The 57,671-nt window shown below is 49.5% G+C and carries 47 protein-coding genes (2 of these 47 only partly in view); 30 read left to right on the top strand and 17 right to left on the bottom strand.

Annotated features, from left to right (window positions below):
* The 7 genes from xylB to ACEPSU_RS11515 form a co-directional block, all read left to right on the top strand.
* Positions 1-707 carry the 3' portion of a xylulokinase gene (xylB, locus tag ACEPSU_RS11545; protein ID WP_395321778.1) on the top strand. 802 nt of this gene lie to the left of the window's left edge, so the window shows 707 of its 1,509 coding nt (coding positions 803-1,509); its start codon lies off the left edge, out of view; it ends in the stop codon at positions 705-707.
* A 400-nt stretch (positions 708-1,107) separates the two neighbouring features.
* The gene (locus tag ACEPSU_RS11540) at positions 1,108-2,481 is read left to right on the top strand and encodes a sugar porter family MFS transporter (RefSeq protein WP_020089470.1); all 1,374 of its coding nucleotides are present in this window, start codon (positions 1,108-1,110) and stop codon (positions 2,479-2,481) included.
* Between the two features lie 321 nt (positions 2,482-2,802).
* Positions 2,803-4,836, top strand: a complete 2,034-nt coding sequence (locus tag ACEPSU_RS11535) for a right-handed parallel beta-helix repeat-containing protein (protein ID WP_395323412.1) — start codon at positions 2,803-2,805, stop codon at positions 4,834-4,836.
* Between the two features lie 171 nt (positions 4,837-5,007).
* A complete protein-coding gene (locus ACEPSU_RS11530; protein ID WP_395321774.1) occupies positions 5,008-6,249 on the top strand; it encodes an MFS transporter in 1,242 nt (413 codons plus the stop codon).
* Between the two features lie 445 nt (positions 6,250-6,694).
* Positions 6,695-8,065, top strand: coding sequence for a sugar porter family MFS transporter (locus ACEPSU_RS11525; RefSeq protein ID WP_020089467.1), 1,371 nt, complete (start codon positions 6,695-6,697; stop codon positions 8,063-8,065).
* Between the two features lie 227 nt (positions 8,066-8,292).
* On the top strand, positions 8,293-8,667 hold the full coding sequence (locus tag ACEPSU_RS11520; RefSeq protein WP_020089466.1) for an iron chaperone: 375 nt from the start codon (positions 8,293-8,295) through the stop codon (positions 8,665-8,667).
* 254 nt (positions 8,668-8,921) lie between these two features.
* A complete protein-coding gene (locus ACEPSU_RS11515) occupies positions 8,922-11,483 on the top strand; it encodes a YfhO family protein (RefSeq protein ID WP_395321771.1) in 2,562 nt (853 codons plus the stop codon).
* 99 nt (positions 11,484-11,582) lie between these two features.
* On the opposite strand, the gene ACEPSU_RS11510 is transcribed toward ACEPSU_RS11515, so the two are convergent.
* Both ACEPSU_RS11510 and ACEPSU_RS11505 read right to left on the bottom strand, forming a co-directional pair.
* Positions 11,583-12,095, bottom strand: coding sequence for a universal stress protein (locus ACEPSU_RS11510; protein WP_395321769.1), 513 nt, complete (start codon positions 12,093-12,095; stop codon positions 11,583-11,585).
* A 29-nt stretch (positions 12,096-12,124) separates the two neighbouring features.
* Entirely contained in the window at positions 12,125-12,637 is a 513-nt protein-coding gene (locus tag ACEPSU_RS11505; RefSeq protein ID WP_020089463.1) for a YbhB/YbcL family Raf kinase inhibitor-like protein, read from the bottom strand.
* A gap of 193 nt (positions 12,638-12,830) precedes the next feature.
* Between ACEPSU_RS11505 and ACEPSU_RS11500 the strand changes: the two genes are divergently transcribed.
* Both ACEPSU_RS11500 and ACEPSU_RS11495 read left to right on the top strand, forming a co-directional pair.
* On the top strand, positions 12,831-14,003 hold the full coding sequence (locus ACEPSU_RS11500) for an ArgE/DapE family deacylase (protein ID WP_395321767.1): 1,173 nt from the start codon (positions 12,831-12,833) through the stop codon (positions 14,001-14,003).
* Positions 14,004-14,212: 209 nt separating this feature from the next.
* Positions 14,213-14,971 (top strand): potassium channel family protein, encoded by a 759-nt coding sequence (locus ACEPSU_RS11495; RefSeq protein WP_395321765.1) that lies wholly within the window; start codon positions 14,213-14,215, stop codon positions 14,969-14,971.
* Positions 14,972-15,043: 72 nt separating this feature from the next.
* On the opposite strand, the gene ACEPSU_RS11490 is transcribed toward ACEPSU_RS11495, so the two are convergent.
* The gene (locus ACEPSU_RS11490; RefSeq protein ID WP_020089460.1) at positions 15,044-15,658 is read right to left on the bottom strand and encodes a hypothetical protein; all 615 of its coding nucleotides are present in this window, start codon (positions 15,656-15,658) and stop codon (positions 15,044-15,046) included.
* Positions 15,659-15,864: 206 nt separating this feature from the next.
* Between ACEPSU_RS11490 and ACEPSU_RS11485 the strand changes: the two genes are divergently transcribed.
* Positions 15,865-16,728 (top strand): aldo/keto reductase, encoded by an 864-nt coding sequence (locus ACEPSU_RS11485; RefSeq protein WP_020089459.1) that lies wholly within the window; start codon positions 15,865-15,867, stop codon positions 16,726-16,728.
* Here ACEPSU_RS11485 and ACEPSU_RS11480 read toward each other — a convergent pair whose 3' ends face one another.
* Entirely contained in the window at positions 16,729-17,118 is a 390-nt protein-coding gene (locus tag ACEPSU_RS11480; protein ID WP_020089458.1) for a hypothetical protein, read from the bottom strand. It abuts the gene before it with no gap.
* A gap of 411 nt (positions 17,119-17,529) precedes the next feature.
* On the opposite strand from ACEPSU_RS11480, the gene ACEPSU_RS11475 reads away from it, so the two are divergent.
* Both ACEPSU_RS11475 and nhaC read left to right on the top strand, forming a co-directional pair.
* On the top strand, positions 17,530-18,060 hold the full coding sequence (locus ACEPSU_RS11475; RefSeq protein ID WP_395321762.1) for a GNAT family N-acetyltransferase: 531 nt from the start codon (positions 17,530-17,532) through the stop codon (positions 18,058-18,060).
* 354 nt (positions 18,061-18,414) lie between these two features.
* Positions 18,415-19,872, top strand: coding sequence for a Na+/H+ antiporter NhaC (nhaC, locus tag ACEPSU_RS11470; RefSeq protein ID WP_395321760.1), 1,458 nt, complete (start codon positions 18,415-18,417; stop codon positions 19,870-19,872).
* A 476-nt stretch (positions 19,873-20,348) separates the two neighbouring features.
* On the opposite strand, the gene ACEPSU_RS11465 is transcribed toward nhaC, so the two are convergent.
* Positions 20,349-20,996: a metal-dependent transcriptional regulator gene (locus ACEPSU_RS11465; protein ID WP_395321758.1), complete on the bottom strand. Its 648-nt coding sequence runs from the start codon at positions 20,994-20,996 to the stop codon at positions 20,349-20,351.
* 397 nt (positions 20,997-21,393) lie between these two features.
* On the opposite strand from ACEPSU_RS11465, the gene ACEPSU_RS11460 reads away from it, so the two are divergent.
* The 3 genes from ACEPSU_RS11460 (at position 21,394) to ACEPSU_RS11450 (ending at position 24,023) form a co-directional block, all read left to right on the top strand.
* Positions 21,394-22,977, top strand: coding sequence for an Nramp family divalent metal transporter (locus ACEPSU_RS11460; protein ID WP_395321756.1), 1,584 nt, complete (start codon positions 21,394-21,396; stop codon positions 22,975-22,977).
* Between the two features lie 3 nt (positions 22,978-22,980).
* A complete protein-coding gene (locus ACEPSU_RS11455; protein ID WP_020089453.1) occupies positions 22,981-23,412 on the top strand; it encodes a universal stress protein in 432 nt (143 codons plus the stop codon).
* A gap of 179 nt (positions 23,413-23,591) precedes the next feature.
* Positions 23,592-24,023, top strand: a complete 432-nt coding sequence (locus ACEPSU_RS11450; protein ID WP_020089452.1) for a universal stress protein — start codon at positions 23,592-23,594, stop codon at positions 24,021-24,023.
* 396 nt (positions 24,024-24,419) lie between these two features.
* Here the strand turns inward: ACEPSU_RS11450 and ACEPSU_RS11445 are convergent, their stop codons facing one another.
* Positions 24,420-25,406, bottom strand: a complete 987-nt coding sequence (locus ACEPSU_RS11445; RefSeq protein WP_020089451.1) for a GMP reductase — start codon at positions 25,404-25,406, stop codon at positions 24,420-24,422.
* A gap of 24 nt (positions 25,407-25,430) precedes the next feature.
* Complete coding sequence (locus tag ACEPSU_RS11440; protein WP_395321753.1) at positions 25,431-26,717, bottom strand: adenylosuccinate synthase; 1,287 nt, start codon at positions 26,715-26,717, stop codon at positions 25,431-25,433.
* A 273-nt stretch (positions 26,718-26,990) separates the two neighbouring features.
* On the opposite strand from ACEPSU_RS11440, the gene purB reads away from it, so the two are divergent.
* Both purB and ACEPSU_RS11430 read left to right on the top strand, forming a co-directional pair.
* On the top strand, positions 26,991-28,286 hold the full coding sequence (gene purB, locus ACEPSU_RS11435; protein WP_395321751.1) for an adenylosuccinate lyase: 1,296 nt from the start codon (positions 26,991-26,993) through the stop codon (positions 28,284-28,286).
* A gap of 26 nt (positions 28,287-28,312) precedes the next feature.
* The gene (locus ACEPSU_RS11430) at positions 28,313-28,543 is read left to right on the top strand and encodes a hypothetical protein (RefSeq protein ID WP_395321750.1); all 231 of its coding nucleotides are present in this window, start codon (positions 28,313-28,315) and stop codon (positions 28,541-28,543) included.
* Positions 28,544-28,861: 318 nt separating this feature from the next.
* On the opposite strand, the gene ACEPSU_RS11425 is transcribed toward ACEPSU_RS11430, so the two are convergent.
* On the bottom strand, positions 28,862-29,380 hold the full coding sequence (locus ACEPSU_RS11425) for a tyrosine-protein phosphatase (protein WP_395361553.1): 519 nt from the start codon (positions 29,378-29,380) through the stop codon (positions 28,862-28,864).
* Positions 29,381-29,543: 163 nt separating this feature from the next.
* Between ACEPSU_RS11425 and ACEPSU_RS11420 the strand changes: the two genes are divergently transcribed.
* Positions 29,544-30,431 carry an alpha/beta hydrolase fold domain-containing protein gene (locus ACEPSU_RS11420; protein WP_395321745.1) on the top strand — a complete coding sequence of 296 codons (888 nt, stop codon included), beginning with the start codon at positions 29,544-29,546 and terminating at the stop codon, positions 30,429-30,431.
* Positions 30,432-30,742: 311 nt separating this feature from the next.
* Complete coding sequence (locus ACEPSU_RS11415) at positions 30,743-32,590, top strand: protease pro-enzyme activation domain-containing protein (protein ID WP_395323408.1); 1,848 nt, start codon at positions 30,743-30,745, stop codon at positions 32,588-32,590.
* Between the two features lie 380 nt (positions 32,591-32,970).
* Here the strand turns inward: ACEPSU_RS11415 and ACEPSU_RS11410 are convergent, their stop codons facing one another.
* The 3 genes from ACEPSU_RS11410 to ACEPSU_RS11400 form a co-directional block, all read right to left on the bottom strand.
* A complete protein-coding gene (locus ACEPSU_RS11410) occupies positions 32,971-34,785 on the bottom strand; it encodes a DUF5776 domain-containing protein (RefSeq protein ID WP_395361551.1) in 1,815 nt (604 codons plus the stop codon).
* A gap of 429 nt (positions 34,786-35,214) precedes the next feature.
* Positions 35,215-35,871: a YitT family protein gene (locus ACEPSU_RS11405; protein WP_027825965.1), complete on the bottom strand. Its 657-nt coding sequence runs from the start codon at positions 35,869-35,871 to the stop codon at positions 35,215-35,217.
* A gap of 69 nt (positions 35,872-35,940) precedes the next feature.
* Positions 35,941-36,675: a gamma-glutamyl-gamma-aminobutyrate hydrolase family protein gene (locus ACEPSU_RS11400; protein WP_395321739.1), complete on the bottom strand. Its 735-nt coding sequence runs from the start codon at positions 36,673-36,675 to the stop codon at positions 35,941-35,943.
* 591 nt (positions 36,676-37,266) lie between these two features.
* On the opposite strand from ACEPSU_RS11400, the gene ACEPSU_RS11395 reads away from it, so the two are divergent.
* The 4 genes from ACEPSU_RS11395 to ACEPSU_RS11380 all read left to right on the top strand — a co-directional run bounded on the left by ACEPSU_RS11395 (position 37,267) and on the right by ACEPSU_RS11380 (position 41,729).
* The gene (locus tag ACEPSU_RS11395) at positions 37,267-37,512 is read left to right on the top strand and encodes a hypothetical protein (protein WP_020089441.1); all 246 of its coding nucleotides are present in this window, start codon (positions 37,267-37,269) and stop codon (positions 37,510-37,512) included.
* Positions 37,513-37,689: 177 nt separating this feature from the next.
* A complete protein-coding gene (locus tag ACEPSU_RS11390) occupies positions 37,690-38,337 on the top strand; it encodes an endonuclease III domain-containing protein (RefSeq protein ID WP_395321737.1) in 648 nt (215 codons plus the stop codon).
* A gap of 498 nt (positions 38,338-38,835) precedes the next feature.
* Positions 38,836-40,353: a glycerol kinase GlpK gene (gene glpK, locus ACEPSU_RS11385; protein ID WP_020089439.1), complete on the top strand. Its 1,518-nt coding sequence runs from the start codon at positions 38,836-38,838 to the stop codon at positions 40,351-40,353.
* A 617-nt stretch (positions 40,354-40,970) separates the two neighbouring features.
* On the top strand, positions 40,971-41,729 hold the full coding sequence (locus ACEPSU_RS11380; RefSeq protein ID WP_395321734.1) for a hypothetical protein: 759 nt from the start codon (positions 40,971-40,973) through the stop codon (positions 41,727-41,729).
* A gap of 138 nt (positions 41,730-41,867) precedes the next feature.
* On the opposite strand, the gene uidA is transcribed toward ACEPSU_RS11380, so the two are convergent.
* Entirely contained in the window at positions 41,868-43,673 is a 1,806-nt protein-coding gene (gene uidA, locus ACEPSU_RS11375) for a beta-glucuronidase (protein WP_395321732.1), read from the bottom strand.
* Positions 43,674-43,830: 157 nt separating this feature from the next.
* On the opposite strand from uidA, the gene ACEPSU_RS11370 reads away from it, so the two are divergent.
* Together ACEPSU_RS11370 and ACEPSU_RS11365 are read left to right on the top strand one after the other, a co-directional pair.
* Positions 43,831-44,913: a helix-turn-helix transcriptional regulator gene (locus ACEPSU_RS11370; RefSeq protein ID WP_395321730.1), complete on the top strand. Its 1,083-nt coding sequence runs from the start codon at positions 43,831-43,833 to the stop codon at positions 44,911-44,913.
* 812 nt (positions 44,914-45,725) lie between these two features.
* A complete protein-coding gene (locus ACEPSU_RS11365) occupies positions 45,726-47,420 on the top strand; it encodes an oleate hydratase (protein WP_020090349.1) in 1,695 nt (564 codons plus the stop codon).
* A 237-nt stretch (positions 47,421-47,657) separates the two neighbouring features.
* Here the strand turns inward: ACEPSU_RS11365 and lepB are convergent, their stop codons facing one another.
* Entirely contained in the window at positions 47,658-48,242 is a 585-nt protein-coding gene (lepB, locus tag ACEPSU_RS11360; protein WP_395321728.1) for a signal peptidase I, read from the bottom strand.
* A 183-nt stretch (positions 48,243-48,425) separates the two neighbouring features.
* Here lepB and ACEPSU_RS11355 point away from each other — a divergent pair, with 183 nt between their 5' ends.
* The 3 genes from ACEPSU_RS11355 (at position 48,426) to ACEPSU_RS11345 (ending at position 50,879) form a co-directional block, all read left to right on the top strand.
* Positions 48,426-48,818 (top strand): cytidine deaminase, encoded by a 393-nt coding sequence (locus ACEPSU_RS11355; protein ID WP_020090477.1) that lies wholly within the window; start codon positions 48,426-48,428, stop codon positions 48,816-48,818.
* A 247-nt stretch (positions 48,819-49,065) separates the two neighbouring features.
* Positions 49,066-49,416: a PadR family transcriptional regulator gene (locus ACEPSU_RS11350; RefSeq protein WP_395321726.1), complete on the top strand. Its 351-nt coding sequence runs from the start codon at positions 49,066-49,068 to the stop codon at positions 49,414-49,416.
* Between the two features lie 2 nt (positions 49,417-49,418).
* Positions 49,419-50,879: a DUF4097 family beta strand repeat-containing protein gene (locus tag ACEPSU_RS11345; RefSeq protein WP_395321724.1), complete on the top strand. Its 1,461-nt coding sequence runs from the start codon at positions 49,419-49,421 to the stop codon at positions 50,877-50,879.
* 426 nt (positions 50,880-51,305) lie between these two features.
* Here ACEPSU_RS11345 and ACEPSU_RS11340 read toward each other — a convergent pair whose 3' ends face one another.
* A complete protein-coding gene (locus tag ACEPSU_RS11340) occupies positions 51,306-51,551 on the bottom strand; it encodes a hypothetical protein (protein WP_020090474.1) in 246 nt (81 codons plus the stop codon).
* A gap of 252 nt (positions 51,552-51,803) precedes the next feature.
* Here ACEPSU_RS11340 and ACEPSU_RS11335 point away from each other — a divergent pair, with 252 nt between their 5' ends.
* Positions 51,804-52,346 (top strand): MarR family winged helix-turn-helix transcriptional regulator, encoded by a 543-nt coding sequence (locus tag ACEPSU_RS11335; protein ID WP_020090473.1) that lies wholly within the window; start codon positions 51,804-51,806, stop codon positions 52,344-52,346.
* 589 nt (positions 52,347-52,935) lie between these two features.
* On the opposite strand, the gene ACEPSU_RS11330 is transcribed toward ACEPSU_RS11335, so the two are convergent.
* The 3 genes from ACEPSU_RS11330 to ACEPSU_RS11320 form a co-directional block, all read right to left on the bottom strand.
* Positions 52,936-53,961: an IS30 family transposase gene (locus tag ACEPSU_RS11330; RefSeq protein ID WP_060463087.1), complete on the bottom strand. Its 1,026-nt coding sequence runs from the start codon at positions 53,959-53,961 to the stop codon at positions 52,936-52,938.
* A gap of 203 nt (positions 53,962-54,164) precedes the next feature.
* Complete coding sequence (locus tag ACEPSU_RS11325; RefSeq protein ID WP_395321721.1) at positions 54,165-55,493, bottom strand: MFS transporter; 1,329 nt, start codon at positions 55,491-55,493, stop codon at positions 54,165-54,167.
* Between the two features lie 384 nt (positions 55,494-55,877).
* On the bottom strand, positions 55,878-56,396 hold the full coding sequence (locus ACEPSU_RS11320) for a DUF1440 domain-containing protein (RefSeq protein WP_020090301.1): 519 nt from the start codon (positions 56,394-56,396) through the stop codon (positions 55,878-55,880).
* Between the two features lie 540 nt (positions 56,397-56,936).
* Between ACEPSU_RS11320 and ACEPSU_RS11315 the strand changes: the two genes are divergently transcribed.
* A protein-coding gene (locus tag ACEPSU_RS11315; RefSeq protein WP_395345475.1) for an ATP-binding cassette domain-containing protein crosses the window boundary here: on the top strand, positions 56,937-57,671 show its beginning. 1,536 nt of this gene lie beyond the right edge of the window; 735 of the gene's 2,271 nt are visible here — the first part of the coding sequence; the start codon lies at positions 56,937-56,939; its stop codon lies beyond the right edge, outside the window.

Here is a 57,671-nt window from a genome sequence, read left to right as displayed (position 1 = left end):
AGTACGAAGACACGCCTGACGTTAACTATCATGGTGTCGTTCAATTCGAAGACCACGCTATTCCTGACAAGTATTACTCCATGGGGGTTACACTGGCCGCTGGGTATTCACTCAGCTGGTTCAAGAAGACCTTCGCACCGAGTGAAGACTTCACGGACTTCGTGTCAAGTGCTGCTAAGTCAACGGTTGGGGCAAATGGGTTGCTCTACACCCCTTACATTGTGGGTGAACGGGCACCATACGCCGACGCTGACATCCGGGGGAGCTTTACCGGAGTCGATGGTACGCACAAGCGCTACGACTTCGTTCGGGCTGTTCTGGAAGGCATCGTCTTCTCCTTCAGAGACTTGTTCGATATCTATGAAGAAAACGGTGGGGACTTCGATACGGTCGTTTCCATCGGTGGTGGGGCTAAGAGCCCACTCTGGCTACAGATCCAAGCCGACATCTTCAACCGTAAAGTTGTCAGCCTGAAGAACGAACAGGGGCCTGGTATGGGGGCAGCGATGATTGCTGCCACTGGTCTGGGCTGGTTCGATTCCTTACAGGACTGTGCTGAAACCTTCGTTCATTTCGGCAAGGCTTACGAACCAAACCCAGAGAACGCGGCTAAATATGCCAAAATGCACAAAATTTACAAGCAGGTTTACCAACAAACGAAGAGTATCAGTGCGCAACTGTTGGACTACCGGCGTCAAGAACTCTAAGCTAGATAGCGAGAAGGTGTGGGAGAAATCCTGCGCCTTTTTTTATCTGATGATGCAAGTAGATTATCTCACTTTTTGGCGGATTGCCTACTAAGCGTAAGTTTCACCATAGAATTGGCTGGTTCGCTGAGCTTTCAAAATAGTAAATGTGAATGAGAACCGCTGGCCGTTTACTAAACAATCAGTCGGGGAAACCAGGTGATTACTAAAACATACCCTAATTTAATCATTTGTCTAGAAAACGCTTTCATTTTGATAAACAGCGTGCTATGATAGGTTCATGGTTGGTTGGGGTTATCAACCAACTGGTGTCAACCAACTTACATTTTTTCAGCTATACTTTCTCTACATACTGCCACTGCTGACATTACGGCGTTTGCCGTACTAAGGAGCGATATCTATGCGAAAAGTTTCGACCGGATTTGTTTACTTTTTCGGTGCATTAGGTGGATTGCTGTTTGGGTATGATACCGGGGTTATTTCCGGGGCCATTCTGTTCATCCAGAAACAAATGCACCTGGGTTCTTGGCAACAGGGTTGGGTCGTGAGCGCCGTGCTCTTGGGAGCTATCCTGGGGGCCGCCATCATTGGGCCATCGTCTGACCGGTATGGTCGGCGGAAGTTACTGTTATTATCTGCAATTATTTTCTTCGTTGGGGCGTTAGGTTCCGGGTTTGCTGCGGGATTCTGGACCCTGATTATCTCACGGGTGATCTTGGGGATGGCCGTTGGTGCCGCTTCCGCCTTGATCCCAACGTACCTGGCTGAATTGTCACCCGCCGATCAACGGGGGAAGATGTCCAGTCTGTTCCAACTGATGGTTATGACGGGGATTCTGTTTGCCTACATCACCAACTACGCCTGGGCCGGTGTTTACACTGGATGGCGTTGGATGTTAGGGTTCGCTGCAATTCCTGCCGCACTGCTGTTCTTGGGTGGGTTAATCCTTCCCGAAAGTCCCCGGTTCTTAGTGAAGATGGGGCACTCCGACCAAGCGCGTGAAGTTCTGGATACCATGAACAAGCACAACACGCCGGTCGTTGATAAGGAACTGTCTCAGATTGAAGAACAAGCCAAGATGAAGAATGGTGGTTGGAGCGAACTCTTCGGTAAGATGGTTCGTCCGTCACTCATCATTGGTTTAGGCTTAGCTATTTTCCAACAAGTCATGGGATGTAACACGGTGCTGTACTACGCACCAACCATCTTTACCGATGTTGGTTTCGGGGTTAACGCCGCTTTACTGGCCCACATTGGGATTGGGATCTTTAACGTTATTGTGACGGCCGTGGCCGTGATGATCATGGATAAGATCGATCGAAAGAAGATGCTGATTGGCGGGGCCATCGGGATGGGGGTTTCCCTGTTCGTTATGAGCTTCGGGATGAAGTTCTCCGGTGGGTCCCATACCGCTGCTATTATCTCGGTAATCGCCTTGACCATCTACATTGCCTTCTTCTCCGCAACTTGGGGTCCCGTTATGTGGGTGATGATCGGGGAAGTCTTCCCATTGAACATTCGTGGACTGGGGAACTCCTTCTCCAGTGTGATTAACTGGTCCGCCAACATGGTTGTTTCCCTGACGTTCCCAGCATTACTGAACTTCTTTGGGACTGGGAGCCTGTTCATCGGTTACGGTGTTCTTTGCTTCCTGGCCATCTGGTTCGTTAAGGTTAAGGTCTTCGAAACGCGGAATCGTTCGCTGGAAGAAATCGAAGCAACTTTACGGGCAAAAGCGGGTACTGGTGCAAAAGATTTGAGTTCTGCTAAATAAGTCATTTAACTGAGGAGCCATTCCGGTGAGGGTGGTTCCTTTTTTGCTGGTTTCGGATAAATCTTTCAGAAAAATATGACTGAATTTGGGCCAGTCATAAAGGCCGACTGGGCGGGGTTTTCCAGGTGATTTAACCAGTCATTCGATAACGATTGTCCAAAAAATCGGATATTTCTTCAAACGGTTTGGACCTAAGGCGACTACACTAATAAATGTAAGCGCTTCACTTAAACGCAATTTAGACAGCTGGCCAGCAACTAATTGCGTGATAGATATTATTGATGTCCATGTACATACTTAATATTGAGGAGGCATTCAATCGTGAAAATTTATGTTGATGCAAAGGCAGTCCATGATGGTAACGGGACCAAGAAAGCGCCGTTCAAGCAAATTAATGACGCCGCTCAGGTTGCTCAACCCGGTGATAAGGTGCTCGTCTTCCCCGGAACCTATCGGGAATACGTTAACCCTAAGAATGGGGGGATCGATGATGACCGGATCACCTACCGTAGTGTTGAACCCTTAAAGGCCATCATCACTGGTGCTGAAGCCGTAAAGAATTGGCAACAATACCAAGGCAACGTTTGGGTCGCACGGATCAACAACGGGCTATTCGGTTCGTATAATCCGTATACTGAATTCGTTATGGGTGACTGGTATTTCGGACCGGTGAACAAGCATACCGGTGCGGTCTACATGAATGATCGTCAATTCTACGAAACGACATCGTTGGAAGATTGTATTGAAGCGAAGGTTTATGGCCGCTCCTGGGAACGGAAGAACTCCGTTTACAAGTGGTATACCGAACAGGATACCGGCCGGAATGAAACGGTCATCTATGCCAACTTCCAAGGCAAGAATCCTAACAAAGAAACGGTTGAAATCAACGTTCGGCGTGAAGTCTTCATGCCACAAGAGACGGGAATCAATAACATTACGGTTAGCGGCTTTAACGTTAATAAAGCGGCCACGACTTGGGCGCCGCCTGCATCTTATCAAGATGGGATGATTGGCCCACACTGGTCTCGTGGCTGGATCATTGAAGACTGTGACATCAGCCACAGTCGGTGTGCCGGCATTTCCTTAGGGAAGTACGAAGATCCAGTTAATAATCAATACTTCACTTACAAACATGTGAAGAGCCCAACTCAAATGGAACGGGACGCGGTTTGCCGCGGTCAATACCATGGGTGGTTAAAGGAAAATATTGGGCATCACATTATCCGTCGTAACAACATTCACCACTGTGAACAAGACGGAATCGTCGGTCGTCAGGGTGGGGTCTTCAGTATTATTGAAGACAACCACATTCACGACATCAACAACATGCAAGAATTAGCTGGTGCTGAAATCGCCGGAATCAAGATGCACGCTGCTATCGACGTCATTATCCGTCGCAACCACATCAACGATTGCACGATGGGTATTTGGACCGACTGGGAAGCACAAGGAACCCGAATCACCCAAAACCTGTTGGATCACAACTATGCACCAACTGGCACAGCGGAACGGATTGTCGGGGCCATGCAAAGCCAAGACATCTTCGTTGAAGTTGGTCATGGGCCAACTTTGATCGATAATAACTTGCTGTTGTCTAAGGCATCATTGCGGCTGGCAACACAGGGTGTCGCCTGCGTGCACAACCTGATGTTGGGGTCAATCACCTCTATTGGGGCCAACACGGACTTCACTGTAGACGGCAAGAACCAACCGCGGTTTACGCCTTATCACATTCAACACCGGACTGAAGTTGCTGGGTTCATGACGATTCTCCATGGGGACGACCGTTTCTACAACAACATCTTCGTTCAGAACTGGCCAGTTGAAAAGCCAGAAGAGGAAACGGTTGTTGATCGTGAACATGAAGATACGGAACAAGTGGGGACCAATGGTTTCGATGAGTATCCAACCTACGATGAATGGTATGCGCAATTCAAGAATGTCAACGGGACGTTTGCCAAGGAAACTGACATGAATGACTTGATGAGTGCACATTATGGTCATTTACCAGTCTGGGCTGCCGGAAATGTTTACTTCAACGGTGCTAAGGCTTGGAAGAAGGAAACTGATAACCTGGTTAATACCAGCGACAAAGTTTCTGTTGAATTGGTCGAAGATGGTGACAAGGTTGCCCTGAAGACGAACCTGTATGACCTGATTGGCGACTACTACGAGGGTGTGATTACGACCGACACCTTGGGTGAGGCCTTCGAGCCAGAGCAACGCTATGAAAAGCCAAACGGTGATGACATCATCTTCAACGAGGATTACTTTGGTAACCATCGTGGGGTTTCAACTGTTCCAGGACCATTCGTATCAGGTAAAGATGCGGATGCAGCGCTGTGGCAAGAATAAACCGAGAATAGAATAATTCGAGTATTCATATTCTAAAACGACACGAATCGGGTGTTGTGACGTGGATTCTTACTAGGAAGGGCAATTTGAGATGATATTTCTAGTAAGAATCTTTTTGTATACGCAAATTACGGTTGGATACATGGCATTTTCCTTATGAGGAGGATTATCATGGAAAACGAAAAGCAAGTGGCGCCTAAAGGCAAATTCCCATATCGCTTGGGTTTTGGGATTCTATTCGGACTGTTAGGGTGGCTGGTTCCTTACTTAGGGGTCAACTCGACCTTACTACCAGCTAAGATTCAGCAGATTGCACCAAACGAAAAGGTTCAGATTGTGGCCTTGCTGGCAACGATTGCGATGATTGTCGCCACGATTGCCAATATCATTGAAGGGGCGTTGTCCGACAGAACGGTCAGTCGCTGGGGGAAACGGAATCCGTGGATCTTCCTCGGGATGCTCAGTACGCTGATCTGTTTTTACTTCTTGACGAAGGTCACAACGGTGCCGGGAATCATTATCAACTGGTCGCTGTTCCAAGTCGCCTTGAATATGATGGTGGCACCATTGGTCGCGTTTATCGCGGATAAAGCACCAAAGAAGTACCGGGGGTCCATCTCCGCCTTCTACGGTGTGGGGATGAACATCGGGACACCAGTAGGGACGATGATTGCATCGCACTATATTACCAACGTTAACAGTGGGATTTACATCTTCATGGTCTTCGAAATCATCTTTACGATTATTGGCCTGTTGTTAGTTGGTGACGGCAGTAACAAAGGCGAGCGGGTACCCAAGCTACATGGGTCCGAACTCGTCGAAGCATTCTCCTTCCCGATTCACGGGGATGTGCGCGACTTTTACTTAGCGGTTGTTGGTAAATTGCTGTTCGTTTCGGCGCAATTTATCATCACCGGGTATCAACTGTACATTTTTACCGATTACATGAAACTCTCTTCGGCAAGTGCCACGAGTAACTTGTCGATCATGTCGATGATCCTCTTGGTTGCGGGGGTATCCTTCGCGGTAATTGGGGGACCACTGGCCGATAAGTTCCACAGCTTGAAGTTGTTGGTAGCCCTGTCGACGGTTGCCATGGGGATTGGGGTTGCGATCCCAGCCATCGATCCGGCACCTTGGACCATGTTCGTCTACGCGGGCCTAAGTGGGGCTGCGATGGGGATGTACAACTCGGTTGACCAGGCGCTGAACGTCACGGTGCTGCCGAACCCCAATAGTGCTGCGAAGGACTTGGGTATCGTTAACTTGGCGAACTCATTGGGTCAGGTCTTCGGTCCAATTATGGCTTCCATGGTAATCGGATTCTCTGGTTACCGGATGATCTTCCCAATGGCCGGTGTGATGTGTTTAGTCGGTGCTGGGATGATCCTGATGATCAAGAAAGTTCATTGATTGTGGCACGCTAAGGTTTGAAATCAGCAGGCTAAAGGCGATGGTGAAAGGTGAGAAAGCTTCTCTTTTGAATGGGGGAGCTTTCTTTTTCGTTGAAGCGTTAGGATTAGCTTAACCGACCTGTGTGTATTTTTAACAACCATTGTGTACAGGACTTGTAAAGGCCTGAATTGTTAGGCTAATCGTTGGCTGATGGGCAATCGAGCACAGTGGGTGATAGGGAATGAATCGTTTAACCAGTGAAATGGAAACTGCACAGTGATTTTCACGGTGACTGGCGGTGAGTGTAAATAATTTAGATTTTTCCGGTAAACGCTTTCAAAAATATAATGTAAGTGCTATCATAGGTAACGTAGTTGGTTGCCGCAATCAACCAACGAGCAAACTACCAACTTACATATTGCATAATTCTGGCGGCGGAAACCGTGAAAAGGAAGTAATATTAATGCGAAAGGTTTCGACTGGTTTCGTTTACTTCTTCGGTGCCCTTGGGGGACTTCTCTTTGGGTATGATACCGGGGTAATTTCAGGAGCTATTCTCTTTATTCAGAAACAAATGCACTTGGGTTCTTGGCAACAAGGCTGGGTTGTAAGTGCCGTACTGTTGGGTGCCGTGTTGGGTGCCGCAATCATTGGACCATCTTCTGACCGTTTTGGTCGGCGGAAGCTCTTACTGCTATCTGCTATTATCTTCTTCGTTGGGGCTTTAGGGTCTGCGTTCTCACCAGAGTTCTGGACGCTGATTGTTTCACGGATCATCTTAGGGATGGCCGTTGGTGCTGCCTCTGCTTTGATTCCAACGTACTTGGCTGAATTGTCACCTGCCGATAAGCGGGGGACTATGTCCAGTCTGTTCCAGTTGATGGTTATGACTGGTATCCTGTTTGCCTACATCACCAACTACTCCTTCGCTGGCATGTACACTGGCTGGCGTTGGATGTTAGGGTTCGCTGCTATTCCAGCCGCACTGTTGTTCTTAGGTGGGTTGGTCTTACCAGAAAGTCCACGTTTCTTAGTCAAGATGGGTCATATTGACACCGCTCGTGAAGTCTTGGATACCATGAACAAGCATGATACCAAGGCCGTTGACAGAGAACTTACGCAAATTCAAGAACAAGCCAAAATCGTCAGTGGTGGCTGGACCGAACTCTTTAGTAAGATGGTTCGTCCTTCACTCATCATTGGGTTAGGCTTAGCTATTTTCCAACAAGTTATGGGTTGCAACACCGTGTTGTACTACGCACCAACCATCTTTACTGATGTTGGTTTCGGGGTCAACGCTGCCTTACTTGCCCACATTGGGATTGGGATCTTCAACGTTATCGTTACTGCCGTGGCCGTTATGATCATGGATAAAGTTGACCGTAAGAAGATGTTGATCTACGGGGCCATTGGGATGGCTGTTTCACTGTTCGTTATGAGTTTCGGGATGAAGTTCTCCGGTGGGTCTCATGCCGCTGCCATCATCTCCGTTATCGCCTTGACTATCTACATTGCCTTCTTCTCCGCAACTTGGGGTCCTGTTATGTGGGTTATGATTGGTGAAGTCTTCCCATTGAACATTCGTGGGTTAGGGAACTCCTTCTCCAGTGTTATCAACTGGGGTGCTAACATGGTCGTTTCCTTGACGTTCCCATCCTTACTGGACTTCTTCGGTACTGGGAGCTTGTTCATCGGTTACGGTGTGCTTTGCTTGTTCGCTATCTGGTTTGTTCACGCCAAGGTCTTCGAAACGCGGAACCGTTCCCTGGAAGAGATCGAAGCTACGTTACGTGCCAAGGCTGGTGAACCAGAAACCGCACACGCTACGAAATAATTAAATCACGTTTAAAATGAGGGTGTTCCTGAGAGGGCACCCTCTTTTTATTTATCCAAGTGAGTTAAGTCTACCGGACACGGATATTGTTTTGATAGTGATTCTGTACAGGTTGTGTAAAGGTCAATATAATTTTCACAATAGCGAAGCAATGGGGAGAACCGCCGCCAATCGTTAAAAAATGCTATACTGATTGAGACATAATCAAACCAATTAGGGGTGACATGATGATTGCAGAATTTGAAGACTATCTCGCTAAAATTGAGGACGCTGAACACCAGGCCCGCGTCCGTGAGGTTTTGAACTGGGTACAGACGTCCTTCCCACAGCTGGAACAGCGGTATGCGTGGAATCAGCCGATGTTTACTGACCACGGCACGTTCATTATTGGGTTTAGCGTTGCCAAGTCGCACATGGCCTTCGCGCCAGAGGGACCGGTCATGACACAGTTCGCTGATCAGATTGCTGCCGCCCACTATAATCCCGGCAAGAAATTTGGCCGCATCAAGTGGACGCAACCGGTCGACTATGACTTGCTCCACCAGATTATTGCCTTTAACATTGCTGACAAGGCTGATTGCGAGACCTTTTGGCGTAAATAGATGACTGTGGATCAAGCGTCCTTAAGGGGATGCTTGATCCATTCTTGTGTGATATTAATTTAATTTTGCAAGCGAAATTTACATTTTGGAGGGCCCAATTATTAACTGGTAAATGGTACAATGAAAATTAAGACAGCTACCCGGTTGGATTTGGGTAGCGGATACGATGCAAGCGAGCCCAGTACAGGTTATCAGGGGACAGCTTTAGCAGGGCTTGCGACGGCGTAGTTTGAATTCGGGGAGATCTTAGAAAAATGCGACGAGAAAGATTGCGGTTTAACCACTGGCGCAATCCCGTTTTGACCGGGATCATTGCGCTGATTTTAGTGGCCAGTTTGTTTGCGATTCGTGGGGTGACGCCTTTTGGTGATTGCAACCTGTTGATTGGCGATTTGGGAACGCAGTACATTCCTTTTTTTACGGACTTTACACGATTGATTCATGGTCACGCCTGGGACCTATTTAACTTTCATCAGGCCCTAGGAACTAGTTGGGTGCCAACGATTGCGTACTATTTATTAAGTCCATTCAATCTAATGCTGGTCTTCTTTAAGGCGAGTCAGATTCCGATTGCTATGGCCGTGATTATCATGCTAAAGATTGCGACAATCGCTGGGACTATGACGTTTTACTTACAGGAACACTGGCGAACGCAGCAGCTCTTTACCGGTGCTTTTGGGTTGGCATTTGCATTCAGCGGATTTGTTGCCCTGAACTTTTTTAACCTAATGTGGTTGGACGCCTTAATCTTTCTGCCACTGGTTGCTTGGGGGATTGACCGCCTCGTGATTACCGGACGTACTGGCGGCTACTTTGGGTGGCTGTTGGTTAGCGTTCTGACGGACTACTATCTGGGGTACATGACCTGCCTGTTTATCGTGGCGTACTTCGTGTACATGTTGACCGCAGAGTGGCCGGCTGGTCAGTCGGTATGGGAATGGCTCCAGGCGAAACGCCGTATTTGTTATCGCTTCATTGGGGCATCCTTGCTGAGTGTCGGGACGACGTTAGTGATTCTTCTGCCAACTGTTCTCGGGATGCTAGCGACGCCCAAAACACAGGGTCAAGCTGGCAACTTTCACTTAGTTCCGATGTTTGGGCTCGAATTCTTTAATCAACTAGGTGTGGGCGCGGGTGACTACCTGCAACGGCTGAGCCATGGCCCGGCGATTTTCTCATCGTCGTTAGTGATCTTGCTAGCGATTGCGTACTTCGGTTTGCCACAAATTAAAACGCGCGCTAAGGTTCGGGCGGCCGTGCTCCTTTTATTCCTATTTCTAGGTATGTGGTTGCGGGGGTTCAACACGGTCTGGCACTTGATGACGCCCCCCTCCGGCTATCCGTTTCGGAATAGCTTCTTCTTTAGCTTCGTCCTGATTCTGATTGCCAGCAGTGCTTGGCAGGCGGGGTTATCACAGTTGTCTCGTCGCTGGCGGTGGGCCACACCGTTGATTCTAGGAATCCTGATGTTACTGGGGAGCTGGATGATTCCACTGATGCAAACGTGGACGCAGTCTGGTTATTACGCTAGTCTTCAGCCAATTAATTGGGCGGCTGTATGGACGAGCCTCGCTATTTTAGCAGTGACAGCCGGACTCTTATGGTTGAAAGCCGTGCCGCCTGTCTGGTTGGGCGTGGTTGTCGTTATTGAACTGTTTGTCAACTTTAGCTTTGCGCTGGTTGGTATCGATTACGGGAGTCAACAGCGCTACGCCAAGGCTTACAATCAATCCGTCCAGCGCCTCCAACCAGTGACTGCGACATCGAAGCTATATCGTATTCGTAACGATGCGCCGACCGTGGCACCGGGATTTCAGCACCATTACAATCCTTATAATGATGCGATGTGGCTGGGGTACAATGGGACCGGTGCGTACAGTTCGACGACCCCGGCCAACACAATGACCATGGCCAAACAACTCGGGCTCTACACACGAGATGCCCGACGCCTCAGTAATCAGGGCTTCACCCCGGTTACCGAGATGCTCTTCGGTGTGCGAAATAAGTTAACGAAAAACGATAATGTTCGTGTGGGCAGTTACAGCGGAATGGGTTTTGCGGTGAGTTCACAGCTGCTCAAGGTGAAGCTGACGGCCAATGCGCTGACCAATCAGGAGAGTATTCTGCAGGCACTGCGGCCAAGTCAGCACGCTTACTTTGTGCCGGTGACGGCTGGTCATGATCAGGTCAAGGCCATTTGGCGAATCAACAATCATCCCACCAATTTCGTCTATAATCATGTTTGGCACGTGACCCCCCAAGCCACCGGCCGGATCTATCTCTTTGATCCGACTAGTGCCAGCAAGTATTCCACGATGAGTGTCAACGACCATAATGTAGCACCGAAGATGCAGACGAACGGGAACACCAGCATGATTAATTTAGGTGAGTACCGGCAAGGCGAGGCGCTGACGATTAAATACGCCAGCAATCGACCAACGCCGAAGGTCCTAGCGGTGGCAACTTTGCCGGCAAGTCGCATGGCAGCGGTCCATCAGGCCGTTAGTACCCATGCACTGCGGCTACGGCAGCACCGTGGGCATTTACGGACCAACTACCAAGGAACCATCGCGGCCACGCCTAACAAGCGCTGGGGCTACCTGAGTCTGCCACAGGAACGTGGGTGGCGGATCACCGTGAATGAGCGGGCGGTCAAACCACGCACCGTATTCGGTGACATGATGGCGGTACCGCTGACGCCGGGGCAGAACCGAGTCGTGATCAGCTATCACGTACCAGGTGGTTGGATTGGATTAGCAGCCAGCGTTGTCTGTGCAGTGAGCTATGGGGCGTTGTGGTATCGAAAACACCTATAAAATGCAAATTGAAAGATAGTGATGCAAAAAGGATGGTGTCTCTCCAAAAAAATTTGGGGAGGCACCATCCTTTTATACAATCATTTGTAAAATATGCAATTAGAGTTTCGGCTGATCTTGGTTCTTAACGGCAACCTGCTTGGTATCAACGGGGTTGCCCGCCTCATCGGTCCGAATGACCATGACATCTACATCGGCCATCCGGCTGACGTAAGCGGTCACGGACCCTTCAACCATCCGGGCCACGGCACTCATCCCGGTGGCCCCCAGCATGATCAAGTCATTCTGGTGATCGCGGATAAATTCATGAGCGATGACGGTCTTGGGATTACCGAACCGTACGTGAATGTCGAGGTCGGTAAAGCCGGTAGCGGCTTTGGTCGTTTCGACCAGCGAAGTCAGGTAAGAGGTCGCGTCCGTTGCCAATTCATGAATCACGCTGCCCGGCATGGAACCGCTGGCGTAGAAGCCATAGTGGTTGATCCGCAAGACGTTGAGCAGATCAATGTGGGCGTGGTTGCGTTGGGCCACGGTCACTGCCTTTTTTAGGGCCAGTTCCGCTTGAATGGAGCCGTCCACGGGCACTAAGATCTGTTGGTATTGTTGTCCCATAATTAGCCTTCTTCTTTGAACTGAGTTGTCTAGACGCGACCACGTAAGGTGATAGTGGCGGTGTCGAGGACGTGGCCATTGATTTGATGGAGGAGGTCATTTAACCAGAAGCCATCGGCCAAGTCGAGTTTGGTATTTAATGCGTAGACGGTCAGACTGTAGTCATGATCCTCATTTGGTGGAAACGGCCCCGTGTAATTCTGATAGATGGCGGGATCAGTGTTTCCAACTAAGGACCCGCCATTACTGTTACGACCGTGAACGTGAGGAATGGCGTTGGTCCGGGAGACGTCCATTGGAATCTCGCGTGTCGTTCCAGGGAAGTTAGCGGCGACCCAGTGAATCCAGGGGAAGCCACTAACGGGAACGGCATCGAAATCAATGAGGTTCAGCGCTAGCGTTTGAGTCTTCTTCGGTATCTTATGAAGCTTGATGGGGAATGATTTGACGGGTTGCCCGCCATAGACGTCATCTCCCGTGGCGTACTTACTAAATTCATCGGCTAAGTAGCCATTTTCTTCGGTTGGCACAACGATTCGCATGAAATCCCTCCTAGATATATCTAACACTCTTCATTATACCGCAGTCATACGTCAGTCGCGAATATTCATGAATAATGTATAAAAATACGAATAAATAGAATATAACTAATATAATTGCAAAAATAGCTTAATTTTTGCACGAAAGGGCGTATGCTAATAACAACTTAACGAAACGACGAAAGGATTGACGCGGATGACTCCTCAAGCAAAGATTGCCATTTTACAGCATTTGATTCAGATTCCTTCAGTAAACAACTACGAGGCCCAGGTAGCAGACTATATCGCGAGCCTGTTTGCACCGTATCCCCAAGCGAAGATCGAGAAAGTAACTTACGCCAACGGTCGCGACAATCTGGTCGTCACTATCGGTCACGAGGGGCCCCAATTGGGACTTTCCGGGCACATGGACGTCGTTGCTGCCGGAGACGAATCCGCATGGACGCACGCGCCATTTGCCGGTGAAGTGGTAGGCGACCAGCTCTTTGGCCGGGGTGCTTCCGACATGAAGAGTGGGCTTGCGGCAATTGTGATTACCATGCTGGAGTTCTTGGAGCAGGGGACGCAGCTTCCTGGGAGTATTCGGCTGTTGGCTACGGTCGGCGAAGAGACGGGTGAGTATGGCGCGGCCCAGCTGACGGATGAAGGCTACGCAGACCACCTGGCCGGACTGGTCATTGCCGAACCCAGCGGCTTAGACAACGTGGTTTACACGGCGCGGGGCGTCATTGACTACAAGGTTGTTTCTACCGGGAAAGGGGTCCACAGTGCGCAACCGGAGAATGGCATCAACGCCATTGATAATTTGATGAAATTTTACAATGCTGTGGGCCCACTGATGGCCAAGCACACCCAGACTGATTCCGTCTTGGGTGGCCTCTTACACAATGTGGACCTGATCTCCGGGGGCGAGCAAATTAACTCGATTCCCGCTCATGCGGAATTGATGGCAAACATGCGGACGATTCCTGCTTATCCCAACCAAGTCATCTACGATGAGCTGGCGGGACTGATTGCACAGTTGAATGCAGAGGAAGGCGTACAACTCGACCTCAGCTATAGCTTCCCAGAAGAGGCAATTCCAGGCGATCCTCAGGCACCGCTAGTTCAACTGGCCAAGCAGATTAGCGATAAAGTTTGCGGTCACGATACGCAGGTCGTCGGTTCCGGTGGCGCCAACGATGGGGCTGAATTTTTGCGGGCCAAGGCCGATTTTACCAGTATTGAAATTGGTCCTGGGAGCAACACGTCCCATCAGATTGACGAGTACATTTCCATCAAGGAGTACTTGCAGGCCATCGACTTCTATGAAGCCTTGGTGCCAGCCTTCTTGCAACAAGTGCAAGAACCAGAGAGTATCACTGAATAATTGCGCAAAATTGGAGATGGTGATTACCGCTAAATCAGGGTGATCGCCATTTTTTGCGTGGTGACAATCGTAGAACATGCAGGTGACCAATTATTAAGGTTGCATATAGAAACTAGCAAACTAGTTAAATCTCGTTCGTGTGGCTGGTAATTCTAGAAGAAGCGCCTATATTAGTCTGTAATTGTAATTGTAATGGGGAGGGGAAAGGTATGGCCAAACGAAAACCACAACTAATCGCTTATCACGTGGGGGTCACGCTGTTGACGATGATTTCAGTTGGGACGGTCCTCCTGCTGTTAATGGGCGTGGGTAAAGTCACCATTGAGATAGCAATCATTAATGGCCTGTTGGTGGTGTTTGCCGTTGACTATGTTGCCCGGCTAGTGCTGGCTAAGAATCGTAAAATCTTTCTCATCCAGTCGGCATTTGATCTGCTGGGCATCATTCCCCTTCACCCGGTGTTTGCGTTCTTTCGATTGGGTCGATTAGTCCGGCTGATTCGTTACCACCACTTGTTCTGGCGACTAAGACTCAATAGCAAATGGACACGGGCCTATCATCAGTTTATTTATAAGACCGGCTTCATTTATTTGTTTTCCTTCAGTGTGACCATTATCGTCGTTAGTGCCTTTCTCTTCTCGCTGACGGAGAAACAAAGCCTGGCCAATGCCCTGTGGTGGGCCATCACAACGGCTACCACGGTGGGGTATGGGGATGAGACGCCCCACACGGCCATTGGCAAAATCATTGCTAGCGTCTTGATGATTGGCGGGGTCGGGTTCATCGGGTTACTGACCAGTACCATTAGCGGGTTCTTCACGACTAGGGGCCAGCAAGTGGCGGCCAGTCAGGAGAACCACGAACAAGCCGATCTCGACCAGTTGTTGCTAAAGATTGAGGCGTTGACGACTAAGGTCGATGACTTACAGCACCAACTTGACACAACGTCACGCCACAAGCAGCGCTAGACCACTGTCATGCGAGTTAGAACCCGCGATTGTAGGCACAAAAAAACGCGAACGCTCCTGTGAGCGCCGCGTTTAACGGACAAACTGTAAATTGTAGTTTCCCTGACCGTCTGATGTAATCGTATAGGTCGTGTAGCCCGCCTGCAACCATTGGTTCTTAGAAGCTTGGGCCCAACTTTGGGCGTCCGCAACGGAAGAGAAGGTGTGCACGGAATCAAACGATGTCGGGTTCTGGTTACTTGCTGATGAACTCGACGTGCTCGTGTTGCTAGCGTTAGACGACTTAGTCTGCGCTTGGTTGAGCAGTTTTTGTTCGCGTGCTTGGACGGCACTATTCGATTCATCGTTGATAACATTTTGTAGCTTTTGTTTTTGCGAAACGGTAAGACCGTTATCATTGTAGCCATCGTACTTGTCTTTGAAACTTTCGTAGGCGGACTGCTCGGAAACGGACGATGCCTTAGCTACGAGTGAGGCACTGTTGCTCGATGACGAGACGGTATTGGATGCGGAATTGTTATGGTGAGTGATACCTAAGACCAACAGGATAGCGATGGCCAACGTTAATAACGTCATAACCCAGGGCCACCAGCGCCGCGGCTTACGAGGCCGTTGACGCATGGGGCGATTAGGATCTTGATTAAAATTATACCGTTGTACGCGTGATTTTGGTTCTTGGTTGTTCAACTGAAAAACCTCCATGTCAGAAACGGTGTGAAAAAACAAGTTTGCCGCCGTAACGACAAACTACCACACCTTCCATAGTAACGCAAAACGGGCGCAGAAGAAAATTTTAGCCCTAAATTTTACTTTTTATCCAGCTTTCTTACCGCGAAAACTGCCAGCATATTGTATGATGGTAGTGGAACTAAGTTTGAAAGGTGGTTTTTATTTTGCATAATGACATTCCTGAATTACCTCTAAATAATGGCAACCGGATTCCTCAACTCGGCCTGGGTGTTTTCCAAGTCGACAACGCCGAAGACACGAAGAACGCGGTCAAGTGGGCCTTGGCAGCCGGCTACCGGCACATTGATACGGCGGCTTACTACGGTAACGAGCAGTGGGTCGGCGCAGCGATTCGCGAGAGTGATGTGAAGCGTGAGGATATTTTCGTCACTTCCAAACTTTGGAACAGCGTCCGTGGCTACGACGAAACGAAGCAGGCCTTCCAGGAGACGTTGGACAAGTTGGGATTCGACTATCTCGACATGTTCCTGATTCACTGGCCAGCTCCCGGCTACGCTGAAAGTTGGCGGGCCATGGAAGACCTGTACAAGGCTGGCAAGATCAAGAACATCGGGGTTTCCAACTTTAATCAAGCACAACTTGAGAAGTTAATGGAAACGGCCACAGTCAAGCCTGTCGTCGACCAGATTGAAACGCACCCGTACTTCCAGGAAGATGATCTGCACGCCTACCTGGAAACGCAAGGTATCCTGCACGAAGCCTGGAGTCCATTGGGTGGGGGCAACAACAATGCGTTGACTGACCCCGTTATCAATGAATTGGCCGCGGCCCACGATGTGAGCGCCGCCCAGATCATTTTGCGCTGGCACATTCAACGCGAAGAGATTGTGATTCCTAAGTCCATTCATGAGGCACGGATTCAACAGAACCGCGATGTCTTTGCCTTTGGCCTGGATGAGGATGAGATGCGGGCGATTAGCGACCTGGATGCCGGCAAACGCGTGGGTCCAGATCCAGCCGATGAAGCCTGGCTCAAGAAATCGCAGACGTACTCTAGCCGTAAGTAATTAACGGTAGGGTGGAATGTTCTGATCCTTAGCGAGCACCTCTAGCTGGTCAGTCAACTGGTTGACGACGGTGAGGGGGACTTTCGCAAAGGGACTGAAGATACGGGGATGGTCCGGATCGGGCACATCCTGAGTTTCCTTTAATTTAGATACCATCGAGACTAGGTCATCCTTGTGATAGCCTAGTTTTTTGGCGTAATAAATAACTTCACGGTAACTGACGTTTTTAAAGTAAAAGTAATAACAAAGCCCGGCCACGGTAAAGTACCAGAAGATCGTCCACTCCAGGCCAACCTGACTAGGAGCGATGAAGCCGGTAAAGATCGCGATGAGGACAAAAGCTACGTAGATTAATACGGAGAGGCCAGCCCAACGCTGTTTGGACGTCATAAGATTCAGCTCGATTCTTGAATGATTGCGTTTAGTTTACGGGGTTATGGGATAGATTTCAAGTTATTTTCGGTGATAAGTTAGTGAGAGTTCAAACAGCTAGCTTCACTAGTAGGTATTTAGATGACTGTTATATAGAAAATAGTTCTCGCAAGGCTTTTCAAAGTGGAGAGATACTTGAGAGCGAGTGATTGAAATTCATAACTTGGTTAAGAGCATACTTAGCCGGAGGAGGTCGTCCCCACAGCAGGTGGAATCCCTGGCAGCCGCAGGCACATGCTCCTAACCAGGTTAGTTAAATTTCAGTAAACAAAACCATCAATACCAAACGAAAATTTCGCATTTAATGGTGAGTCGTGTATAATAACACAGTATTGTTGCAGACCGCTTTGGAAATGAGAGGTAGACGAATTGAATTTGAGTTTTGAAACCATTCAACCGGAAGATTTTAAACAGGTAGACCAATTGGTTGCGGCGGCGTTCACACCCGCTCAAGCCAGTGCCGGTACCGAGGGAAATCTGATTCACCGGCTACGGACGACCTACGATTATCAACCAAGCCTAGAAGTTGTGGCTAAGCCAGAGATTGACACGGTCGTGGGCCACGGTCTATTGAGCCCCGTGACGATTCGTGGTAACCGCCACACGACTACGATTCTTGGGCTGGCTTCACTGGTCGTTGCGCCGGAGTGGCAGGGCCAAGCTATTGGTAGTCAACTCTTAAGTGAATTGGAAGCTCGCGCTCGGCTGGCTGGCTTTGCGGCCGTCAGCGTGGTAGGGGATATGAACTTCTTTGGTGGCCGTGGCTATGTGATGGCAGAAGATTTTTCAATTCATAATAGTTTGGCAGTACCGATGGGCAGTCACCTTATCAAACCGTTGACGGCTGGGGCGTTAGCTCATGTTGGCGGGATGTTGGAATACCCAACCTCACTAAAATAAATTTTTGATTAGAGGTTGACGACACTTTCTCATCGTGCTATTATCAAATCAATCAAACAACGAACGCTAATTTCCATTACCAAGTAGCGTGTCATCTGTGTGTCAGAAAGTCGGTGGTTGCTGCGAACCGATCAGGGTGATTACGACGAAATACAGTGGAATGTCCTGCTCCGGCAGGCGGATAATAACTAGAGCCGTTACCATCTAGTGAGTGGAGTTACTGGGTCTAGAACCAGTGGCTCAAGCTGGGTGGTACCACGGTTGAAGTCTAAATCGTCCCTGTTGCAATGTTGATTGCAGCGGGGGCGATTTTTTTATACATAAACTAGGCATAAACAAAGAGGAGCGATTTCTATGAAAGAACAAAACAAGCGAGCATGGAAGCCAGTTAGTTTTGGCGAAGCAATGATTATTCTGTTAGCAATGTTACTGATTATGGGTTTAGGCGTTATCAAATTTGGCTTATCACCAATGACGCCGGTGTTACTGGTTATCGCCTTAGTTATCCTGTGGGCCAAGATTCGTGGGGCCGAATGGGATGATATTCATAACGGAATTATCGAAGGTATTAAGACCGGGATTATTCCAATCTTTATTTTCATCCTGATTGGGGCGTTGATCAGTGTTTGGATCGCCGCTGGGATTATTCCATCCATGATGGTCTTCGGGTTCCATTTGATTTCAGCACAGTGGTTTGTACCATCCGTTTTCTTAGTTTGTGCTATTGTTGGGACGTCCATCGGGAGTGCCTTTACCATTATCTCCACGATTGGGATTGCCCTGTTCGGGATGGGAACCACGATGGGCTTTAACCCCGCATTAGTTGCTGGGGCCATCATCTCCGGTGCGATCTTCGGTGATAAGACGTCACCACTGTCCGACTCGACCAACTTGGCTTCTGCCATTGCCGAATCCGAATTGTTCGCTCATATCAAGAACTTAATGTGGTCCACGATTCCTGCCTTCCTGGTTTCCTTGGTGCTGTACTTCATCTTAGGGACGGGTTCATCCGATGCTAACGCAATGGGCAAGATTAACAAGACTATTGCAACTTTGAGCGCTAACTTTTCTATCACTTGGTGGGCTGCTTTACCAATCGTTGTCATGTTCGTCTGCGCATGGCGGAAGGTCCCAGCGATTGCCACGTTACTGTTAAATGTTGGGCTAGGGATCGTCATGTTATTCATCGAAAAGCCATCAACGTCATTGAGCAGTGTTGCCACGATGATCGAATCTGGTTTCGTTTCTAAGACTGGTAATGCCAGTGTTGACGCTTTACTCTCTCGTGGTGGGATTAGCGCCATGATGTCTACGGTTTCACTGATTATCTTGACACTGACCTTAGGTGGTCTGTTGATGAAGTTTAACATCATTCAAACGGTAATGGTGCCATTGGCTCAACGCCTGAAGAATACGGGCTCCGTGGTCACCGCCGCTATCCTTTCCGGAATCGGTGTGAACGTGTTCGTTGGGGAACAGTACCTCTCTGTTATCTTACCTGGGAAAGCCTTCAAGCAAACCTTTAACGACCGTGGCTTGGACAACTTGGCCTTGAGCCGGGTTCTTGAAGATGGTGGGACTGTGATCAACTACTTGGTTCCATGGGGGGTTGCCGCCGTCTTCGCCGCTAACACGCTGGGTGTTTCCACGCTGGCATACCTGCCATTCTGTTTCTTCAGTCTTCTATCACCCGTCTTCTCCATCCTCAGTGGGTTCACTGGTGTTGGGTTGAAGCGTCTGCCATCATCTGATGACAGCAGCGCCACTGCCGCAACCGTTGCGACGCAAGCACGCGAAGGCCAAGGTGCCTAAGCGACAAGTTGCGCTATGGTCGCCTGCGGCTGTCAGGGATTCTGCCACTGTGGGGACCGCCTGCAGCCGAAAAACTGGCTTCCGGCTCGGTTTGAAACCTCACCAAATTGCGGGTGAGTTTCCAAACACGTCCCACGCTGTAAGTCCGGGGAGAACCAAGCGCCCGGTCTAACAACGTCGTCACGGTTGGCGCCATCCCTGCCATCCTCCGGCTGAGATAGTAGCGCAACTTGAACACTTGGTTGGTTACGAAGACTCACTTGGCGTTCTCATCTGGTCATCTAATAGTCGATGATAGTGGTACTGGTAGTAGTCAATCCTGTCGTATCAGGTCGGTGTTATTTGAATTTTAAGTAAATTGTATCATTAACGTGTTGCCACATGTGTGGGCCACCCGTGAACGACTAGACGTCGCGGGTAGGCAATGCGTCAATAATAATTGAATCGTATCCTCTGGAAGGCGTGAGCAAGTTAGCTCACGCCTTTTTCGTGTAGATGTAGTCCGCGGCCTGGTCGTTGAGCGTGTATTCTTGCTGTTGAGCATCTTCTAAGTAAAGCAGGTTGAGGCTGGCATCGACCTTGGTGACCTGAAGGGGTACGCCAAAGGGAAGGCCCAGATGCTGCAGGTAGTCGACCAGCGCGGCTGACTCCAAGTAGCTGGTGAGAACCACGATTGTTGGCACGCTGACGGCGCTTAGCCGCGTGATGGGGGAATCATCAAGTATCTGAGTAGGGTTGAGGCTACCGCCAAATGGACTGTGCTGTGGCGCGCCCAAGTAGTGATTGAGGGCCAGCGCCGTCTCAGCGGTCAAGTCGGCCGCCATGCCCCAAGCCTGACCTGGGACCGCAATCAGTGGTAGATGAAGCTTTTGTACCAGAAAGGTCTCACAGAGCCGGTAATGGCGTAGAAGCTGGCAAGCAAGCTGTTCACCAGTTGGCGTGAGGGTGACGCCGGTATAGCGCCGCCGGTTGACGAGACCGGCGTGTTCTAGTGAACGGGTCATTTCGGTCACGGTGGCGGGTGAGACGTTGGCAAAGTGAATGATTTGTTTATTGCTGACACGTGGCCGGGCAAAGTTACACTCGGCAATGATCTTTATGTAGGTATTTCGATGGTTCAACATCCAATCAGCTCCCTGGTAAAGTTAAAATAGTTAAGTATCCCTAAAAAATATATTCTCCAAATAAAATTTTAAGGCTTCTGTGGTGTGGACGCAACTTTTTCTAGTCGTCATGACAAATGGGTAATGAAAGTTCACTTTATTTTATAGACAAAACGCCGGATAATGGGCATTTAAGTGGTGCGTTGTTTGGGACGCCCAAAAAATATTTGTTGAACGATTAGGTTAACTTGTGAATCTGGAAAATGGGGACTGACTGGGAATGAAACCGCTTAATAACCATACTATTATCTTAATATATCTTTATATTAAAGTTAAGGTGACCTAAAAAAGTATTTGCAAAGGTTAACTTTTACGTTACAATGAACCCGTTGGAAATTTTAAGGAGGAGGCTTTTAACATGAGTGACACTGTTAAAAAGCACAAGTTGATCGAATATGCCAACGGCCGTTCATTGGAAGAAATAAACGGTACTGTGGCTGTTCCTAAGAATATTAGTTTTTGGAAGGCGTTGTTCATGTATTCGGGGCCTGGCGCACTGGTTGCGGTGGGATACATGGATCCCGGAAACTGGTCCACGTCGATTACCGGTGGGCAAAACTTCCAATACCTGCTGATGTCCATCATCTTGATCTCAAGTTTGATCGCGATGTTATTACAATACATGGCGGCTAAACTTGGTATCGTGAGTCAAATGGACTTGGCGCAGGCGATTCGGGCACGTACGAGTAAATCACTCGGAATCGTGCTCTGGATCATGACCGAGTTTGCTATCATGGCGACGGATATTGCCGAAGTCATCGGGGCAGCGATTGCCTTGTACCTGTTATTCCACATTCCATTGGTCATTTCAGTGTTTATCACCGTATTTGATGTCTTGCTATTATTGTTGTTGACCAAGATTGGATTTCGGAAAATCGAAGCAATTGTTGTGTGCTTGATTCTGGTGATTCTGTTAGTCTTCGCCTATCAAGTGGCTTTATCCAAGCCTGACTGGGCGGGGGTCTTTGCTGGGTTAGTTCCTAACGTTAAGACGATTTCATCCTCACCAACAGTTGGTGGTCAAACGCCAATTAGTGGGGCCTTGGGTATCATTGGGGCGACGGTTATGCCACATAACCTCTACCTGCACTCCGCGATTTCACAAACGCGGCAGATCAACCACAAGGATGAAAATGACGTTGCTCGGACAGTGAAGTTCGCCAGCTTGGATTCTAACATTCAACTGACACTGGCTTTCTTCGTCAACGCTTTACTCCTAATCATGGGGGTTGCCGTCTTCAAGAGCGGTGCCGTCAAGGATCCTTCCTTCTTCGGGCTGTTCCAAGCATTGTCTGACACTAACACCATGAGTAATGGTTTGCTGGCTGGTGTTGCCAAGACGGGTGTGCTTTCCACTTTGTTTGCGGTTGCTTTACTGGCTTCTGGGCAAAACTCCACGATTACCGGGACCTTAACCGGTCAAGTTATCATGGAAGGGTTCGTCCACATGCGGATGCCACTGTGGTTACGGCGACTGGTTACCCGGTTGATTTCCGTTATTCCAGTGTTGATCTGTGTCATGTTGACCAGTGGCAAGAGTGCCATTGACGAACACACGGCACTTAATGACTTGATGAACAATTCGCAAGTCTTCCTGGCGTTTGCCTTGCCATTCTCAATGCTCCCGTTGTTGATGATGACGGATAGTAAGTTGGAAATGGGTAAGCGGTTCAAGAACTCCTGGTGGATCAAGGGACTGGGCTGGTTCTCAGTACTTTTGCTGACCGGCTTAAACCTGTACAACATGCCCGCTTCAATCGTGGCTTTCTTTGGCAATACGCCATCTGCTAGTCAGACGACTATGGCCAATGTGATTGCTTGGGCGCTGAACCTGGCAATCATTGCATTGCTGGCTTGGACCGTTTGGGAGCTACATCGCAGTGCCAAGCGGATGGCCCTTGAAGCCGCTACCGATGCTCAGCCACTACACAAGGAGGACTAACTCATGGCAAAAACGTTTGAACGGATTTTAGTTGGGGTCGATGACTCCGCAGATGCGCTGTTAGCCTTTAACTATGCGACGCATCAGGCGAAGCGAGACGATGCGGAATTGATCATCGTTTCCGTATTGGAAAGTGACGATATGAATGTCTATCAGGCATTGGACTCCGATTATGTTCATGGTGAGCACCGTGAATTGGAAGAACACGTTGCCACGTATCAACAGCGGGCTTTCGATGCTGGCGTCGCCCGGGTACGAATGGTCGTCGCCGAGGGTGATCCCGGTGAAACCATCGTCAAGGACGTGATTCCTCACGTGAAGCCGGATCTGTTAATTGTGGGGTCCGAGTCCAAGAAGGGCGTCCGGCGTCATTTTGGGAGTCAGGCCGCCTATATGGCAAAATACGCGCCAATCTCAGTGTTAGTGATCCGCTAATAAGTTGAATTATCGAAGTCGCTATACCGGTAACACCCGGTATAGCGGCTTTTTTCATGACTAGTGGTGATGATGCCCCGCAACGATATCCCTAAAATGAGTCACTTAATGGTAAATGCGCGTACACTAGCGGCGATAAGAGAGTTAGTCGTGAAATTGATTTGAGGGAGGGATGGCTGATGGCAACCACGTTTAAACGAATTCTAGTTGGTGTCGATGATTCCAAGGACGCGCTGTTAGCATTTGATTACGCCATTTATTTAGCAAAACGCGATGACGCGGAATTGGTGATTGTCTCGGTATTGGAGAACCAACAGATGAATATTTATCAGACGTTGGACACGGACTTTATCCATGGTGAGTATGCTGACCTGGAAGAACATGTGCGGGAATACAAGAAGCAGGCGCGGGAGGCTGGTGTCGCGGACGTCCGCATGATGGTGGCTGAGGGTGAACCCGGCGAGACCATCGTTAAGGATGTAATTCCGGCGGTGGACCCGGACCTGTTGATTGTGGGGTCGTTGGCAAAGAAGGGTGTCAGTCGCCACTTCGGTAGCCAAGCGGCTTACATGGCGAAGTACTCGCCGGTATCAGTATTAGTGGTTCGATAGACTTACCACCTGCGATCCAATTGGCTAAAAGTGCCGCCTATGGCTGCCAGAGATTCCACCTGCTGTGGGGACCGGTCCAAGCCAAAGAGCGGTCTTGAACCTCGACTTGAAACTTCGCCAAAATCGCGAGTTTCCAAGCGCGTCCCATAGTGTAAGAACGGGAAGAACCAAGCACCCGCCCTAACACCATTTGCACGGCTGGTTCCATCTCTGGCCGCCTTCGGCTAGCATTTGTCGCTGATGGTCATGAGGATTGTAATGTATCGTCAATAACAACAATGGCTACTATAAACGCTACCCCTGAAAATCAGTTAGATGCTGGTCTTCAGGGGTAGCTTTGTGTGTGATTTTAGAGTATTTCAATGGGGCACTGGGTTAAGTGAGACACGACGATGACTAGTAGCTATCGCCGTTCATGATGGAACTCTTGACGATGACGTAGTCCACGGTCCGAATGTCCAGTAAGTTACGGCCACCGGCGTAGGAGATTGAGGACTGGAGGTCTTCTTGCATCGCATTAAGTGTGTCAGCGATGTCGCCACGGAATGGGACTAACATCTGCTTGCCTTCGACGTTTCGGTAGGCACCCTTTTGCTTTTCGGATGCGGAACCCCAGTATTGTTTGAAGGTCCGACCGTCGATGGTCAGCAGGCTACCAGGTGATTGTTGGTGTCCGGCGAGCATTGAACCAATCATGACCATGCTAGCGCCGAAACGAACGGACTTGGCGATATCACCGTTGTAACGAATTCCGCCATCAGCAATGATCGGCTTCCGAGCAGCCTTGGCACAGAGCCGAAGGGCGGCTAGTTGCCAGCCCCCGGTCCCAAAGCCAGTCTTGAGCTTGGTGATGCAGGCCTTACCGGGACCGATGCCGACCTTGGTAGCATCAGCACCAGCATTCTCGAGTTCACGGACGGCTTCGGGCGTCCCCACGTTGCCGGCAATAACGAAGCTATCAGGGAGCTTGTCCTTGATCTGCTTGATCATCCGAATGACGGCGTCACTGTGACCGTGGGCAATATCGATTGTGATGTATTCGGGCACTAAATCAGCAGCCGCCAGTTCGTCGATAAAGGCGTGTTCATCAGCCTTGACGCCGACACTAATGGAAGCAAACAGTGATTTTTCGTGCATCCGTTCGACGAACCCCCGGCGTTCCTGGGGTTGGAAACGGTGCATGACGTAGAAGTAGTCGTTTTGCGCAAGCCAAATGGCTAGTGGTTCGTTAATGACGGTTTCCATGTTGGCAGGGACCACGGGAATCTTGAAGCGGTGGGGGCCAAATTCAATACTGGTATCGGCCTCGTGACGGCTTTCAATAATACATTTGTTGGGAATTAATTGGATATCTTCGTAATCAAATACTTCGGCAGGATGCATGTAAGGTCACTCCTTGTTCGTGAATTAGGCGTTCCAGACGTCTTGTAAAATATTCGTTTGTTCGCGGTCGGGACCGACGGAAAGGGTCGCAATGTCAACGCCGACCAATTCAGCCAAGCGCTTGACGTAGTTCTGTGCGTTAACGGGCAGGTCTTCTACGGAATGGCAATTGGTGATGTCTTCGGTCCATCCTGGAAGTTTATCGTAAATGGGTTGGCAAGCGTCCAGATCAACCAGACTAGCTGGGTAATGATAGATAGTTTCGCCGTTGAGTTCATAGGCCTTGCAAATTTTGACAGTCTTCAAGCCAGTCAGGACGTCCAGGCAGTTCAAGGACAGACTAGTCAGACCGGAAACACGCTTGGCGTGGCGAAGAACAACGCTGTCGAACCAGCCAATTCGACGAGGACGCTTGGTCACAGTCCCGTATTCGTGGCCGGTTTCGCGGATGGTATCACCAATCTCATCAAATAATTCAGTTGGGAATGGGCCATCGCCGACCCGAGATGTGTAAGCCTTGCAGACACCGACAACGTGGTCGATCTTGGTTGGGCCCACACCAGCACCGATGGTTACCCCACCAGCAACTGGGTTTGAAGACGTGACGAAGGGATACGTTCCGTGATCGATATCTAACATGACCCCTTGAGCGCCTTCAAACAGCACGTTCTTGCCGGCGTCTAACGCGTCGTTGATGACAACGGACGTATCGGTCACGTGGCCTTTGATTTGTTGACCGAGAGCATAATATTTTTCAAAAATTTCATTAAAGTCTAACGGTTCTTCATTATAGAGTTTCGTTAAGACGTTGTTCTTTTCAATTAAGTTTTGGCGGAGCTTGTCGGCGAAGATATCGTGATCGAGCAGGTCAGCCACCCGGATACCGATACGTTCGGCCTTATCCATGTAGGCAGGGCCGATACCCTTGTTGGTCGTCCCAATTTTATTTTCCTTCATCTTCTCTTGCGCTTGATCCAGCAAGATGTGGTAAGGCAGAATCACGTGAGCTCGGTCGGAAATCCGGAGATTATCCGTAGATACGCCGTTTTCGTGCAGGTATTCGAGTTCTTGAACCAGTGATTGGGGGTTCAAAACAACACCGTTACCAATAACACTGGTCTTGTCGGCGTAGAAGATTCCTGAGGGAATCAGCCGCAGTTTAAACGTTTGACCATTGAAAACAATCGTATGACCGGCGTTGTCACCACCTTGGTAGCGGGCAATGACATCAGCCTTCTCACTTAGAAAATCCGTGATCTTTCCTTTACCTTCGTCGCCCCATTGGCTACCAACTACTACTGTTGATGACATAACAACACCTCATTACTTTATTTTGCTAGGCCGAACACCCAGCAAGAATAAGTGTAACAAGTTCGGAATTAAAAAGCAACCGAAAAGCGAACTATTTTTATATTTATATCCAATAAAGTTCTATTTATTTCGATATAAAACTAATTATCCCGTAGTTCCATTCGAAATAACTAGCTAAAATGGGATAATCTATGGTATCATTACTACTGGAGCATCATGAGCTATTAATGAAATAATGTTCGGGTTTTAGTCCGTATTTATAGGAGGAAACGCATGTTAGAACGTTATACCCGACCAGAAATGGGTCAGATCTGGTCATTGGAAAATCAGTATAAATCCTGGCTGGCAGTCGAGATTGCCATTGACGAAGCTTGGGCGCAACTGGGCGAGGTCCCAGAAGAAGACGCCCGGAAGATTCGGGCCAACGCGACCTTTGACGTGGACCGCATTGCCGAGATTGAAGCAGTGACCCATCACGACATGGTCGCTTTTACGCGAAACGTCTCGGAATCACTCGGTTCCGAACGGAAATGGATTCACTTTGGCGTGACGAGTACTGACGTAGTGGACACAGCACAGGGCTACCGACTCAAGCAGGCCAATGTCGTGATTCGCCAAAGCCTAACCGACTTGATTGCGACATTGAAGACCCTGGCGCTGCAATATAAGACGACCGTCATGATTGGTCGGACTCACGGGGTTCAGGCTGAGCCCACCACATTTGGACTGAAGATGGCCCGCTTCTATGAAGAGATGCAACGTAACCTGAAGCGTTTTGACCAAGCTGCGGCCGAAGTTGAAACGGGGAAAATCAGTGGGGCCGTTGGAACCTTTGCCAACGTGCCGCCCGAGGTAGAAGCATTCGTGTGCGACCAACTTGGCATCACGCCACAGCCCATCGCAACGCAGGTGCTTCCGCGAGATCTACATGCGAACTATGTGGCGACACTAGCCTTGATTGGCACCAGTGTGGAAAATATTGCTACCGAGATTCGCGGGTTACAGCGTTCGGAAATTCATGAAGTCGAAGAACACTTTAATCCCGGGCAGAAAGGGTCTTCGGCAATGCCACACAAGCGAAACCCAATTGGTTCGGAGAATGTGACCGGGTTGGCGCGAGTCTTGCGCGGGACGATGGTTACGGCGTACGAAGACGTCAGTTTGTGGCACGAACGGGATATTTCCCACTCTTCGGCCGAACGGATGATTTTACCAGAAAGTACGACGTTGCTGGATTACATGTTGCACCGAATCAACCGGATTTTAAGCAATCTGGATATCTTCCCGGAAACGATGAAGGCGAACATGAACCGGACGTACGGCCTGATTTATAGCCAACGGTTACTGTTAAAGTTGATTGAATCAGGACTCAGTCGAGAAGACGCCTACGATCTGGTGCAGCCGCTAACGGCACAGGCTTGGGACCAACAGATTCAGTTCCGACCATTGGTAGAAGCTAATTCCGAAATTACGGCGCGCTTAACGCCGGATCAAATCGAAGATGCCTTTGACTATCACTATCACTTACGTCGGGTGGACTATATTTTCCACCGTTTAGGCTTAGACTAGCGCACATTCTAGGGGGAACGGATACCATGAAGACGACTTATTCAGTGACTGACGCACAGCAGAATTTGCCAGCACTCATGCAGGCAGCCAGCACAGGGACGCCCGTTAAGATTGAAACCACGGCGGGCAAGCAACAGGGCGCCGTTCTCCTGAGTGAGGCGCGTTGGACGGCCATTCAACGGCAACTTGCCGGTCAAGAACCAGAGGATGAACTGCACCACCGTCAGGATTTCTACCGGGCGTGGGGGCGACTATAAGGTGACACAAACGAAAAGAACCGCACCGTCTCGGGGAGAGAACAGTGCGGTTCTTTTTTATGAGGAGTGAGGTCACTTAGGGGGAGTGACACTCAGTTTAGAGGAGTTGGTTAGGTTTGAGGGAACCTAACCAGAATACGATTCTCTTAAGGGGGAGAGAATCTTAAAGGGATTGGGGTAAATAGAATTTGACTAGTAACAGTTACTGGCTAATTACTATGGTTATTACTATACCCGGAGTTTGTGAATAGAAACGGGGGAAACCTGTGACGACTTTTTGACAATTTGTTAAAGGAATTCTAAACGTGTGAAGTTTCTTTAATCTTGCGCATCAAAGTAGGCCCCCATCCCAGTTCGGTCTTTACCAGCCGTACAGTGGAACAGCACAGCCTTATCCGGTTGGTCGTTTGCCAGTAACGTTTCAAAGAAGTCGTGATAGGCGACCTGGGCAGAGCGCAGCGTCATCATTTGCCGGTAGACGTCCAGCATGTGATTGTGGCCGGATTGGTCATCAGTTGAGAAGCGTTCTTCCAATTGTTCCTGTGAAGCGGAGGCATCCGTCTCGTCATCGGCAGGGAAGACGGGGAGAAAATGATAGTTCACGCCAGTGGGCACCTTGTCGGGTGACTGAAGCTGTTCGTCCTTGGAACGAAAATCCACATCAGCCACGACACCGTAATCAGTGAGGTGCTGTTGATCGGCGGGGGTGAGGTCAGCCAGGCCAGCAGTCCGAATCAATTTATGCCATTTGACTGTGTGCCCGTCGATCGTGGGATAACCCCCTAATTCTCTGAAGTTGAGGCCCCCAGTCACGGCGATAATTCGGTTGTTTGTCATTACTATTTCCACCCTTTCCTATCAGTTGCTACGCGTTCTATTTTAACGGTTTTTGCAAAAATTACCTAGTAATTGCTTCTGGGGGAAGCGCTTTTTCGCGAAACGCTGTATACTGGCATAAGGGCAAAGAGAATGAAGAAGGCAAAAAGATAGGGTGATAGTCGTGAGTTTGCGTGGGAAATGGTTACTCTTCAAGACCCAGCATAGTCAGCTCAAGCAGCAGATGCAGCAAGCATTTTTACAACCCAGTCGGCAGAACCGCGCCGTGGTACCCCAAAAATTTCCAGAATCCATCGTCACCAAAGAACGCGAAGTCTTTGGCGGTCGGATTCTCACCGCGGGTTCCGGTGCGCCGCTGCCCCAGCACGTGATTTTATTTCACGGCGGGGCCTACACCATGCAAGGGACGACGGGTCACCGGAAGCTAATGGTGACCATGATTCAGCAAGCCAATCTGCGTGTATCCTATGTTGATTACCCGTTAGTTCCCGAAGCCACCGTCGATCAAACGGTGACGTTTGCAATGAATGCCTATGAATATTTGCGGGCACAGTACCCAGACGACCAATTCTTCTTAATGGGGGATTCCGCTGGTGGTGGCTTGGCGCTGACCGTACTCCAACAATTGCAGGAGCACCAAGAGCCGATGCCAGCCGGGACCATCCTCGTCTCACCGTGGACCGATCTCAGTATGATGAATCCCGACCTCAACGTGGCCGCCAAGCACGATCCGTTTCTCACCTTGGCAACGTTGAAGAAGATTGGCTTCCAGTACGCCGGCAATCATCCGGTCACGGACCCCATCGTCAGTCCCATCTATGGAAACTTTGACGACTTGGGACCAATCATGCTGTACTATGGCACCAATGAATTGTTGTGGGCCGATGATCAGCGCCTGCTCCAGAAGTTGGAGACCGCTAGCGGGACACCGTTCACGGCCCACGTGATGAAGTCGATGTTGCATGACTACATCCTGTGGCCAGAATTGCCGGAATCAAAAAAGACTTTCAAAGAAATTAAACAGTTTATCTTAACCGGTGAACTAGAATAGCTATCAAAACGGGTAGTCACAACGTGAAATGGTTGCGACTACCCGTTTGCTTATCCCGAAAAAAGAGGATAGGCACTCTGTTTGATAGGGTAACTAATTGTGTCAATCACTGTTATCTGACCCCGTAACATGCATTGTAGCGGGGTATAATAAGCCTAATTGCAGATAACTAAAGAGTTGGAATTTTGTTGGCAGAAGGAGTGGAAACTTATGTCTTGGCTAATATCGTGGTTAACAATTAGCTTAGCCGCGGGCGACAATTTTTAACCACCCAGTTATTAGACGATATATATAGCAGTAGGAGGGATTAGATGAAGGGACGATTGATTTTAGCCAGCTTGTTAGTAGGGCTGGCCGGTTATGGTGGGGTGCAGGCCCAAGCGGCCGAAACCACCACGGTGGCAACACCTTACCGCGAGAGTGAATTAAGCAATTTGAAACAAGCCAAGCAGGTGTCGGCCGGTAAAACCATCACTTTGGACTTGGTCTTGAAGACCCGCAACGGGAGTAAGCTGACGTCGACGGCGCTGGCGGTCAATACCAAAGGCAATAAGCAATTTAAGAAGTACCTGACGCCCAAGCAATTCCGGCAAAAATTCGGGCAGTCAACGACCACAACGAAGCGGCTAGCCACTTACTTCAAGGCCCACCATTTAAAGGTGACGACCTACAACAACGGACTGATCATGCAACTGAAGGGGTCTGCTTCCGCCGTGAACAAGACGTTTGCGACTAAGCTGAAGACGGCGCGCTACCACGGTGAGAAGATTCAGTATTCCAAGAAGATACCCAAATTACCCAAGAATGTGGCCAAGCCCATCAAGGCGGTCGTTGGAATTACCAACATGGTCAAGCTTAGCAGTTTAGCGGATACGTCATCGACGAGTTCTGATGGGCCTACGAGTGATGGCGCACCGCAGAATTTCTTGACGCAATACAACGCGACAACTAAGGCCACCCGGGGGAACAAGGGGAAGGGCCAGACTATTGGTATCATTAGCTTTAGTAAGGTAGTCAAGTCGGACATTACCCACTTCTGGTCGGCCGAGGGTGTGTCGTCCTCAGCGTCACGGATCAGTGTGAAAGCAACTGGTGGCGATCATATCTGGGTCGATGTAGATCCTGGCAACGATGAGACCGCGTTAGACGTTGAGCAGGCGGGATCGATTGCACCGAAAGCTAAGATCCGCGTGTATACGGCATCTTTGAGTGATGTTGGCTGGATCAATTCCTTTGCCAGCGCTTTTGCGGAGAACAAGGCCAGTTCGTTATCGTTGAGCTGGGGCTTGTCGGAAGGGGTGCTTCAGAGCCTGAACAAGTACCATCTCCTGACGCCGCTCTACGGCACCATTATGAGTACGCTACTCGCACAGGGGGCGACTCAGGGAATTTCAACCTTTGCGGCGTCCGGGGATACCGGAGCCTACGGTGAAAGCTTAAAACGTGACGGTTCGACGACCGAAGGCATTTACGCCAACTTCCCAGCAAATAATCCGTGGGTCACCGCGACTGGTGGGACGACACTTCCCGTTGAAGGAACGTTGGCCAATGGTATCACGGTCAAGATCAATCAGGAACGAACCTGGGGTGGCGATTATCTCTTTGATGCTTATCAGAAGGACAAGACGTTCTTTACGAAAAATGACGAGCTGATGGGGATGCTCCAAGCCGGCAGTGGTGGTGGAATTTCCACACTCTACGGTACGCCGAAATACCAAAAGGGCGTCTCCGGGGTAAACACCTACAATGCGCGGCAATACCTGACGGCGAGTGGTCTACCTAACCTGAATACCAGCTTGATTCGAGGTAAGGCGAGCGGTCGAAATTATCCGGATGTCGTCGCGGATGCCGACCCACTGACGGGTTACGATTCTTACACACGTACCGATGGTTGGAACGTCATTGGTGGCACCAGCGTGGTCGCACCACAGTTCGCGGCTATGACAGCGGTCATCAACAGTAACCGAAGCAAGCGCATGGGATTATGGAATCCACAGATCTACAAGCTAGCCCAGACGTCGAAAACCCCATTCACCACGCTAGATGCCGCAACCAACAATGGCAATCTCTATTATGTTGGCCAACCCGGTAAGACGTACAATCAAGCCGCTGGGTTGGGGACGGTTGATTTTGGGAAGTTGGCAAGAGAGTATAAATAGAGTGCGGAACAAGGCGCTTAGACTCTGAGCACTAACGTCAATAAGGATAAAAGCCCGGGCCTGGCTTTTGTTCTTATTGGGGTTAAGCGCAGGAGTCTGCCTTGTGGAGCACGTTTTGGCAATGTGAAATTAGCGGAAATCTTTGAACAACTGGAATGGAATAAATATGGATTTTTGCTCTTGTTGAGATTGAATCACGTTTTAACAATATGAAATGTGTGCGAAAGTCCCTAAGCGGTCGTAATCTCTCTACAATATAAATGCCAAGCAAATACCCACAGAGAACAAGTCGCAATTTCCCAAGACAAATCCAATTAAACCAAACCAAAAAAGAACCGCCTCCCAATCCATTCGGGAGGCGGTTCTTCATATTTAAACTTCTATTTAAACACGCGAACTAACTGCTTTTTTCCAGTGATGTAGCCACCGGCAACTTGGTAACGCAACGTGTCACTCTTACTAAAGTTATTGGCGTTGGAGTAAGTCCAACCAGTCACTTTGAGGACAGCGTGAGCGGAGACATGCTTGTTCTGCTTCGTCAGGTTAGCCGTGCTGTAACGGTTCAGCGCGGTCTTGGTTTGAACGCGCTTAGGCATCGTTTGTTTACCGGACTGAACGAGCATCTTGTTGGCGGTAATGTAACGACCGTTGCTTAAGACGAAACGGGTCGTTAAGTTCTGGTTCACGATTTTCTTGACTTTTAGAACTTGGCCTTGCTTGTAGTGGGCCTTCTTGTTGGTCAGAGTCTTCTTGCTGTAGGCATTGACTCCTTTAGGATTAATCACGGTAATCGTCTTGTGCTTCGTTGCGTAGTAAACACGGCTGGTGTACTTGGCGTTGGCCGTGACGTAACCAGTCTTGCCGTTGGTCTTGCTGTGGTGATTGACGTCCTTAACTTGGTAACGCTTGACGCCGTTCTTGGACTTGGCGTAGCCGGTTACGACGAACATTGGCCGGTTGATCCGCGCTTTCTTAGCGTACCACTGCTTGCGAGCCTTGTTGGTGAAGGTGGCATGCTTGTAGAGCCCAATCTTCTTCGTGGCGTAAATGACGGTGCCTTCAGGTGCAATGGTATCGCCGTCCCCACCGCTGGTAATAACCGGAGCGTACGTGTAGGTCACGGATTTAGCAGTACTGCCAAAGGTTCCCGTCTCGTCACCGGTGGTGTTGGTCAAACCGTAGCCATCGATGTCGAGGGGTTCGGTCTTGTAGCTGTCCCCGAGCTTACCCGTTAGCGTCTTGTCTGGTTTCAACGTGTTACCTTGGTCATCGACGTAGTGGACGGTGACAGGTTGGCTGGCGCTGGGCGTTGGTGTTGGGTCGGGAATAGATGGCTTTTCTTCAAACCAGAAGCTGTAGGCCTGTATACCACTTATGAGTAAACCACTCATTTGGTAGGTACCGTCTGCTTGTTTGATATAGTAGTTGGACATTGGCTTGCTGATCAGTGAGGCCATTTGACGATAAGAGGCATCGGGGTCAAGCGTAGCGAGTTTATCATCTGAGTAGTTACTGAGGGGGGTATTAATGAGTAAGCTGTCATAAAGGGTACCCCCAACAGTGTCATAGATGTCTTCACTTTGGAACATTTTATCTGTGAGCGATAAGAGTCCCGCACCAACTGGTGAAGCTACCAATTTCTTTCGAAGTGAATTTTGGTAGTCGGATTGGAGCTGATCAAAGGTGATTTTTCCTTTATTTTTCTGCGCAACGTGACTAGCAAGCCATGCTACCGCGTATGGTTGTAGAGTTAACCCATCGAGCATCCCATCTTTTGTAAGCCCTTCTGCCGCGCCATAGGCATCATACATGTAATCGAGATAGGATTCATTTAAATCAAGGGTAATGGGTGTTTTCAACATTTGTTGAAGAGCACTTTGGTCAATAGTCATGTTAGGAATGTTAGTAGCCAATTCTTTCATATAATCATCGTTGTTGATTTCTGCTGCGGTTAGTACAGTAGGTGCATTCGGATAGGTGTAATAATTTGTATTACCATCTTTATCACTAACCACGGTATATGGCATTCCAATTGAGCCCACCTTAATTGTGGTTTCTGCGGGATCGCTAGCCTTAGTCGTGGTTGCGGTCGCATTATCTGTTGTTCCGGTGCTATCAGCGTGAACGACGCTGGGACTGATGACTCCCCCAAAGAGAATCAGTGCTAAGCCGGCAATTGTAATTTTTCTAGTCATTTTGAACATTTAGATCACCCCGTATACTTTTTGCTTCCTCATTGGAAAGCAGTATACCATAATTATAGTTGTAATATAAGTGCTAAAGTGGCTTTGTAATAGTAATGAAAACGGATTATTTGAAAATATAATGAGAAGAATAAAAGTTAAAACGTTAGTTGCACAAAGCAACTAAAAAGTGGTAATCGACTGATTAATAAACTGGAAATCGTTCATGCGTTGGCCGTTTTAAAAGAAAATTCATGTTAAAAGCTTGGTATATCAAGTAATTTTGCCACGATTGCTCACACATAGAAATGGTTTCAGGGGGGAATGGCTTGTATTGCGAGCGAAGATTGGTCAACCTCATTTTTTTCTATTAAAAAGAGGTTAGGACGGTAGGGTCTTAACCTCAAAATGCTTCAAAAAATTTTTTATTTGTAAAATATACTAAACATCTACGTGGTGTTTCAATCGTGGGAAGACGTGGTAGTCTGACCAGCCCATGACGGCGCCTTGCGCAACCAGTGCCAGCACCGTCCCAAAGCCGATAGCGTGCAGTTGGCCCGTAAAGATGTAGGACAGCACGATAATGGTAACCGGTGGGATGTAGCTCGTCCACTGGGCAATGACGGCGGACCCCTTTAGGAAACGGAACCGCAGAATGTAAGCCAAGTCATCGTTAGGATGCATGATGATATTGCACCGCTGATAGATGGACACGGCGGCTGCCACCCCGAAGAGGCCGATGATATCGACGATCACGCGGCCAGTCAGATTCAGCGTGTTGACCCCAATCCAGTTCCAGAAGTAGCCGATCCATTCGACTAGGTAACTGAAGGGGATGATGTAGAGGATGTTGGAGACGAATCGTTTACGGTCAAAGTGTCCCAGAAACAGTTGATTCATGATGGTGACCACGATCCCGTAGCCAAACAATGTGGTCCCTAGGGGCACGTGAATCCAATTCGCCAGGTTGACGGATGAACCAGTCCAAACGGCACTCCCAAGGTTGGTCGAAATGGTTAAGGCGTTAGCGGCGGAGTTTAAAAAGATGGAGAACACCAAAAAACGCATGCGTTGTCCAAAGTCTTGCATTTTCGCCACTTTCCGTCACCCTGCTTTCTCTCGTATACCCTTTAGTGTAGTTTACTTTTCCTGTAATGGGAAGTCTTTTCACAAAGTCGGTGTGCGCTTAGCTGCCCGTTGGACAAAGTTGGCGAAGATCTGGCGCGACTCTTCGTGATGCTTATACATGTTCTCCGGGTGCCACTGGACGGCCAGAATTTGGTCGCTGTCTGGTGACTCCAAGGCTTCGACGACTTGGTCATCAGCCGTTGCGGTCACCTGTAAACTGGGTGCAATGTCTTTAACAGCTTGGTGGTGCCGTGAATTGACGTAGGGCCGGGGGCCGACCAACGTGCTCAACATACTGTTGGGTGCAACCGTGATGTGGTGACTGGGCTGGTTACCCATGGCGGCCTGACTGTGTTTGATATAGGCGGCCTTGTCCTCACTGAGATCCTGGTACAAGGTGCCGCCTAGCCCAACGTTGATCAGCTGTAAGCCGCGGCAGATGCCGAGAATCGCCTTGTTGTTGGCGACGGCTTGTTTTAGGAGTTCAACTTCGAATAGGTCGCGTTTGCGATAGGTTTTGCCCAACCGAATGTGGGGTTCTTCATTAAAAAAGGTGGGGTCGACATCGGCGCCACCGAGGAAGAGTACCCCGTCAAAGAGAGGCAGGTACTCGGCAACGTCAGCCGGATCGACGCTCGGCAGAATGATTGGCAGGCCACCAGCTTTGACGATGGCCTCCACTGCGGGGCGCGGCGCAAAGGCAGCGTTCCGTTCGTTAATAATATTGGTGGCTTCGTCGAGGGTATCGGCGGGTAAAGCAATGCGTGGGCGCATAGCGTCGCTTCCTTTCAATTTCTTCATTGCGGGTTGATTCCGTCGCCTTACAGCGTCTCCGGGTCGGTTAAAATGGACTGGGTCGCTGAGGGCGGACGCCTAAAGCCCAAGAGCGGTCTTCAGGCTTGGGACTAAGCCACTAGAACCGTGTCTTAGTGCCACCAATTGTCTAAGCGGCAAAGACCGCCACTAAGACAATTCCCACAGCTGAGTCCATTTTAACCAACCCTACGACTCATACGGTGTTAACCTGCAATGAATCTCTGATAATTGGTCATATCTCATGGAAATCTAATATGATAATACTTGCCCAGTATACCCGTGGTGCTGAGGCTTTGTCACGCTTATTTGGCGATTTGCGGATTCTGGCTAAGTTGGGGCATAGTTATGTTGAAATTGGTGAGTCAATCGGGTGTTGACGGTGTCATTTGACGAGTCGTTTGCGGTCGTCGGCTGGGCATTGAAAACCTTAATGTAATTGATTTGGAAACGCTACCCAACCCGTAAAATTTTTTGACAAAATAATTCACAATTATTTTGAATAACCCTACAATGGAATAGTAGACAAAAAAATAAAGCGAGGTAAACATGATGACAGAACGACAAGTGATTCAAGAGATTTTGAATTCTGAAGCTGTTCTTTACAGCTTTGAAAACGTCGATGAGGATTCAAAGGAATACACGCTTTTACTGCAACGTCAAGATAAGGATGTTCGGCCCATTGAGGAGTTAAACGACGAAATCAAGAAGTATTTCGAAAGCGCTAACTTCCAGTACAAAGAAGAGTTGAATCCTGAAGGCGAAGGCGATATCCGCTTAGTCATCAAACGGGTTTGATCTTTACATATTCGCGGTTATGGTAGTGAATAGGTCGCAACAAATTTTAGACTTACCGGAGCTTGGGGGCTGACCTCAAGCTCTTTTTAATGCCATTAAAAGGGTGTTCGCTGGCAGATTGCGGTTGGTTTCGGTAAAATGGATAGGATTGATTTGACAGAATTGGAGGCAGGCAACGTGACGCTAGAAGAACTGTATCGCACGATGGCGAAGGAGATGGGGCCGCAACCCTGGTTGAAGCCCGGTACGCCGTGGGCCGAGACGCCGGTCGAAATCATGCTGGGCGCGATTCTGGTCCAGAACACCAATTGGCGTAACGTGGAGCCGTCACTGATCGCCCTCAAGGCACAGACGGGATTCAATCCAGCCAAATTGCGGGAATACACGCCGGATACGCTGATTCCCGTGATTCGCAGCAGTGGATTCTACCAACGAAAGAGTGAAGCGATTCTGGCGCTAGCAACTTGGTTGGGCGAGGCTAACGATGACTTAGCTGCGTTGAAACAGCGCGGTGGGGCCAGTCTCCGCGAAGAGCTGCTCAGTATTACGGGTATCGGCAACGAGACCGCCGATTACATCCTGATGTACACGCTGGATCACGGTACCTTCATGGTCGACACCTATGCGCGACGGTTATTCGGTTGGCTGGGTGCAACCATGCCCAAGACGTATCCAGCATTCCAGAAGAAGGTCATGGGTCAACTCGACTTCGCCTTGGCCGACTATCAGGAGTTTCATGCTCTGATCGACGAGTTCGGTAAGCAGATCAAAAATGATACCGATTTTGCCCAATCGTTTCTGGCGGGGAAACAGCTGACCATTTAGAATTGAAATTTCTGCTTGTGACTACTTAGAATTCTGTCTGCTGTGAGTTACGGTCGGCGTCACATCAGAGTTGGTAGGAGAGCCAGCGAGTTGTGTCCGTGTGGAGACCACAGAGCTGAGTAAAATATTTGGACACTTAGTTTTAAATCCATGTAAAGCCGTAGGGCCGGTGAAAATGGACTCAGCTGTGGGAATTGCCTTAGTGGCGGTCTTGGCCGCTTAGGCAATTGGTGGGTTGAAAATTCGGTTCTCAGAGGTTTCAACCCAAGCCTAAAGACCGGCCTTTGACTTTAGGCGTCCGCCCTCAGCGTCACGGTTCATTTTCACCGACCCGAAGGCAAGGCGCAGCGTACATGGATTTAAAACCTTAAGGAATTACCAAACCAGCGGGCACCCGATACAAAATCTGGTGTTTTCAACTGGGGTCGTGCTATGATAAGTGAAGTGAAATTGGAACCGCTTCCGATTCGAAAGCAGTTATGGAGGGAGTAAATACATATGGCACTTAAACAACCGGAAGATTATATTTTGGCGGTCGACCAAGGGACCAGTAGTACCCGGGCCATGATTTTTGATCGTACCGGGCGCAAGGTCATCGAGGGCTATAAGGAGGTTCCCCAGTATTATCCGCATGCGGGCTGGGTTGAATCCGACGCCAATGAGATTTGGAACAGTGTGCTCTCGGTGATCGCCAGTGCGCTCATCGACGCCTCAATTCATCCAGAAAACATTCAAGCCATTGGCATTAGTAGCCAACGGGAAACCACCATCGTGTGGGATAAAATTACCGGCGAACCGATTTATCACGCCATCGGTTGGCAAAGTCAACAAACGGCGAGTCTGGCGAAGAAGCTGGCTGCGGACGGTCGTGCCAAGGCCATCAAAGACAAGACCGGACTGGTGCTAGATGCTTACTTCAGTGCCACCAAGATTCGCTGGATTTTGGATCACGTGCCGGGAGCGCAGGAACGCGCCGAGAATGGCGACCTGCTGTTTGGGACGGTTGACAGTTGGCTGGCCTGGAAGCTCTCCGGGGGGAAGATTCACGTGACCGACTACAGTAACGCGAGTCGGACCATGCTCTTTAACATTCACGAGCTTGAATGGGATCAGGACATTTTGAACTGGCTCAACATTCCTGCTGCGATGTTGCCCGAAGTGAAGTCGAGTTCCGAAGTCTATGGGGTCACGCAGAATTTCCAATTCTACGGGGTGGAAGTGCCCATTGCCGGCCTAATCGGGGACCAATCGGCCGCCTTGTTGGGGCAACTGGCCTTAGAACCCGGGACTGTCAAGAACACGTACGGTGATGGGGCCTTCGTCATGATGAACACCGGGGATGAACCACAGACGTCCGAGCATAATTTGTTGACGACGATTGCGTATAAGCTAGACGGTAAGGTGACCTACGCGCTCGAAGGGTCGATCTTAGTGGCCGGTACCGCTTTAGCTTGGCTTCACGAAAGTATGAAGATCATCGACAACGTTCCCGAATCACGCCAAGCCGCGATGGCCTCGACCGATGAGGATGAAGTATACGTGGTGCCCGCCTTTAACGGCCTGGGTGCGCCATACTGGGATCCCGATGCTAAGGGGGCCGTCTTTGGCCTGTCGCGGGGGACGAACCGTAACGACTTCGTGAAAGCCACGCTCCAGTCGATTGCCTACCAGACCCGTGATGTTTTGCGGACCATGAAGCAGGATACCGGCATCGACATTTCCGAGTTGATGGCCGATGGTGGGGCTTCGCGAAACCGCTATCTGATGCAGTTCCAGGCCGATATTCTCGACACGCCGGTTCACCGAGCAGCCGATGAGGAGACCACGGCGATGGGCGCAGCCATTACGGCGGGCCTGGCCGTGGGTTACTGGAAGAGTCTGGATGAAATCAAACAGATTCGGACGGATGGTCGCTTATTTACGCCGAATATGTTGCCAGATCGGCGCGAACACCTCTATGCGGGGTGGAAACAAGCAGTGAAGGCGACACGGGCATTCAAGCCAGATAACCTGTAATGGGTCAACATTAAATCTAAGCGCTTATTTATGAGGAGGCAGTTCTGGTTGGAACTACCTCCTTACTTATTACTAATGTAAAGTTTGAGGATTCTGTCGCATGTTTTTGCAAGATAAGAGTAAAAATCGTTTTAGTATCGAATTGATTGGGAGCGTTATGGATTAAGATGTCAGTAAACAAATGCCGCCGTGAGGGTAATCACGGCGGCATTTGTTGGAAAAGTCGGTGTCACGAAGCAGTGCCGAAACAGCCACCACACACGATTCGTTAGCGGACAAAACCAATTGGCCGATTCCGTCCAGCTAATCCAGTGGTTGGAGGTTGAAAGCCATGCGGCGTATCAGCGGAATGTTCGATTCAACCGATAAGTGTGGTTACTAGGAGGTCCATTACCCGCCAAAATGTCGTGAACGCTACTGATTTGCCGTTCCCGACTTTTCGCTGGAAACACCGATAACGCCCCGTAACGTTAGTTCCATTAATTTACCGGTGGGGCGGGATTTTTAGCGATTTTTGAGTGAAATTGGGTGATCATTTCTGCCCGAAAAAAAGGACCGTGTTATGATACCAATTGAGTTCAGGGATGAATTCGAAAATTTACTGGGGGGTAATTGTTATGATGAAAAAAGTTGCAATGATCGCAGCGGCTGCAGCTATGGTATTACCATTGGGGATTGGCGCCATTGCTCCCGCAAACAACGAGGTCACTGCTTTTGCGGCTGCTAAACCAGCAGCTAAAAAAGTTACCCACACTTTAATCAGTGCAAAAGCTATCAAGAAAGCAGCATTCCACGTTAAGAGTGGCAAGCCAGCTCTGTATAGTGCAGTGTTTGCAGCTGATCAAGCAAAGGTCGGCATGACCAAGAAGGGGACCTTAGCAGGCGGCAAGACCTACTACGCAACCAAGAAGATTGTGGTTAAAGTCAAGGCTACCAAGACGACCAAGGCCAAGAAAGTCACTTACGCCTACATCAAGACGTCCAACGGCAAGGTGAAGGGCTGGGTTGCACTTTCTAAGTTGACGGCTGGCAAGTTCATGGCCGCTGACGGAAACGCCGACGCCAAGAAGGCAGCCGACAAGATTGCAGGGAAGACCTACACGCTGGTTAGTGCTAAGAGCATCAAGAAGAGCGCTTTCCACTTTAAGGGCAACCAACCAGCAGTCTACACCGGCAAATTCGCCGCTGACAAGGCAAAGGTAACGTTAACCAAGAAGGGTGTATTGCCACAAAGCAAGACCTTCTACGCTACCAAGACAATTACCATTAAGAAAGCTAAGAAGAACGTGGCTTACGACTACGTAACCAGCGGCAAGACGAAGGGCTGGGTCTTAGCATCTCAACTGACTGCCGGCAAGTTCATGGCAGCCGATTAGTTTAAATACTCCAGTATATTTAAAACGGATGGCTTGCGGGCCATCCGTTTTTTTTTTGCTTTTTAAGTGTAAATGTTGTGTGTCGCTTGCGGCTGCCAGGGGTTCTGCCGGCTGTGGAAGAGGTGGGAAACTTTTAAATTATTTCTTGTAGTTAAAGTTAGGAATATTATTCCAACGGTGACTCAGCCAAATGGCGGCCGCCTTAGGTTCGCGGGAACGAGTGAAAATGCCCTTCTTATTCCCTTGGACCCGGTTGATGCCGAACTTGGTCTGGAAGTCGGCGAAGTTCCAAAGTTGCTCGCCGACAAAGTTATCGATCTTATCGAAGATCTTGGCGTTCATGTCGTAGTAGTTGACCTGATATTCTTCAGAGAATGGTTCGTTGTAGGCACTGTGTACGCCAGCCACCGTGTCGGCGCCAAATTCCGTGAACATGATTGGCTTATCCGGCCACTTTTCCTGCCAAGTGCGCAGTTCAGTTCCTTCAGCGGCGGCCGCAGCCTTGAGGTCTCCCGTTTGGAGGTACCAGCCGTAGTAGCGGTTCAGCGTCAACAGGTCGGCGAGGTCGGAACAGGTGTCGCGGTCCGGTGTGGACATCATGATATTGATGTAGGTACATGGCCGATTCTGGGTATCCAGACTGCGGGCCAACTTGAAGAGGGGTTCGAAGTAATCGTGAGCGCCGGGTAGGAAGGTTGCCGGTTCGTTGGCAATGGACCAGATCACAACGGAGGCGTGGTTCTTATCCCGGCCAATCATTTCCTTTAGGGCCTGTTCATGAGCGGCTTGCGTTTTAATCGTGGACCAGAAAGGATTTTCGGTATTCTTGAAGGCGCTGGAAACGTCAAAGTTGAAGTCAGGCATCAGGCCAACTGCGGGGACTTCATCGATGACTACGATTCCTTCACGGTCACAGAGCCGCATCATTTCTTCGGAGTAAGGGTAGTGGGAGGTCCGGAACGAGTTGGCCCCAATCTTCTTCAAGAGGTTCAGGTCGAGCACGTTGACGGCTTCATTCATCCCACGACCGTTGACGTAGGAATCCTCATGTTTGCCAAAGCCTTTGAAGTAGAAGGGTTCGCCGTTGATCAGGAACTTCCCAGACTTGATTCCGATGGTCCGCAGGCCAAATGGTTCCGTATAACTGTCGACCACAGTATCGTCATCCAGAATCTCAACGCGGGCCTGGTACAGATAAGCATTCAACGGTTGCCAGAGGTGGATGTTGTCCAAATGAAGCGTGCTATCGGCGCCGTTGGCGGTGGCAACAACTGTTCCTTCTTCGTCCAGCAGGGTGACCTTAACCGTCGCGGCCGCGGTGGTCTTCACGGCGACATCGATGTCGGCACTAGTCGTGGCCAGGTCGATGTGTGGCGTCACGGTGATGTCTTCCACCCGATTCCATGGCGTTGACAGCAGGTTCACGTTGCGATGGAGTCCGGCGTAGTTGAAGAAGTCAAAATTTTCGTCGACGTGTGCCACGGTGTTGCCGTTGGCGTCCTTAGTTTCCGTGTAGTTGCCAACTGGTAGGGTCGAGTGGTCTAGCAGATTACTGATCTTGACGGTCAACCGGTTGGTGCCGGCCTGAACGGCATCGTTGATCGGCAGTTCAAATGGCGTGAAGCCCCCCTTGTGATGGCCGACGGCGGTACCGTTAACGAAGGCCCAGGCTTCGTGAGTCGCCGAACCAAAGCGTAGGCTCAGTCGTTGATCCATTAATGCGGCGGGGACGGTAAAATCACGCTCGTACCAGAAGTAACCACTGTGTTGGCGGAGTTCCGGGTTGGCCGTCTGGTCGTTGAAGGAAGCGGGTACGGCCATGACCTCGGTCGTTTGTAAGGGGGCAACTGGGTCGTGACGTTCACCGTCGGCTTGCATCTTAAAGGACCAGATACCATTTAAACTCAAAACGGAACGGGTTTCAGTCATCAAAGGATATAGCATTCGAATCACTCCTAAATTTATTTTCGATCATTATTGCAATCGCTTACAAAAAGAATAAACTAGAATTGAAGGATGTGCTTAAACAATATTGCGGTTTTAAACACTATCTTAACGTTGCTCGAAATTATTTTTATTTGCGAAAGGAGTAGTGATTGCGGTGGCGCTAACCGAGATCAGTCAATTAAGTGCTAATCTGGCGCGTATCAGTGGGGTCAGCATGCGGGTGTGTGATTCCCAGTTAGTAACAGTTTCGCTGAGTGGGGATGATGCGGCGTTACCAGTCTTTCGGACGTTGCCGACCCAGCCAACTCAGGTCGAGCGGGCGATTACGACGCAGGGGGACTTTCTGGCTGTAGGTATTTTTACGGCGGCCACGCTCACGGGTTATCTGATCGCCGGCCCCTGCGAATCGGAGAGTGGTAGCCTGGCCCAGATTCTAGTCGCCAGTCTGGTCGGTGCTCAACAGACAGCCACGATACACGACGACCACATCAAGGTGCCACCGCTGACGGTGGACCTGGCAGCAACGGATAGTGATGATGACGCGGCAATTACTGAGCGATATGTGAAGCAGAACCGCCTGATGCAACTGATCACGCAGGGGGACACCGAGCAACTCCCAGCGGCGATTACGGCGGCCGTGTCGGTACGCGATATCGAAATTTTCTTCTCGCGGGTGCCCAACCGGCGCCTTCGCTCGGCCAAGAATATTCTGTACGTCTTCAACACGATGTGCCGACTGGCGGCCGAGCGTGGCAACGTCAGTCCAGTCACGCTGGACCGTGTGTCGAGTCACTACGCCATGACCATTGAACAGTTACCCTCCCTGAAATATTATCAACGACTGACTACGGAGATGGCGACCCAGTACTGTGAAATTGTGGCTGCGCGGCGGGACAATCATTACAGCAGCAAGGTCAATCAGGCGTTGCAGTTCATCTACCGCCACTATCAGGAGGACCTAAGCTTGGCCAACGTAGCTGCTGCGGCTGGAGCGGCACCGACCTATTTGTCACGATTGTTCAAGCAGGAGACCGGTGAGACCATCTTTGAATTTATCAACCGTTACCGCGTGCAAATGGCCCAGCAGTACCTTCGTCACCGGCCGGAATCCGTGACCGACGTGGCTTTTCACGTGGGCTTCAACAACGTGACGTACTTTAACCGGATGTTCAAACGCTATGCTGGGATGACGCCACTGGCCTATCTGCGGGGGAGTGAACCGGCGATTCGGGGATGAATAAGCATGTTTTGAGACGTGAATGGCACTAACAATGTGTCGTCGTGATACAATGAAGCCAGACAAAAAGGGCTGCCACATTCTCACGTGACCTCCCTTTCTGGTAGCCGTTGCGGAACACGGTAGCAAGCGTTACTGAAGTAAAATAATCTTACCCTTTCAACTCGCCAAAGTTGTGAACAATCTAGGGAAGGTTATTTTTTTTGATTATGATCTCGTTGGTCTTTGTAAATGGTGTAGACTAGCGCAATTACCGATACTGCGACACCGTACCAAGCTGCCAATGCTGTGAACTCCTTTGGTTGGATTTAGTCGAAGACCCACCTCCCGTCAAAGCAAAACAGCTACCGTTCCCTCAACTTCTACTTGTGCCAGCATACCAGAGCGCCATGATTTATTTGTTCGAGACGGCTTACAAGTTTTGTTATATAAATAAGCGTTAATTGTGAGGCAATTTCGACTAATTATTGCGCAGCATGACCATTGCGACCTTAAAACGATAGTTCTAGGTTGTCCGCCAATCACGTGTTATGCTGAGACAGCATAACCAGCAGACAGTGAGAAAATTTGCAGAAATACAGGCTGTTTTTGACCACAGTTACGACCACATAATTCACTTCAGGTTTTAACCATTTATATTGTCATCCACAGAATTACAATTGCAACACGCCCTGTTACAATGGCCGGTAGATTAAGGTTTCCTAGCGTTTCTTAGAAGTTGCTAATTAGTTCATGTAAACGCTTTACAATACATGACAAAGCAAGCATAATGAAGACGTAAAGGGCTCAAAGAATCTACGGAGGTGTTTTTGATGGTTAAAACAAAAGCAGTAATGATCGGTGCCGGTTTATCTAACATGGCCGCAGCGGTTTACCTGATTCAAGAAGGCCATTGGCGCGGTGAGAATATCACTTTTTACGGTGCTGATATGCATGGGGCTAACGATGGTGGCGAAACGACCGATTTCAGTGATGAATATTGGAACAAAGAACACCCGTTAGACAACCATACGGGGTACGTTGCCCGTGGTGGTCGGATGCTGAATTACCGGACGTACGTTGATTTAATGGACTTGCTGGACCGGATTCCATCGGCGACTGAAGAGGGCATGACCGCGGCCGAAGATACCCGCGACTTTGACGCACACCACAGAACGTACGATATCGCGCGTTTGATGGAAGGCGGCAAGGGCATTATCGATGGTGGTAAGCTGGGCCTGAACAACAAGGACCGCGTGCTGTTGTCGAAATTAGTATTGATGCCGGATGAAGAAGAAACTAAGCTGGATAATGTGACGATTGCTGAGTTCTTCAAGGATGATCCACACATGTTCCAGACCAACTTCTGGTTCATGTGGGAAACCACGTTCGCATTCCGGATTCAGAGCTCCGTTCAAGAACTCCGGCGTTACATGCACCAAATGATCTATGAATTTACGCAAATTGAACATTTGGTTGGGGTCAACCGGACCCGTTACAACCAATTTGAAAGTATGATGTTGCCTCTGATCAATTACTTAAAGGATGAGGGGGTTACCTTCATTTCGAACCGGATCGTCACCGATTGGGAATTTGCCGACAGTGCGATGCAGGATGAAATCACGGTCACCGGCTTGCACGTCAAGAACGTGGAAGATGATTCCGAAGAACTGGTCACGATTGACGACGACACGGCAGTCATCTTCACCAACGGGTCGATTACCGATTCCGCCACGATGGGGGACTACAACACGCCGGCCCGTGAAAACATGGAATACGGGATCAGTGCCGCACTGTGGAAGAAGGCCACGAACCGCTTCTACAACTTAGGGACGCCAGATAAATTCTTCGACGACCGGAAGAACTCTGAGTGGGTCAGCTTCACGTTGACCACGAAGAACCACCTGTTGTTGAACGAAATTACCCGGATCACCACGCAGGTTCCTGGGAACGCGCTGAACTCCTTCCTGTCAACGACGCCAATCACGCCGCTCGGGCAAAAGGACGTCAACATGTCAATTGTGGTTCATCACCAACCACACTTTACGACTCAGAAACCAAACGAATCCGTTATCTGGGGCTACTTCCTGTATCCACGGCGTCAGGGTGAATTTGTCCACAAGCAATACATCAAAATGACCGGTAAGGAAATGGCTCAGGAATTGATTGGGCAATTGTCCAAGGTCGATCCTGGTCCAAACAACATCAAGAACCATGAAGCTGAAATTCTGGATAGTATCATCAACAATATTCCAGTCTACATGCCATACGCTTCAGCTTTGTTCAACAACCGGGCTAAGAGCGACCGGCCTGAAGTCATTCCGGCACATTCTACGAACTTAGCCTTCACTGGTGAATTCGTTGAACAGCCTTACCAGATGATCTTCACGGAACAGAGTGCTACTCGTTCCGGTGAAATTGCGGCCTTCCACTTCGCTGGTGTGCCAATGGATAACTTGGTTGATACACCACGCTATGACAAAGATCCGAAGACCTTGTTGAAGGCGACTAAGCGGATGTTTAGCTAGGGTTTTGAAATGAATAGTTGAGAAAGGCGAGCTGTGGGCTCGCTTTTCTTTTAGCCTGAAATGTTAGAAATTATCGCCTATGGCTGCTAGAGAGTCTGCCGGGAAGTCTTCAATCAACGGGCGGGCTTCCGGTGTGATGGCAGACCCTCGACAATGCTGTTGTAACGGTTCTTCAGCACAAAAAAAGGTGTCACCAATTTTTCTTGGTGGCACCTCATAATTAGACTTACGAGATAACTAACTTGCCATTCCGTTCACGTTGACCCGATGTTCCTTAGTTCCTTGCCAGAAAGGTACTTTGACGACACCCATGATCTTATCGGCATCGACATAGCCCCAGGCACGGCCGTCCTCAGAGATACTCCGGTGGTCACCCAACACGAAGTAGTGGCCCTTAGGCACCGCATTCCCCTTGTAGGACCAGTTGTGTGCCTTGGCTAGACTACTTAGCGTCCAGTTTCCGGTTCCGGTCGTCCGCTCAGCCTTGCTGATGAAGGACTGATTGACCTTCTTATTGTTCACGTAGATGTAGCCGTTCTTGCTTACGACCTTGTCACCCGGCATCCCGATGACCCGTTTGACGTAGTTGGTATTCTTGGCGGCGTTAGGATCTTCCCCGTAAGCATCAAAGACGATGACGCTCAATCGCTTGACGCTGAGGGGCTTGACCACAATCATCCGCTCCGTGTCGGCCAGGTTGGGTTCCATGGAACCGCCGGAGACCTTGACCACTTCGACGCCATAGGTCCGCACGAGCAGAACCAGGACTGCGGCGACCACGATAGGGACGACCCAGCTTAAGATATTACGTAACATTTTCATTTTGACAGTCGGCTCTCCTAGATAAGTTTAATGATTCTAGTCTACCATGAGTCACCGCATCTATTGCCAATTTAGTCAAAAGTTAAAGAATTCCCTAGAAATTTCGTTCAAATGGTAGCGCTTTCTTTGAAACTATGCAACAATTAAGAGGCATCAATAGACACATGCTAAGGAGGAAACACTATGGCAGAGCTAGAAGAATTATTGCAAGTGGCTACCGACATGTTGGATCGTGCCTACACCCCATATTCTCATTTTCAGGTAGGGGCTGCAGCGGTTGGTGCCAGCGGTAAGGTTTACGGTGGTTGTAATATTGAAAATGCGGCGTACGGTGCAACGAATTGTGCCGAACGGACGGCTATTTTCTCAGGGATTGCTGCTGGGGAGAAGCGGTTCACCGCGCTATTGGTTACTGGCAATACCGAGGGTCCGATTGCGCCGTGTGGTTCATGCCGACAAGTGATTAGTGAGTTCTTTGATCAGGACGCTGTGATCTACCTGACCAATCAGAAGGGGTCCTTAGCCGAAACAACGGTAGCGGGACTCTTACCAGGGGCCTTTCTAGAGTTGAAGTAGTAAAACGTTTTGTTACATACGGGCTGGGATGAAAAATCTCAGCCCTTTTTGGGTTACCGGTGAGTTTGTATGGGGGCAGGCATTGTAGTTTTGAGTGGCGACAATCCCTGGTAGCACGCGGAATTCTTGAGAATGGTGGTTGTTAAAGCGGGTAGCCACACTACTATTTTAGATAAATTACTTTGACACGCATAGTAGTGTGTGATACATTAGACCCAATCAAGAAAACGCGAAAGGAAGTGGCAACATGGCTGAGGTGATCTCCAAAGATTTAATCCGGGGCCATACGGATACGATTGTTCTGAATATTTTGCAGCAAGGTGATAGTTACGGGTATCAGGTGGCCAAACGGGTGCGTGAACTCAGTCAGGGCCATTACGAATTGAATGAGGCTACGCTCTATACGGTGTTCCGTCGGCTGGAGAAGAATGGTGCGCTGACCGATTACTGGGGCGATGAAACGCAGGGGTCGCGGCGAAAATACTATCACGTCACGACGACCGGCCAAGAGATGCTGGCAGAGAAGAAAATCGCTTGGCAGTTCGCTAAGCCAATTATTGATGAATTGATTACGGGTCAGATTACCGAGGAGGTCTAAACATGGACGATATTACAATGGAGATTCGCACGCGGTTGGATCAGCTGTTCAGCCAATACCAACCATCCCGCGCATTAACGGAATTAAAAGAGGAACTAGTCGGCGACTTGACCGAAGCCGTCACCGACAAGATCAACCAAGGCATGACGGCGACCAAAGCCATTGATGAAGCTATGAGCCAACTCGGTGATATCGACAGTCTTCTCAAGGAAGTCGCTGCTGAGAATGCCGCGCAAGCTGATGATCAGGCGGACGATTCCCAGCAGGATGACACGGCCACGGATGATGCAGGCGCGGATGCCAACGCTAAGACGGGTGAACATAGTCACTCGCACGTGCAGATTGGCAAGCTCCACATCACCGATGACCAGGTGACCTGGGGTGATCACGTGGTCGTCGATGGTGGTGACAAGGTTGATTTGGGCAAATTGGTTCAAGTCGATGGGGACCACGTTTCAGTCGGCAATGGCTTCATTGACGTGGATGGCGACGATGTCAAAATTAACGGTGAGCGACCACAGCGGGCCTACGTGGGGTCACTCAAGCTCGTCAATACACAGTCCTTTGCGGTGACCGATGTGTCGGAAGTGGTGATTGACTATCCCGATGCCGCGGTCAAGATTGGCCAGGCGAGTGCTTCCGAAATCGTGGTCAACGAGTACATGAGCCGAGACAGCGAACGGTTCTTCCTGCGCAGTAAGCAGTACGGTTCTCAATTGGAATTGCGTCAGGGTGACCGGCCACGGTTATGGCCACTGCACGTGCGGACGGAGATCTTTATTCCTAGCACGCTGAAGGGCAGTGTCCGGGTTCATGCTGGCAATGGTAGCCTGGAGGTCAGTGATCTGCGGTCGAACGCCGATTTTGAGATTCATGCGACTAATGGGGCCATTCGCGCATTTAACAATCAAGTTATGAACTTTGACGTGCAGGCGACGAATGGTTCGGTCCGGCTTAATCAGATGGCGGCGCTCGACTACCGCATCGTTAGCACGAACGGGTCAGTCACGGTCGATGATGCCCAGGGAACTGGGAAAATCGAGTCGACAAACGGGGCGATTCGCCTGACGAACCACGCGGGGGATGCGACCCTGAACTCCCGCAACGGGGCGATTAAGGTTAGCGGCTTTACTGGGAAACTGGCAAGCCGCAGCCGCAACGGGGCCATTCGTGTTCAGAACCTATCTGGCGGTGGTCGCCTGAGCTCCGGTAACGGGCGGGTCAGTGTGCAGGTCAGTGACCTGACTAGCGATTTGGAAATTACCGGAAATGGTAGCGCCGAGATTGAACTGGCCAATGAGGCCTACAACTTCGACGTGCGCAATGATGACGGGACGGTGCGGGTTCCTCGCGTAGCCCAACTGACACTGGATGACAGTCACCATAAGATTGGCGCAGTTGGTGAAGCACCGACCGCAACGGTTAAAGTTGATACGGTTCACGGTAGCGTTCGCGTGGAATAGCACGTCATTCCGGCGGTAGCGTTCGGCAGAGACGGTGCTAACAGATCGTTCTGTGACGACTGTTCGCAATCAAAATAACTAAAAGAATCCCCCTATACCATCGGCGACTGCTAATGGTATAGGGGGACTTTATGTTTTAGGGTAATATTTTTGGGTTGAGGCGGTTGAACCCCATCAATGAATCAAAGTATGCAAAATTAAAAATGTGACCAGCCAGATTAAAGTGGTGCACAATTAAATGATGATTGCGCGGTATAATCAAGGGGGTTCTACGGTGAATTTTGCCGTAATTTAGGTTTTAAAAAGTAGCGAAAAAGCCGGTTAAAAGCAGAAAAGACAGCGTTTTCGACAAATTGTAAACAAAATCCCAACAATTTATTAAAAAAAGGTTTATTTTTTAGTCGAGAGAGGCGATACTAGAGGGAGTTACTGTGCGGTAGAATCATAGAGATACCACCAAGATTGAAATTGGTGTAGTTTGACCTGACTGATCTGAGTTAGGGGAATCTCGCGGGAACGGCCAGCGGCCAGTCCCAAATAGACGGTCGCCGGTGAAATGAAATCGACGGTTCCCGTATAAGTAATGTTATGAACGTTGATTGTAGTAATTTGGTTTCTTTGGTAAGCAGTTTGGAGTAGTTGCTTAATTTGCTGATGCGCCTGGCTAAGCATGGTCATCACGTCCTTGATTAAATGATTAGTTCTATTATAGAACGTGTGTTCGATTTTGGGAACCTCTAAAAATAATTTTATTGGATAAGATGGTTTGATAGTGAAATATAAGTAGGGTTATCCACTTTTTTCATATTGACCGGTGACGGGACTATAATTTTCGACTAAAATTAAGACCCGTGGGCTGTACGCAAATTAGGACGTTAATAGGCAGCGCCCGGCGCTGAAACTAGAAGGAGTAATGGATTTATAATGACAGAGACGACGAATGACAACGTAACGGAAGCAGAATTGAAGAAAGAGTTTGACGATCTATACATGCACATCTTCAAGTATATCGGGGATTTCGTTTCAATTCCGACGCAAAAGTACAATCTGACCTTTGAAGCCTTCATGGTGATGGAAAACGTTGCCCGGAGTAAGAATGGGCAAACGCTGGTTGAACTTGCCAAATTAGAAGGCGTCTCCAAGAGCGCTATCGCTCGCCAGGTCAACGTATTGCTGAAGGAAAACTACGTTATGCAAAAAGTAGATCCTAATGACCGTCGGGTAAAATACATCACGTTAACGGCTGCTGGGAGTCGGGTTCAACGGAACTTGGCCCAAGCCACTGACGAACGGTTCCACCGCTGGTTAGGCTTTTTCGGTAAGGATGAAGCGGAACACTTCATCAAGGTCTTACACCAAGCAAATGACCGTGCGGTTGCTGCAGGTTTTGTAGGCTTTGACAGCTTACATGACAAGCGTCGCAACTCAAACCGCGGCCGGACACACGGCGGCAGAACTAGTGACTAATTTTAATGCAAACGAATAGACAGTACGAAGCGGGCAAGGTGCCTGGGTCGTGCTGTCTTTTTTGTGTAGAGAGTGGAGCAAGGCGTCTAGGTTCCGAGCATTAGGGAGCTAAGGTCTTCTGTTCGGCCTTGCCGGACAGGAGGACTTAGCTTTCTAAGCGGAAGAACCTGCCTTGCGGAACTCGTTTCCGAGGCCGCAAGTTTCCCCAGTATCTCGCCGAGAGCAAGTTTGTATCTCTGAGTCAGAGCAACCACTAATAACTCATGCAGGGTGGAGTTTAAACGGTAGATCATGGTCCGCAATCCAATTCTCCCCCAAAAGTCAAACTAGTTAATCCAGTTAAGCACCAAACGCAACGCCAAGCAACGCATCTAAAATACCCATCTCAATACGTTAAGCGATTCATCCAGTTAGTAAGCTTTCCTTACAATTAAATCCACCCACCACTAGCAACGTTTTCCGCTAAGTGATGGGTGGATTTTTAAAATTATTGTCAAAAATAATGAGACAGATTCTCCAATTTTTACGTTACCTCAATTGTCAAATCAAGTGCAACACTAAGAATCTATTCTTAGAAGTGGTCTAGTTGCTAAGCTAGTTCAGGCATTAGATCGGCTGGGCAACGATAGTTTAATGACCGCCGCAGCCGGTTGTTTAAGGTATCCTGAGCCAGCTGAATATCAATGAGTGAGGCCAAAACCAAGGATCTACCCTTCGGGAAGAACTCGCGCAAAAGGCCGTTAGTGTTCTCATTGGTTCCGCGTTCCCATGGTGAATAAGGATGGGCAAAGTAGATGTCCGTTCCCACCACTTGGCTCAAGCTTGAGAACTCGGCACCGTTATCAAAAGTAATGGTTTTAAAGTACTCAGTTCCATAGTCATATAAGGTGTTCTGGAGGGCTTTCAAGCAAGTGTCGGCATGATAATTGGGAAGTTTAACGATGATTTCTAAACGACTAACACGTTCAGTCAAAGTCATTAATGCTGGCTCAGATTCAACTCGTTTACCTTTGACCAAGTCACCTTCCCAGTGTCCAAGCTCTTGACGTGCTTGAACCACAGTGGGACGCTCTTCGATTGAATGGCCCAGATTCTTCTTATTGATTCGGTGATGCTTTGTTCCGGGACGTTTGACTCGGCGACGGAGTTTAGCTGGTAGGTCTGAATTACGGATAGTTAAACGCTGGTCATCAATGTATCGATACACCGTCGGTGTTGAGGGACAGACAACTCCTGGGTAATTAGTCTTGAATTGGTGAACAAAAGTATCCACACTATGCATTCTGGGGCGAGCTTTTAAAGCTGTAACCAAAGCATTACAGAAGGTTTGACAGTGATCAAAGAGTCCACGATAACAGCTGTTTAGCCGGTGCTTACGATAAACTGCTTCGCCAGTTTCCGCCAGATATGACTGTTCGAAGATACGAGTATTAGCGTTAATCTGTGTTGTTGTCCCCCGTCTTAATTCACGCGAAATCGTACTGGGATTACGATGAAGAGCCTTGGCAATCCGGCGGATGGACCAATCTAAGCCCCTTAGGGCTTCAATTCGACCACGTTCAGCTAAATTGAGTTGGTGATACTGATTAGATATGATATTCTTAATTCGGGTCATGAAGATACCTCTTTCTTGTTTGTGGTGAATTAAGAATAGGTCTTCATGGCCTTTTTGACTAGTCTGAATAAAGAACTGGTCTAGTAGAGCAGGTGTTGCACTTCAATTTTAAATCGAGGAATTTTTACGTTAGTAATAAGTATAGGGAAAATCAGCCGTGCTGATTTCTAATGTCATTAGCAGACCTCGCCGCCAAAAACAACCTACGCGTCGCGGTCGACGGGGGTGATCTTCGCCTGTAATTCCCGTTCATTGTAGAGCAGAAGCACGACGAACATCGCCACGTAGAGCAGTAAAGGCAGCCAAGCGTAGTTCAACGTGATCATGTGCTGAGTCGCCACATTCTGCGCGTGGTTGGCCGCATAGCCCGAGAGGTGGAAGAGGCCCGCCGTAATCAAGCCGCCCAAACCGAGCCCCACATTGACGCCAAAGTCGTCGGTGGAGGCCAGAATTCCCTCAGCTTGGATGCCCATCGCCATGCCGTAACGAATTGTATCGGCAATCATGATGGAGACCAGCCCAATGATCAGACCGTTACCCACTGAATTTACCAGGATACCGGCGAAAATCACGGGCAAGAGATTGCTGACGACCCCGCCACTTAGAATCAGTTGGCCAGCCGCCGCAATTGCAATCCCACTCAACATGGTCCGCTTCTTGCCCCACTGCTGAGCCGAGTTAACGATCAGCAGCACGCCAATCAGGGCTGCAAACGTGAAGCCGTTGGCGTAGGGCACGAGATTCTCACTGTGCTGAATGTATTTGAAATAGTAAATCGTCGTCTGGTTCTTGATAGACGTGGTCAGCCAATAGAGCAGAATGACGACCGAGATCACCAGCCAGGGCTTGTTCTGCCGCAACATTTTGCCCACAGCGCGCCACGATTGGTGAGACTGTTCAGGATTGGTGAAGCGCTCGTACACGTGGAAAAAAGTATTCCAAATCAGTGCCAGCGAGATGACGCCGAACAGGATGATGGTTAGCAGGAACCCTTGCCGCTCGTTGCCGTGACCAAATAATGCCACCAGGGGCAGCGTGAAGACGGCCACGATGATTTGCACGGAACTACCGCAGAATTGCCGAATTACGCCCAGAATTGTTTGCTCGCGGTCATTTTGCGTCAGAGTCGGTAGAATCGAGGTGATCGGCAGGTTAACCGCCGTGTAGAAGAAACCCAGTCCAAGGTAGGTGACGTAGGCCCAGATGAGTTTGCCAGTCCCACTAAAGGGCGGCGTGACGAAGGTCAGTACGGCGAACAGGACGTAGGGTAAGGCATACCAGAGAAAGAAGGGCCGACTCTTACCCCACTTCGAATGGGTCCGGTCGATCATTAAACCAATGATCAGGCTTTCCACAACATCTGCCAGTCGTGCGACCACAAATAGAATCGCGGCGGCACTGGCGGATAAGCCGTAGACGTCGGTGTAGAAGAACAACAGGTAGGTGGTCATCATCTGGAAGACCAGATTATCGGCCGCATCGCTGAGGCCGTAGCTCAGACGTTCCGGCCATTTTGTTTGCCAAGGTTTCATCCGTGGCGACACCTCCGTATAAAATTGGTTATGGGTGTTTGATGATGCATGTTGCCAGCGCCTTGCCGGGTGGTGGAAATAGCCTGGAACGCTGGGGCGGACGTCCAGAGCCGAAGAGCGGTCTCTGAACTTGCTTTTAAGCCTCTGCGAGTCGAGTCTTAAAAGCACCAAGGTTCTAAGCGGCAGAAAACCACCGCTAAGAACCTTCCCACGGCTGAGGCTATTTCCGCCACCCTCACGGCTTACACGTTGTACGTAAAACAATTTAGGTGGGAGGGTGGTGGCCACAATTTCAAGCGTGTAGTGACCACAGAAATTCCCCCGCTAGAATTGACATTATGGTTGTGGCAAGTCACCAAGTCGATTAGAGAATAAGTCTGCGTTTTATTTATGCTTCTCCGCCACCAAACGCCGGTAGACTTCCGCACCGACGAGGTCGTTGGTGACCATCCACGCGATGTGGCCGAGGGCTTCTGAGACGTGTTCTTCCGTTGGTTGGTCCTTGGCAGCGGGGACGGTTCCCATCGCTGGCATCAGGCCGACGTGAAAGGCGATCCAGATGGTCAGACCGAACCAGGTGCCGGCGTCCTTCTTGATAAGGGGTAACTTTTCACCGACGATTTGGTAGAGCACGGCAAAGGTCGTGGAGAAACCAAAGTGAATCACGTAGCTGACCCATGGCAACTTGTGGCCGGCGTAAGTGTAGGTGGCGTGGGTCACTTTGGCAGGCACGCCGAATTGTTCCAGCAACGTCTGTGGGGGATTAGTCGCGTCGCGTTCCTCAGTGCGGGGTGGTAAGACGTTTTCCCAGCCAAGCTTGACGAGACCGGAAACAATCCCAGCAGCGCCACCAGCGATCACAGCGGCGGGTAAATCGAGTGGATGTTTCTTAAATAAGGACATTAGAATTCCTCCTTGGTAATTGTAATCACAAGTTTGAGTATAAGCGTTTTAGCCCAGAGTTTGTGAAAATTTGCTTGCGAGTCGCTGAACTTTGGTGCAATTTTAGAGTGTGGTAAGGTAGTTGGGTAGGGGCGTAAACGGTGAGATTTCATGGCAGTTATTGCCTAAAGTGTGTCGCTAATGGGGAATTAAAATAAAAAAGTGCTAGCCTCAGCTAACACTTTTAGAATTGTGAGAATAGTCCCAGCCACAACTTAATTAAGAAGTAACATAGTGGAATTAAAATAATCAACGCGACACAACCGAACTGATCCCCATCAAACACCGGTTTATTATCCATCATTTCCGCCCCTATATTAGGTTTTGATGCAACGCCAATAGCTACTTAATTTTATCATATCATTTATATGCAATTGATAAGTAGATTCCCATTAATTTGGATGTATCACAAGTAGGTATTTCAATAGAACCGATAGCACTTACAGGAAATGATCACTAGGAATTTAAAAAGAAACGGCATAAGACGAAAGGAGTTCGGGTATGCAACCAACATTTGAACAAGGCTATATCGATATTCAGGATGCCACCCAAAACAATCTGCACCACGTGAGTCTGCGGGTGCCCAAGTACCAGACAACGGTGTTTGTTGGGCTATCGGGGTCCGGCAAGTCCTCGCTGGTATTCGACACGATTGCGGCGGCATCGCGGCGAGAACTGAACGAGACGTTTCCCAGTTTCACCCAACAATATTTACCGAAATACGGGCAGCCACACGTGGGGCACATCGACCATCTGCCGGTGGCCATCGTCATTGCTCAGCAGCGACTGGGCAAGAATGCACGGTCCACTTTGGCGACCTATACTGGGATCTACTCGTTGTTGCGGTTACTATTCTCGCGAATCGGCAAGCCGTTCATCGGGTATTCCGACAGCTTTTCGTTTAACCTGCCACAGGGGATGTGTCCAGCCTGTCAGGGCCTGGGTTACGTCGACGACATCGATGAAAGCAAACTGATTGACCCGGAAAAGTCGCTCAATCAAGGGGCGATTACCTTCGTCAGCTTCGGGCCAGACACCTGGCGTTGGCGGCGTTACGCGACGAGTGGGCTGTTTGATGATGACAAGCCCATCAAGGATTACACGGCCGAAGAATACGAGCTACTGATGCACGCGCCGCAACAGACGTTGAAGCATCCGGGCGAAGGCTTTCCCCGGACGGCGCTGTACGAAGGGGTCGTGCCGCGGATTCGACGGTCGGTCATCGGCAAAAAGGAA

It is taken from the genome of Levilactobacillus parabrevis (assembly GCF_044051715.1).
Taxonomy (GTDB): domain Bacteria; phylum Bacillota; class Bacilli; order Lactobacillales; family Lactobacillaceae; genus Levilactobacillus; species Levilactobacillus parabrevis.
This window is presented reverse-complemented; position numbering and strand designations above follow the sequence as displayed.

Excerpts from the sequence above, each read along its gene's own strand:
- ACEPSU_RS11330 (WP_060463087.1), bottom strand. The coding sequence starts at position 53,961 with ATGACCCGAATTAAGAATATCATATCTAATCAGTATCACCAACTCAAT.
- uidA (WP_395321732.1), bottom strand. The coding sequence starts at position 43,673 with ATGCTATATCCTTTGATGACTGAAACCCGTTCCGTTTTGAGTTTAAAT.
- ACEPSU_RS11335 (WP_020090473.1), top strand. The coding sequence starts at position 51,804 with ATGACAGAGACGACGAATGACAACGTAACGGAAGCAGAATTGAAGAAA.
- glpK (WP_020089439.1), top strand. The coding sequence starts at position 38,836 with ATGGCACTTAAACAACCGGAAGATTATATTTTGGCGGTCGACCAAGGG.
- ACEPSU_RS11465 (WP_395321758.1), bottom strand. The coding sequence starts at position 20,996 with ATGTTGAACCATCGAAATACCTACATAAAGATCATTGCCGAGTGTAAC.
- ACEPSU_RS11410 (WP_395361551.1), bottom strand. The coding sequence starts at position 34,785 with ATGACTAGAAAAATTACAATTGCCGGCTTAGCACTGATTCTCTTTGGG.
- ACEPSU_RS11320 (WP_020090301.1), bottom strand. The coding sequence starts at position 56,396 with ATGTCCTTATTTAAGAAACATCCACTCGATTTACCCGCCGCTGTGATC.
- ACEPSU_RS11365 (WP_020090349.1), top strand. The coding sequence starts at position 45,726 with ATGGTTAAAACAAAAGCAGTAATGATCGGTGCCGGTTTATCTAACATG.
- ACEPSU_RS11455 (WP_020089453.1), top strand. The coding sequence starts at position 22,981 with ATGGCAAAAACGTTTGAACGGATTTTAGTTGGGGTCGATGACTCCGCA.
- ACEPSU_RS11415 (WP_395323408.1), top strand. The coding sequence starts at position 30,743 with ATGAAGGGACGATTGATTTTAGCCAGCTTGTTAGTAGGGCTGGCCGGT.
- purB (WP_395321751.1), top strand. The coding sequence starts at position 26,991 with ATGTTAGAACGTTATACCCGACCAGAAATGGGTCAGATCTGGTCATTG.
- ACEPSU_RS11400 (WP_395321739.1), bottom strand. The coding sequence starts at position 36,675 with ATGCGCCCACGCATTGCTTTACCCGCCGATACCCTCGACGAAGCCACC.
- ACEPSU_RS11530 (WP_395321774.1), top strand. The coding sequence starts at position 5,008 with ATGGAAAACGAAAAGCAAGTGGCGCCTAAAGGCAAATTCCCATATCGC.
- ACEPSU_RS11445 (WP_020089451.1), bottom strand. The coding sequence starts at position 25,406 with ATGCATCCTGCCGAAGTATTTGATTACGAAGATATCCAATTAATTCCC.
- ACEPSU_RS11340 (WP_020090474.1), bottom strand. The coding sequence starts at position 51,551 with ATGCTTAGCCAGGCGCATCAGCAAATTAAGCAACTACTCCAAACTGCT.
- lepB (WP_395321728.1), bottom strand. The coding sequence starts at position 48,242 with ATGAAAATGTTACGTAATATCTTAAGCTGGGTCGTCCCTATCGTGGTC.
- ACEPSU_RS11525 (WP_020089467.1), top strand. The coding sequence starts at position 6,695 with ATGCGAAAGGTTTCGACTGGTTTCGTTTACTTCTTCGGTGCCCTTGGG.
- ACEPSU_RS11380 (WP_395321734.1), top strand. The coding sequence starts at position 40,971 with ATGATGAAAAAAGTTGCAATGATCGCAGCGGCTGCAGCTATGGTATTA.
- ACEPSU_RS11460 (WP_395321756.1), top strand. The coding sequence starts at position 21,394 with ATGAGTGACACTGTTAAAAAGCACAAGTTGATCGAATATGCCAACGGC.
- ACEPSU_RS11495 (WP_395321765.1), top strand. The coding sequence starts at position 14,213 with ATGGCCAAACGAAAACCACAACTAATCGCTTATCACGTGGGGGTCACG.
- ACEPSU_RS11505 (WP_020089463.1), bottom strand. The coding sequence starts at position 12,637 with ATGCGAATCGTTGTGCCAACCGAAGAAAATGGCTACTTAGCCGATGAA.
- ACEPSU_RS11520 (WP_020089466.1), top strand. The coding sequence starts at position 8,293 with ATGATTGCAGAATTTGAAGACTATCTCGCTAAAATTGAGGACGCTGAA.
- nhaC (WP_395321760.1), top strand. The coding sequence starts at position 18,415 with ATGAAAGAACAAAACAAGCGAGCATGGAAGCCAGTTAGTTTTGGCGAA.
- ACEPSU_RS11440 (WP_395321753.1), bottom strand. The coding sequence starts at position 26,717 with ATGTCATCAACAGTAGTAGTTGGTAGCCAATGGGGCGACGAAGGTAAA.
- ACEPSU_RS11515 (WP_395321771.1), top strand. The coding sequence starts at position 8,922 with ATGCGACGAGAAAGATTGCGGTTTAACCACTGGCGCAATCCCGTTTTG.
- ACEPSU_RS11355 (WP_020090477.1), top strand. The coding sequence starts at position 48,426 with ATGGCAGAGCTAGAAGAATTATTGCAAGTGGCTACCGACATGTTGGAT.
- ACEPSU_RS11510 (WP_395321769.1), bottom strand. The coding sequence starts at position 12,095 with ATGGGACAACAATACCAACAGATCTTAGTGCCCGTGGACGGCTCCATT.
- ACEPSU_RS11395 (WP_020089441.1), top strand. The coding sequence starts at position 37,267 with ATGACAGAACGACAAGTGATTCAAGAGATTTTGAATTCTGAAGCTGTT.
- ACEPSU_RS11345 (WP_395321724.1), top strand. The coding sequence starts at position 49,419 with ATGGACGATATTACAATGGAGATTCGCACGCGGTTGGATCAGCTGTTC.
- ACEPSU_RS11430 (WP_395321750.1), top strand. The coding sequence starts at position 28,313 with ATGAAGACGACTTATTCAGTGACTGACGCACAGCAGAATTTGCCAGCA.
- ACEPSU_RS11425 (WP_395361553.1), bottom strand. The coding sequence starts at position 29,380 with ATGACAAACAACCGAATTATCGCCGTGACTGGGGGCCTCAACTTCAGA.
- ACEPSU_RS11540 (WP_020089470.1), top strand. The coding sequence starts at position 1,108 with ATGCGAAAAGTTTCGACCGGATTTGTTTACTTTTTCGGTGCATTAGGT.
- ACEPSU_RS11480 (WP_020089458.1), bottom strand. The coding sequence starts at position 17,118 with ATGACGTCCAAACAGCGTTGGGCTGGCCTCTCCGTATTAATCTACGTA.
- ACEPSU_RS11450 (WP_020089452.1), top strand. The coding sequence starts at position 23,592 with ATGGCAACCACGTTTAAACGAATTCTAGTTGGTGTCGATGATTCCAAG.
- ACEPSU_RS11325 (WP_395321721.1), bottom strand. The coding sequence starts at position 55,493 with ATGAAACCTTGGCAAACAAAATGGCCGGAACGTCTGAGCTACGGCCTC.
- ACEPSU_RS11500 (WP_395321767.1), top strand. The coding sequence starts at position 12,831 with ATGACTCCTCAAGCAAAGATTGCCATTTTACAGCATTTGATTCAGATT.
- ACEPSU_RS11350 (WP_395321726.1), top strand. The coding sequence starts at position 49,066 with ATGGCTGAGGTGATCTCCAAAGATTTAATCCGGGGCCATACGGATACG.